Source organism: Amycolatopsis sp. NPDC059657, from assembly GCF_042734395.1.
GTDB lineage: Bacteria > Actinomycetota > Actinomycetes > Mycobacteriales > Pseudonocardiaceae > Amycolatopsis.
Map to the genome: position 1 here is coordinate 1 of NZ_JBHWEB010000032.1, position 56,185 is coordinate 56,185.

Here is a 56,185-nt window from a genome sequence, read left to right on the forward strand (position 1 = left end):
GTGTGGTTTGGCCGGTTAGAACCGGCCATACCACTCACGACCTAGATTCCGTTGATGGTGAAGGTGGACGTCGTGTTGCGGACGTTCACCGCGTTGTTGTTCAACCTCAGGTTGTTGAACGTGACCGAGCCGACCGCGGGTCCCTGGCCGGGTTCGGGCAGTTCGTTCGCCCAGAGCCCGAAGCCCGACTTCGCGTCGAACGCGTCACCCGATTTCTGGGCGCCGGTGATGCTGACGTTGGTGAAGATCGTGTCCTTGATCGGGAACTGGGGCTGCCCGCCGACGTAGTTGGTCTGGAACATGATCCCGCTGTACGTCGGGTCGACGATGTCCACATCGGTCACCCTGATGCCCTGGAACACCTTCGACGCCGAGAAGATCCAGATACCGGGGAACGTCTGCGCGCCCCAGAAATGCCCGCCGGCGCGGACGATCGAGATGTTCTGGAAGTTCGTCGGGTCCGGGCCGAAGCCGTTCATCGGGTAGCCGAAGTCGAGCGAGCTGATGGTGATGCCCGCGTAGACCAGTGTGTCGGCGATGTAGATGTTGCGGAACGTGTTCGAGTAGCCGCCGTAGACCGCGACACCCGCGGCCCGCCAGGTCAGCAGCGATGTCAGGTTCTCGTAGACGTTGTTCTTCTCGTCGGCGCCGCCGGCGTCGATGGCCGAGAACAGCGCGAAACTGTCGTCACCGGTGGAGCGTGCCTCGATGTTGGTGACGTGGTTGTCGGTGCTGCCGTTGGTCATGTTGACGCCGTCGGCGAAGGTGTCGCGGATGCGGGAGTTGGAGATGGTGATCCGGTCGGTGTTCGCGCCCCAGTAGAGGCACACCTGGTGTTCGGCCCAGATGTTGTCGATCGTCATGTCGGCCACGTTCGAGAAGTCGAACACCTTGCCAGGCCCGTCGATCCGCGAGGTGTAGTTGCCGAAGTAGGCGAAGTTCGCGAACGTCGACCCGTTGGCCGCGGCCTCCGCCCGGAACCCGACGTCGGTGTTGTCCTGTGTGGACGGTGCGAGGAACCGGGTGAACCACGGACCGGCGCCGATCACCTTGACCGGCTTGCCGTACACCTGGAACTTGCTCGCGGTCTGGTAGTCACCTGCGGGCAGGTAGACGCCGACGAGCGCGCCGGTGGTGTCCATCCGGACCTTGTCGAGCGCGTTCTGGACGTCCTGGTGCCCGAACCCGGCCGGTACCGCGTAGTGCGCGGGGTCCGGGTTCGCGACCGGGGTGGCCTGCTCGAAGTTCACGAAGTCGATCGCGTAGTTCGTGGTGTTCGCCGCGTCCTTCTGCAGCTTGATCTTGCTGCCGGCGGGCACGGTGGCGCCGAGCAGCATGCTGGCCTCGTCGTAGATGTGACGCGGCCCGCCCGCGCCCGGCGAGTTGCCGGGCCCGGCTTCGGCGCCATAGAGCCACGAGTACTTCGAGGTCAGGTCGAGTGCCTTGAGGAAGGTGCCGTTGACGTAGACGTTGATCGTCGAGTTGATCCCGCCACCACCGGCTGAGTCGGGGATCGAGAAGCGCGTGACCAGCGTGTTCGTGCTGGCCCTTGTGGTGAACTCGACACCGGCGCCGGTCGAGTTCAGCGTGACGGCCTTGCGCCCGGACGCCTCACCGGCGAGATCGCCGATGGTGCGATTGGGGCCGACGACGTTCGCGCCGCCGCTGAGCACACCGTCTTCGGCCTCGTACATGTCGTACGGCAGGTTCGCGCCGCGGCCGACGAACAGCGGCTGGCTGCTGGTGTTGTTGCCCTGCTTGACCGGGAGTTCGTTGGCGTCGTTGGCGAGGACGGTCTTGACCGTGTACTTGCCGTTGGCCGCCGTCCAGGTGCCGAGCGCGACCGGCGGTGACGTGGCGCCCGCCGCGAGCGTCCCGGTGTACGACCCGGTCAGTGTGCGCAGCACGGCTCCGGTGGTGGCGTCGGCGACGGTGAGCGTGATGCCGTGCGCTCCGCCTGCCGAGGCGACGGTGCCCTGGTTCTTGATCGCGACGGTGAAGCTCACCGCGTTGCCCGCCGACGGGTTGCCCGGCGACCACGCGACCGGCGAGGCGATCAGGTCCGAGGTCGCCACCGGCGTGACGACCAGCGAGGACGGGTTGGCGAAGGTGTTGTTGGCCTCGTTCTGCTCGATGACCTTGTTGCCCTCGTCCACCTTGGCGCTCACCGGATAGGTGCCCGCCTCGCGGGTGCCGATGTTCGCCGACACGGTCGCCGAAGCGCCCGCCGCCAGCGCGCCGACCTGTGCGGTCCCGACGCGAGTGGCACCGAGGTAGAGGTTGACGTCGGTGGCGCCGGAGGCGATCGCGCCCGCGTTGCGGACGGTGGCCGAAAGCGTCACGGCGTCGGTCTCGACCGGCGAGGCCGGTGTCCACGACAGGGCGTTGACCAGGAGGTCCGGGTTCGGCGCCGGGACGCCGATCACCTGGAACTCGGCGGCCTGCCCGCCGCCCGCGCCGGTGTTGGACGTGATCCGCAGCCGCACTTCGGCGGCGCGGCCGTTGACCGGGATGGTCACCGTGTTGCCGGAGGCGGGGTTGAACGTCTGCGCCGAGGCCGCGGCCAGCGTGGTGAACGCCGACGCGCTCTGCTCACGGCCCTGCACCTCGATCGTCTGGGTGCGGGTGCCCCACGCGCCGTCGGGGTTGAGCTTGACGACCACGGCACTGACGTCGGCGTTGGAACCGAGCGCGACGGTCAGCAGGTTCGGGTAGTCGCCGCCGCCTTCCCAGTAGGTGCCGGTGTCGTTGTCGTTCGCGTTGGCCGCGACGAAGTTCTGCACCGTCGAGGAGGCGGTGATCGGCTTGCCGACGGCGAGGTTCGTGCCGGTGGTGGAGCCGGTGCGGGTCACCGTGTTGCTGTTGGCCGACTGGTTGCCCGCCGCGTCCTTGGCACGCACGAAGTACGACACGTTCGTGCCGTCCGGCTGGTTGTCGGTGTAGGTGAGCACGCCCGCGCCGACGCTGGTGCGCAGCGTGTTGTTGGCGTAGACGTCGTAACCGGTGACGCCGACATTGTCGGTGGAGGCGGACCAGGTGAGCTTGATCTGCCCCGTCCCGGGCTCGGTGAACGCGAGGTTCGACGGCGTGCTCGGGGCCTGCGTGTCCCCGGTGACCGGGCCGTAGACCTCGAACTCCGAGAGCTGCGCGGCGGGCCAGCCGGTGTTGGCGGTGATGTTCAGCCGGACGTAGCGGGTGGTGGTCGCGTTGAAGGCGATCGTCACGGTGTTGCCCTGCGCGGGGTCGAACCGGTACCCGGCCGAGGCGGCGAGGTCGCCGAAGTTCGAGCCGTTCGTGCTGCCCTGCACGCTCAGCGTCTGGGTGCGCGCGCCCCAGCCCGCCGGGAGTTTCAGCACGAGCCTGCTGGTGCTCACCGACGCGCCGAGATCGGCCTGGATCCATTGGGGGAACGCGTTGTTGGTGCTTTCCCAGTAACTGCCCTGGTCACCGTCGCCCGCCCGCACCGCGGGGTAGTCGCCCAGCGCCGAGCTCGCGGTGATCGTGGTGGCGAGCGCCGCCGCCGACTCGGCCGCCTGGTGCGCCTCCACCGCGGTGACCTGGCCCGCGCCCTCCGCCCGGATGTAGCGGGCGAGCGTGGCGGGGAATTTGATCTTCGCGGTGCCGTGGTCGAACGCGTAGGACGCCTCACCGACGATCGTCGAGAACTGCTTGCCGTCGAGGCTGCCCTGCACGGCCAGCGTCCGCGGCGCCGCCGACGGCGCCTTGAGGGTGACCTCGTCCAGGTTGGTGACCGCGCCGAGGTCGAGCTGCGGCGTGGCGTTCGAAACAGCGGGTACGGCCGGTATGAGCAGACCGGCCAACAGCGTCGCGGCTGCCGCGCGCGCCAAGAATCGCCTGATTCTCATGCTGAGCCTCTCCATTGAGGGTGCAAGCGGGGACACGCGCCGAGGGGAGAGTCAGCGCGCGGGAAGTTACGTCGGGTTGCTCAGTTCTTGCAACGGTTCGTTCAAGAGTTGCAGACTGGTCGCGCCGAAGTCAACGGTCAGCCATTTCCAGGCAGGGGTCGTGAGTGGTACGGCCGGTTCTAACCGGCGATACCACTCACGACCCGAACGCTCAGAGTTCGTGCAGAACGACGGCCGCCAGCGCGCCGTCCCGGACCTCGGCCGTCATGTACGTGTGCTTCGGCTGCCGTCGCCGATCGGTCGGCGACCCCGGATTGAGCAACCGCAGCCCCGAAGGCGCGACGGTGTCCCACGGAATATGGCTGTGCCCGAACACGAGCACATCGGCATCCGGGAACAACGCGGCACACCGCGCCTCACGCCCCGCGGCCTGCCCGGTCTCATGGATCACGGCGAACCGCACCCCGCCCAGCTCCGCGGTCGCGACCTCCGGAAGCCGAGCACGCAGCCCCGGCCCGTCGTTGTTGCCGTACACCCCGATCAGCGACCGCGACCGCCGCTCGAGCTCGTCGAGCAGCGCCTCGCTCACCCAATCCCCCGCGTGCACGACGACATCCGCCTCGTCGACCTCACGCCACACCTGCTCGGGCACCACCCGGCCGCGCACGGGCACATGCGTGTCGGAAATGATCAGAAGCCGCATCAGGCAACAACTTTAACCGGCACCGTGAACCTGGCGCGACCGCGAGCCGTATCACCAGCAGGGAGGTGTCATGGACCAGCAGACCCGCGAACTCAGCCGTGCGCTGCTCGCCGCCAATGAGCACATCCCCCGCGTCGCCACAGAACTCCTCACCGGAACGCTCCCGCCCGGCCGCCAGCACGAGTTCGCCGAGCTGCTCATCGAACTGGGCGAGCTCCTGCACATCCACGCCGACGACAACCAAGCATGAGCGCTACCGTCGAAATACTGTCCCCGATCGGCCGATGATCTCTCCCCCGAATCTGTGGTTTGCTCTTTCTCAAAGGGAGGGACAACACATGAATAATTGGAAACTGCGCGACCGAGAAATGTAGATTCAACACTGCACTAGTTCGGCCCCGTCGCAGGTAGTGGCCATGTCAAGCGTGGTATGCGACAGTACTACGCGACTGCAGATCCGTTGCAAAGGTGGCGCGGCGGGCCAGCCGACAAATGCACACAAGAACCGGGGCCGCTATTCGCTGCCCCGGTTCTTGCCGCGCCGAAAGATCCGGCCTAACAACAGCGTCAGGACGCTTCCGGCGACCGCGCCCGCCAGCACGCGGGGCCCGGACCGGCGCGGCCGCATCACCGGGGCCAGCACGAACGGGCCCGGCGGCGCGACCGCCTTGCGCGGGGCGTCGAAACCCGTCGCGGTCCACGCGGTGATGAACACCAGCAGCCGCGACACCAGCGCGATGAAGAACAACAGGCCGATCACCGACCCGAACGCCGCACCCGTCGGCGTGCCACCGACGATCCCGAGATAGATCCCGCCGGCCAGCTTCAGCAGCTCGAAACCGATCGCCGCCGCGACCGCGCCCCGCATCGCGCTGCGGATGCCGACCGGCTCACGCGGCAACCGCGCCAGCACCCACAGGAACACCAGCCAGTCCGCCAGCAACGCCAGCGGGATCGACAGTACCGACACGGCGGTGTGCGCCCAGCTCGCGTCGTCCACCCCGGCCAGGCTCAGCAGGAACGTTCCGAGCGTGCCACTCGACGCCGTCAGCGAGAACGACACCGTCAGCGCCACCACCAGGCTCAGCAACGCGAGCAGGTCCTTGCCGATCGTCCGGAAGAACGGCAGCGCCGGACGCTGCTGGTCCCACATCGCGGTGAGCGCGTCCCGCAGCGCGTTCATCCAGTTCCAGCCGGAGTACAGGCCGATCGCGAGACCGAGCACACCGACCTTCGTCCGCTGCTCGATGAACCCCTGCAGCAGCTCACCGGCCTTCTTGCCCAACGGCCCCGGCACCGCGCTGGTGATGCCGTGCAGCAGCTGGTTGAGAACGCGAGGCTGGTCGGCCAGCACGAAACCGGCCACCGACAACGTCACCATCAGCATCGGGATCAGCGACAGCAACGTGAAATACGCGATCGACGCCACGTAATGGTACCCGTTGTGCTCGACATACCGATCGACCGCCCGCGCCAGATGATCGAGCCAGCCATACCGTTCGCGCACCCGCGCCCACCAAGATCCCACGCGCATATCTACCCACACACCCGGCCGGACCCCGCACTTCGGGGCAGAATCAGACACCATGGAGCCCGTCGCAGCCCTGCAGAGGATCGCGTTCCTGCTCGAACGCGCGGGGGAACCGTCCTACCGCGTCCGCGCCTTCCGCAAGGCCGCGAGCGTCATCGACGGCCTCTCCAACGCCCAGCTCGCGCAGCGGATCAAAGCCGGAACCCTCACCGCGCTGCCCGGCATCGGCAAGACCACCGCCGCGGTCGTCACCGAAGCCGCAGCAGGCGGCGAACCCGCCTACCTCACCGAACTGCTCGCCAAAGGCCTGCCCGAGCTCCCCGACGGCGGCGAACTGCTCACCAAGCTCAAAGGCGACTGCCACACCCACTCCGACTGGTCGGACGGCGGCAGCCCCATCCACGAGATGGCACTCGCCGCCCGCGACCTCGGCCACGACTGGATCGTGCTCACCGACCACTCACCCCGCCTCACCGTCGCCAACGGCCTGTCCCCCGACCGCCTGCGCGAACAACTCACACTCGTCGAACGCGTCAACGAACGGCTCGCCCCGTTCCGCGTACTCACCGGCATCGAGGTCGACATCCTCGACGACGGGTCACTCGACCAGGAACCCGAACTGCTCGACCGCCTCGACGTCGTCGTCGCGAGTGTCCACTCGAAACTCCGCATGCCCAAACGCGAGATGACCGAGCGGATGCTGGGCGCCATCGCCAACCCCCGCGTCAACATCCTCGGCCACTGCACCGGACGCCTCGTCACCGGCCGCGGCCGCCCCGAATCGGAGTTCGACGCCGAACGCGTCTTCCAGGCCTGCCTCGACACCGACACCGCCGTCGAGATCAACTCACGCCCCGAACGCCTCGATCCGCCGATGCGCCTGCTCCGCCTCGCCGCCGAACTGGGCTGCCGCTTCTCCATCGACACCGACGCGCACGCACCCGGCCAGCTCTCCTGGCAGGCCTACGGCTGCGAACGCGCCAACAAATGCGGCATCCCAGCCGAGGACGTCGTCACCGCCATGACCGCCGACGACGTCGTCGCCTGGGCCCGCGGCTAACTCTCGACGTCGATCAGCCACTTCCCGCCTGCCTGCACCATCGAGTAGGTGTGCGTCTGGGTCGAGGTCTCACCGTTCGTCTTCACATACGTGACCCGCGCGGTGACATTCGATCCACTGCCTCCGGTCACCGTGGCCGAAACCGACCTGATCCCCCGCCAGAAATTGGCGTACCGCTCGAACGACTGCTTGCGTTCAGTCTTGAAGCGGTCACTGAGCCCGGCGTAACCGGCCTCCAGATTGCCGGGCAGCAAACCGAAATACGCCGAAACCGCCTCGGCCGCCGTACCCGTTGCCGCGGCACTGGTGCTCGGCGAAGAAGGCGTCGAAGGCGGCGTCTCCGAACTCGGCGGCGGAGTCTCGCTCACCGCGGGCGGCGGCTCCGGCGCAGGCGACGAAGCCTGCGAAGACGGTGTGGGCGTCGGCGTCGGCTGCCCAGCCTTGTCGTCCTTCTGCCTGATCGCGAACAGAATCCCCGCCACCACCGCGATCACCACGACCACGGCACCCACCGCGACCGCGATCAGCGCACCACGACGCCGCTTCTCCACCACTGGAATGGACGCCGGCGCGGGCATGTGCTCTTCTTCGATCCGCTGCGTCGCCGGAACGGTCGCCGCCACCACCTCCGGCGGCTCGTCACCCTCGAACGCCGCCAGCATCCGGAGCTCGGTGAGCACGTCACCCATCTCCGGCCGATCCTCCGGCTTGACCTCCAGCAGCCGCAGCAGCAACGGCTTGAGCTTGCCCGCCTTCACCGGCGGGATGATCTCCCCGCTGGAAACCCGGTACAGCAACGCGATCTGGTTGTCCGCCGTGCCGAACGGCGGCGCCCCCTCGATCGCGGTGTACAGCGTCGCGCCCAGCGAGAACACATCCGACGCCGCACTCGCGTCGACACCCCGCGCCACCTCCGGCGCCAGGAACGCCGGCGTGCCCGAGATCTCCCCGGTCGCCGTGTACGTCGCGTCCCCGCTCGCCCGCGAGATCCCGAAGTCGGTGACCTTGACCGTGCCGTCCTCACCGATCAGCACATTGCCCGGCTTCACATCGCGATGCACGATGCCGGCCTCATGCGCGGCCTGCAGCGCCGACGTCAGCTGGATCCCGATCCGGATGACCTCGTCCACCGGCAGCGGACCGTCGGCCAGCACCGCCGACAGGCTCTTCGACGGCAGGTACTCCATGATCAGCCACGGCCGGTCCTCGTGCTCGACCACGTTGAAAACCGTGATGGCGTGCGGATGCTGCAGCCGCGCGGCGATCCTGGCCTCCCGCATCGCGCGGTTCTTCGCCTCGGTCGCCTTCTCTTCACCGCCATGGCCGAACGGCAGGATCAGCTCCTTGACCGCGATGACGCGATCGAGCGAGGTGTCCTCACCACGCCAGACCATGCCCATCGCGCCGCCGCCGATCAACTCGACCAATCGATAGCGACCGGCGATCTGCCGAGGTTCTTCGGTCAACGGAATGTCCTTTTATGCCTTTGAATGCGTTCACACGAGCGTGGTCAGCATGCCAGGAACACGTTCACCCCGAGCACGCGGTTCAACCGGTGGCGGCGATCACCCGTGTGAGCATCGCGTGCAGCTGTTCCAGCTCCGCCACTTCCATCCCCAAGATCTCCACCACACGGTACGGGATCTTCTCCGCCTCAGCCCGCAGCCCACGCCCGGACTCGGTCAACTCGACCGTCAGCGACCGCTCGTCACGCGCGTTACGCGTCCGCGTGACATACCCGACCGCCTCCAGCCGCTTCAGCAACGGAGACAGCGTCGCGGGCTCCGCACGCAACGCCTCACACAGATCCTTCACCGACCGCGGCTCCCGCTCCCACAACGCGAGCATCACCAGATACTGCGGATGCGTCAGCTTCATCGGCTCCAGCAACGGCCGGTAGATCGCGATCACACTGCGCGACGCCACGGACAGCGCGTAACAGACCTGCCGCTCCAGCGCGAGCGGGTCCGCACCCAGGTCGATCGTCATGGCCTCACCCTAGCGTTCGTCACATAGTTAGCGTGCTAATCATTAGGGTACTATCCAACCCATGGACACCGTGACAAGACCCGGCCCCCTCCACTGGCTCTGGTACGCGGTCGGCGGACGACTGCCCGAGAAAAACCACACCTGGGTACTGCACGACCTCACCGACCGAGGCTGGCTCTGGCGCCACGGCGCCCGCAGCAGCGTCATGCTCGCCCCACTCATCCTCGGCTGGCTCCTGCTGCCCGCACCCCTGGGCCTGCGCCTCGCGCTCTGCCTCATGGCCGCACTCGTCGGCTACTTCTACTCCTACGCCTACGCCGAAGAAGCAGGCGAACACCGCCTCGCCCGCCACGGCTTCCCCATCGGCACCGGCCGCCGCATCCGCGACGAAGCCCGCGAAGCGGCCGAAGCCGAAGCACACGCCAACTACCTCATCCACTACCGCACCTAGAGCGACCGCTCCGCCGCCTCACGATCCTTGAAACACGCCCACGACTCCGTCACCAACGACGCGTGCCGCACCAGATCCACCGCCGTCCGCGCCAGCGCACCCGCCGCCGCCATCGTCGCCGACCGCGCACGCGGACCCGCCGCTGCCGCCGTGAACGCCGGCGTCCGCCACCCCTGACTCGGATCAGCGATCGCCACCAGCGGGCAGATCGTCGGCACCACCGTGCTCACGTTCCCCACATCCGAAGACTCCGAAACCGCAACCGGATCCGGCTCACCCGCGTGCACCCCGAGCTCCGCCAAATGCCGCGCGAACCGCGCCGCCAGCACCTCGTTCGGCCGGAAATGCCGATGCCCCGCACCAAGCCGCTCCACCTCGACCGTCGCACCGGACGCACCCGCGGCACCCTCCGCGCACGCCATCACATCGTCGACCAGCCGATCCAGCGCCCGCCCCGTCGGCGCCCGCACCCCGAACCGCGCCTGCGCCAGATCAGGCACCACATCCGTCGCGTCCCCGCCATGCGTGATGATCCCCTGCACCTGCGCGCCCCTCGGCAACCGCCGATGCAACGCCGCCAGCGCCGTGAACATCTGGATCAACGCCGCCAGCGCGTCCACCCCGTCAGCCGGATCACCCGTCACATGCGCCGCACGCCCATGGAACGACACCGCCAGCTCCACCTGCGCCGACAACGGCGCCCACGTCCACGTGTGCACACCCGGCCGGAACATCAGCACCGCGTCCAGCCCGTCGAACCACCCGGCCCGCACCGCCGCGTCCTTACCCTCGGCAGGCGTCCCGATCACCCGCAACGTCCCCGGCACCTTCCCCAGCGCACCGGCCACCGACAACGCCGCACCCAGCCCGGCGGCCGCGACCAGGTTGTGCCCGCACGCGTGCCCCAGACCAGGCACCGCGTCGTACTCCAGCAGCAAAGCCACAGCAGGCTTCTCATCCGTACCCACACCGGCCGTGAACGCCAGCCCATCACGCTCGACTTCGAACCCGGCCTGCTCGAGCTCCTTCGTCAGCACCCGCGCCGCGAGTTCCGGCTCCGGATCCGCGTGCAACGTCAGCCCGATGTTCCACAGCCGCTCCTCGAGCGACGTGAGCTGGTCGTCGACCAGGTCGTAAAGCTCTTCATCCTCCACGCGCGGCTCCTAGTCGCAGTTGTCGCAATTGCCGCACGGCTCGCCACGCACCTCACCGAGCGAACCCAGCAACGTCCGCCGACGGCACTGACAGGTCTGGGCGTACCGCCGCACCATCGCCACCCGCGCGTGCTCGATCGCCTGCGCCCGCAGGAAAACCGCCGACGCCAGCTCCGCCAGCCGCTCGTCGCTCTCCCCGCCCGCCGCCCGCGTCAACGCCCGTCTCCCGATCTCCCGCACCGCGCCGACCTGCCGCAACGCGGGCAGCAACCGTGCCAGCTCCACCCGCCGCAACCCCGCCTGCCGCGCCAGCTCCGTCCGCGAAAGCCCACCGGGCCACCGCAACGCCCGCACCACCCGCGCCATCGCGTCCTCATCGAACTTGTCCTCGACAACGCCCGCGTCCCACGACGGCCGATGCAGCAGCAACGCCCTGCCTGGCATCCGGTCCTTGCCCACCCGCCGCACCTGCCGGTGATAGACGTCCACCGACGGCGGATCGTCGACGTGCACCACGAACCGCACGTCTTCCTTGCCGACCGCCCAGTCCGCCGCGCCGGCGACGACGACCACCCGCACCAGGCCAGCCAGGAACGCGTCGCGCACCTCCGACCGCCGCCTGCCGGGCAGCCCGTCGTGATAAACGGCCACCCGTTCACCACAGTCGCCCAGCACCCGCGCGAACCACTCGGCACGCACGCGGTCCGCGACATGCACCAGCCCGCTGCCAGTGCTCGCCACCACCTCGGACTCGGCGATCCGCCACTTCAGGTCGTCGTCATCGACATGCCGGACCGCCAGCCGGACATGCGAATGATCCAGATCGCCTGCCACGTGCCGCGCGTCCTGCAACCCGAACTCCGCGACGATGTCCTCACGCACCCGCTTGGCCGCGGTCATCGTCAACGCCAGCACCGGCGGACGCCGCCGCAGCCCGCTGACCGTCGCGGCCAGCCGCACGTACTCCGGCATGAACTCATGGCTCCACTCGCTCACGCCCTGCGCCTCGTCGATGACCAGCACCGACGCGGTCGACGTCGCGACCGCGGCCGCGACGTCCTGTTCGGCCAGCTGCTCGGGCGCGAGCACCAGGAACCCGACCTCACCTGCCCGAAAGCGGGCCAGCACCTGACGGCGAAGGCCCGCTTTCGAAGTCACCGGCTCGGCGACGAGTTCTCTTGCCCGCAGCAGCTCGAGGCGCGCGCCTGGCTGGGGTGAAACGACCACCACCGGCCGATCCGGCCACAGCTCGGCCAGCGCTTCCAGAATCAGCTCACCACTGGTCGTGACCAGCACGGTGTCCACGCGCCCTGCAGAGCGCAGCGCCTCGGCATGACCCGGGCAATATCTCACAATCACGTCACCCACTCGGGGGACGTACCCCGGATCAGCCGATCTTATGCACGTGAACGTCACGCTCGGGAACCGTTCGGTCTCAGCGCATCACCGAGGACCTCGAAACAGGCCATCAGCTCGTCATGGCGACCGGCCGCGCGCAGCCTGGGCGGATCGGGCTGCCCGATCGAATGGTCGTCGGCACGCACCGCCTCCAGCAGCGCGACCACCTCGGCGGGCTCCGGCACCAGCCGATCCCCGCCCAGGTACGACAGCACGATCGCGCTCTCCCCGCCCGGCGCCTCGACGGCGACCGCCCAGCCGTTCACCTCGTCCCACAGCAGCGCCACATCCCGGCCGGGGAAACGGTCCAGCCGCCAGTCGAGCGCCACGTACGCGGACACCGGCTCGTCGAGATCGACGGTGCACGACTCCCAGCCGACCCCCACCGCCCGCGCCGTGAGGCTGAGGTACTCGCGTAACACCCGGCTGAGCCGGTACCCGATGTCGTTCCCGAAGTCGACCACACTGCTCACGGCTTCCCTTTCTCGCCAGTGGAGGAGACGGCAGCCGTGTACCCGGCCACCCGGCGAAAAACACATGGGATTCGACGTGTGATTCGGGCTGCTCCTGGGTATCAGCCGAGCAGACGCCGGCACGAAGGGGCGAACCATGCTCAGCCATCACGATCGTGAAGCACTTCAGAAGATCGAGCAGTGGTTCGAACTCGCCGACCCCGCGCTCGTCGAGTCGTTCCGGCGCGGCTCCACGCGCACGCCCTTCTGCCCCCGCCTCGGCTGGGTGATCGTGGCCGACGTCTTCGCGGTGCTGCTGATCCTCTTGGCGAGCATCACCTCCAGCGCGGCACTGGTGTTCACCGCATTGGCCACCGTCGGGCTGGCCGCCTCACTGCACGTCGTGCGCGCCATGGAACTGAAGGGCCGCGACGCCTGATCGTCTCCCCTCCTGGCCGTTTGAAAAAGTGTGGGTCCCGGTTTTCCGGGACCCACACTTTTTGGCTCTTCAGAGCCGAGCGGTATAGGGCGTTATACACTTAGTATGTCCGCGAGCGGACTGTCGCCGAGCTTCCGGAGCAGCGCCGCGGGATCTTCGTAGACCGCCACGGCTCCGGCTTCGAGCAACTCGGCCTCGCTCGTCCCGCCGCACCGAAGACCGATCGTCGGCACCCCTACCTTCTTGGCCGCGATCACGTCCCATACCGCGTCACCTACGAAGATCGCCCGCTCTGCCCCTACCCCGGCGCGGTCCAACGCGACCTCCACGAGCTCCGGATCGGGTTTCGCGGTGTCCACGTCCTCCCCCGTGGTGATGGCGGTGACGACGCCGTCCAGCTTCAGTACCTCACGCAGCCGGTCTGCCTCCTCCGGTGAGGCGGACGTCGCGAGCACCACCTGTGCGCCGCGACCGGCGATGGTCGAGACCAGCTCGCGAGCCTGATCGAACGGCCGCAGCAAGGCGGACTCGGCCAGGTACAACTCGGTGTGCCGCTTCTCCACCCGCCCACCGATCTCGGCAGCGAGCTCCTCGCCGAGCAGGTTCGCCAGCAGCTGTGACCCGCCCATCCCGATGGACCGGTGCACCCGCCAGGCGTCGACCGGATGTCCCGCCTCGTCGAATGCGCGCAGCCACGCGCAGGTGTGGAGGTAGACCGAATCCACCAGTGTGCCGTCGACGTCGAAAAGGACTGCGTTCATGATCGGTGGATTCCCGCTTGCCTCGGTGGGGAAACTGGAGTTTCGGGTGGAGCACGGCGGGTAACTCCCCGTGACCGACGCGAAAGGACGGTATCGGTGCCCGAGCTGAGCGAGTATCGCGGCAAGCGTGACCCCGAGCGAACACCGGAACCAGTCCCCCAGACCGACGACCTCGTCCGAGGCGACAACGACGTGTTCGTCATCCAGGAACACCACGCCAGGCGGCTGCACTGGGACATCCGGCTGGAACGGGACGGCGTGCTCGCCTCGTGGGCGGTGCCCATGGGACTGCCGTCGGAGCCGGGGACCATGCGGCTCGCGGTGCACACCGAGGACCACCCGATCGAATACGCGACGTTCTCCGGCGAGATCCCGGCAGGCGAGTACGGTGCCGGGAAGATGCTGATCTGGGACCACGGCCGGTACGAGACCCTGCACTGGAACGACCACAAGGTCGAGGTGGTCTTCCACGGCGAACGTGCCCGCGGCAAGTACCTGTTCCTCAACCGGCACGACCCGGAGTCCGAACGCGACTGGCTGCTCCAGCGCGTCGACCCGCCCGAGCCCGGCCACACTCCCCTGCCGCCCTTCATCGCGCCGATGCTGCCCCGCTCCGGCAAACTGCCGTCGCTGGCCGAGGACGGCGACTGGGCCTACGAGTTCGACTGGTCCGGCCGCCGCATGTCGGCGAAGATCGTCGGCGGCCGCTGCACGCTGTTCGACGACGGTGGCAGCGACGTGACCGGCGTGTTTCCCGAGCTCCGGTCGCTGGGCGAACAGCTCGGGTCGGCCGAGGTCTACCTCGACGGCGAAGTGATCGTGCTGGAGAACGGCAAGCCGAGCCCCGCCGCGCTGGACCGCCGCATCGGCGCGGCCCGATCACAGGCCAAGCGGCTCTCCCGGCATCTGCCGGCCCTGTACCTGCCGTGCGACGTCCTGCACCACGACGGCCGGTCCTGTGCGGACCTGCCGTATGTCGAACGGCGGCGGGTGCTCGGCGACCTAGACCTCAACGGCCCCCACTGCCGCATCCCCGACTTCTTCGTCGGCGACGGCGGCGCGGTCGCCGAAGCGAGCGTCAAGCACGGCCTCGCCGGCATCATCGCCAAACGGGCGGCGAGCACGTACCAAGCGGGCAAGACCAGCGGCGACTGGCTCACGATCCCCGGCGTCCGGGTCCGCGACGTCGTCATCGGCGGCTGGCGTCCCGGCGGCGGCAAGCGCGCGAGTTCGTTCGCCTCGCTCCTGCTCGGCATCCCCCACGGCGGCTCGCTGCGCTACGTCGGCAATGTCGGCGCCGGTTTCAGCGAAGACGACCTCATCCGGCTCACCGCCAGGCTGAAACGGTCCGAGCGCAAGAGTTCCCCGTTCCATTCGGTCCCGGAAGGACAGTGCCGCGACGCGCATTGGGTGACGCCCAGGCTGGTCGGCGAGGTCGTTTTCACCGGCTGGACCAAAGCAGGTTGCGTCCGCACCCCACGCTGGCGCGGCCTGCGCCCCGAACGCACGGCCGACGAGGTGAGCGACGATGCCTGAGTCGAAGGTGCTGGTCCAGGTGGAGGACCAGCGGCTGACCCTGACCAACCTCGAGAAGGTGCTGTACCCGTCGAACCAGTTCACCAAGCGCGACGTGATCAGCTACTACACCCGCATCGCCCCGATCATCCTCCCCTACCTGGCCGACAGGGCGACCACGTTCGTCCGCTTCCCCAACGGCGTCGAAGGCAAGTCCTTCTTCGAAAAGGACGTCTCCCGCCACGCCCCGTCCTGGGTCCGCACGGCCCGTCTCCCGACCGATTCCCGCCGCGGCGGCAGCGACCTGATCGACTACCCGGTCATCGACGGCCTCCCCGCACTGGTCTGGGCGGCCAACCTGGCGGCACTCGAACTCCACGTGCCACAGTGGACAGTCGGCCCACGTGGCGCCAAACACAGCCCCGACCTGCTGGTCTTCGACCTCGACCCCGGCGCGCCCGCGACGATCGTCGAGTGCTGCCAGGTCGCGCTGAAACTCCGCGACCTGCTCGCGGCCGACGGTCTCGTCGCGTACCCGAAAACGAGCGGCTCCAAGGGAATGCAGCTCTACTGCGCGGTACGCACCACCCGCGACGAACAGACCTCGGACTACGCGAAGTCTCTCGCGGAGACGTTGAGCACCCGCCATCCACGCGAGATCGTCGCCAAGATGGCGAAGGCGTTGCGCCCCGGCAAGGTCTTCGTGGACTGGAGCCAGAACAACCCGAACAAGACCACGATCGCCCCGTACTCGTTGCGCGCGCGGGAACTGCCGACCGTCTCGACCCCGCTGACCTGGGACGAGGTCGAGTCGTGCCGCAAGCCCTACGACCTGGTGTTCACGGCCGAGGACGTACTCGACCGCGTCGACGACCTCGGCGACCTCTTCGCGGACCTGGACGAGAGCCGCGCCAAGATACCCAAGGGCTCGTGAGCGTTGCGGGCGGTTCTAACCGCCCGCTCACGACCCCATCTGCAGCTTCAGCCCTGGTCCACAAAGGACTTGAGTCGAGGGTTCACTCCCCAGATGTCGCATTCGGTCGGATTGGCGGTGACGTGAGGGCCTAGTTTGGCCCGCTGGGCTGGGTGAAGGCTCCCTTCACCAACCCAATCTGGGTGAGGGAGGCCCTCACCCAGATATACGCAATGCCGGGTACAGGCAGGTTGGTCAAGCACGCTGCTCGGTGGGTGCCCAGGGGTGGTTGAACGTTGTGAACGGGGCGTTCGCAACGCTGAGCGACACATACGCCCCGTTCGTTCCGTCCACCCGACGCCGCAAAGCAGGCAAATGCGGCATTGCGGGGCGAAATTCGGCCGCTTGAGTCCTTTGTGGACGTTAGATAGTTTCGGCCGGGCCATCGACGACGGCCCGACCGACTCGCTCACGTGCCGATTGACAACGCAGGCCAAGCCTTAGCTACCCAGCATTGCAGATATACGGGTGATGGAGGCCCTCACTCGGGCCGTGAAGTGCACGAGCACGCCACCTTTGCGGTTCCCCTCGAGCCCACTAGACACCCGCGACATAGGCCGCGAAGTGTTTGAAGTACTCCTTGACGCTCAAGTCGATCTCGGCCGCTTCGATCGCGTTCACGGCATCGACCGCCAAAGCCTGGCAGGTCGACTCGACGTAGTCCCGTGCCCCGAGGTCTACCAGCAGCCGCTGCACCTGAGGCACCTCGGCCTCGGTCAACGAACCCGCGTCCACCTTCTCCAGCAACTCCGGCGAACCCGAAGCCTGCTGCTTGGCGAACCCCAGCAGCAACGTCCGCTTCCCCTGCCGCAGGTCGTCCCCGACCGGCTTCCCCGTGACCGAAGGATCCCCGAAAGCCCCCAGCAGATCGTCCCGCAGCTGATACGCCAGCCCCACCGGCTGCCCATACGCCGTCAAAGCGTCGCTGAGCTCGACCAGCCGCCCGGCCAACGCGGCACCCAGCCGCAACGGTCCCTCGACCGTGTACCGCCCGGTCTTGTACCGCGCGATCGTCATGGGGTCGGGCGCGAGGTCGGCCGGGCAGGCCGCCGCGAGGAGATCCAGGTACTGCCCGACCCCGGCGTCGACGGCCAGCTCGAAGAACACCGCCTGGGTCTCCGGCGTGGTCGTCCGCAGCAGCCCGATCGCGTAGAAGAACGCCATGTCGCCCACGATCATGCCGACGCCCTCGCCGAACCGCCGCGCTTCGCCGGTGTAGCCCGCCGCCAGATGTTCCTGCTGGTAACGGGCATGCGTGGTCACCAGGCCGCGGCGGGTGGGTGAGTCGTCCATGATGTCGTCGTGCACCAGGCAACCCGCGTGCAGGAGCTCGAGCGCCGCGCCGACGTCGACGATGCGGGGGTCGCCGGGTGAGCCGCCCGCGCCGAGGAACGACAGGTACGCCAGGCTCGGGCGTAGGCGTTTGCCGCCGCTCAAGACCGCGGCGCTCAGTGAGTCGACGACGGCTTCGGAGCCGGGGGCGACCGCGGCGTAGCGGGCGCGGTCGGCGGTGAGCTGGGCGCGGAGGCGGGCTTCGACGCGGCCGCCGATGTCGCGGCCGAAGTCGGCGAGTGTCCGGCCGACGAAGGCGGGCGCCGTCCCCCAGCTGATCGTCATGAGTCCCCCGATCTCTCGACGGCACGAGCGAGGTGCGCGCGTGCGGCGTCCACTGTGAACAGTTCGGTGAGCACCTCGCGCAGCGGCTCGACTTCGGGGCCGCCGAGTAGCAAGAGCTCTTGTGCCGCAACGAGTTCCATGACCGCGACCGCGGCGGCTCGGCGCGACAGAGCGTAGTCGTCGAGTAGTGAATCCGGCCCGCCGCCGATGACCGCGGCGAGTGCGGGAGCGAGCGCGGCCGCGTCCTGGAGGCCGACGTTGAGTGCCTGGCCGCCGATCGGCAGGTGCCGGTGTGCCGCGTCGCCCGCGAGCAGCACCCGGCCTTCGCGGTAGCGCGAGACCAGGCCGGTCGCGTTGTCGAAGGTGTCCACCCAGACCGGCGTTCCACCGGCGATGTCCTCGCCCGTCACCTTCGCCCAGACGTCCGTGATCTCGGCGAACGAGACCGGCTCGGGCCGCGATGCCGACCTGCCGAACTCGTGCACCATCACTCTGGTCACGCCGCCGCGGGTCGCGGCGACCGCCAGTCCGTGTTCGAACCGCTCGAACCGCCGGTCGGGCACGGAAAGCCCGGTGACATCGGCTCGCAGCAGTGCACGGGTCGCGGGGCGGAAGTCGTAGCCGAACCCGGCGAGCCGCCGGACCGTGCTGTCCTGGCCATCGCACCCCGACGAGGTACGCGGCCTCGATCGCGATCCTCCCGAGTGGACCGTCCACTTCGAACGGATCGCCGAGCCCGACCAGCGAATGCGACCGCAGCACCGAAACCCCCAGGTCCAGCGCACGCGCGGTCAGCACGGCTTCGGTCTGCGGCTGCTGGACCTTCCACAAAGGACTGTCCAACTCGAACGGCAGGCCACCGAAATGCGCCTTCCATTCGGTGTCCACCAACAACGAATCCAGCCCACGGGCACGCAGCAACGACGCCGACCGGGACGTCAGCTGCGTCGCGCGTGACTCGGTCATCGGCTCCGGCAGCCGCTCGACGACGATCACCGGGACGCCGGCTTCGCGCAGGTCGCCGGCGAGCAGAAGCCCGACGGGTCCGGCTCCCGCGATCACGACGCCGGTGCTGAGCGTGGTCATCGGCGTTCGGCGTGGGTCTTGGCGTGCCCGAGGGTGGCCAGGCTGTTGGCGCTCAACGCCGTACGCACGAACGTCCGCGCGTCGTCGACCCCCGCGTCCGCGCCGAGCACCGCCGCGATGTTCGCCTCGTTGATCCGCACCGTGTGCCGTGACGTGGCCAGCACTCCCCCTGGCCGCTCTTCGAACAGCCAGTGTCCGGTGTGGAGTGTCATCAGCGCGGGCGGCTGGATTTGCTTGTAAACGATCTTGCGGTGTGGCAGGCAGACGCGGATCGACTTCGTCGTGTGCGTCGAGCCGTCTTTGGTGCGGGTGTCCATCCCGAGCGTCTGGAGTCCGACCGTGTCCTCCTCGAGGTCGACGCGCGCGACGTGCGGCAGCCGGTCCGGCCAGAGCTGCGCCTCGTTGATGAAGTCGTAGACGTCGCTCGCGCTGCCGTCGATCTCCAGCGTGTCGTCGAAGCTGAACAGCAGGTCGTCCGGCACCTCGACGTTCTGCTTCAGCGCCGCCAGCTCGACCTTGCTGTTGCGGTCGACGGCCTGGTCGATCCACTCCAGATCGGCTTCGGTCGCCGCGCTGTAGTCGTGCAGCAGCCGGACCCGGCATTCGTTCTCCGCCAGCGGTTCGATGACCCACGCGCCGCCCATCGCGGCGACCGGTGCCTGCGAGACCTCCTGCCGGAAGTCGACGCGTAGCCCGGCCGGGTCCAGGTCTCGGCGCGAGGTCCACGTCTTGGCCGTGCCGTTCGCGGTCGCCCAGATCTGGATCCGCTCGGTCGTCTCGCCCCGCTCGACGTACTCGACGTGCACGGTCGGGTCGAACAGCTGCGGCCAGTTCTCGACGTCGGCGATGAGCCGGTAGACGGTCTTCGCAGGCGCGGCGACGGTGATCTCGTGCTCGACTTCGCGCATGGTGTCCCCCTCAGAAGTTGCCAAGGCCGCCGCAGACGTTCAACGCCTGCGCCGCGATGGATCCGGCGGTGTCGGTGACCAGGTAGCCGACCAGCCCGGCGACCTCGTCGGGTGTGGAATACCGGCCGAGCGGGATCTTGGCGTTGAACCGGCCGAGAATGTCCTCTTCGGACGTCTCCCACGCGGCCGCGTAACCCTGGCGAACCCGTTGCGCCATCGGGGTTTCCACGTACCCGGGGCATACCGCGTTGACGGTGATGCCGGTCTTGGCCAGCTCGTTGCCCAGTGCCTTGGTGAACCCGACGACCCCGTGTTTGGACGCCGAGTACGGCGCGCCCAGCACCACGCCCTGCTTGCCCGCGGTGGACGCGATGTTGACGATCCGGCCCCAGCCCTTGTCCCGCATGCCGCCGGTGGCCAGCACGTCCCTGGTCATCAGGAACACGCTGGTCAGGTTCGTGGCGATCACGTCGAACCAGAGCTCGTCGTCGAGGTCGGCGGTCACTCCCCCGCCGCTGCGGCCCGCGTTGTTGACGAGGATGTCGATCGTGCCGTACCGCTCGACCGCGGCCGTCACGAACGCCCGGATCTGCTCGGGCGAGCGCACGTCGCAGGTAGTGCCGTCGACCTCGTATCCCTTGTCCCGCAACTGTTTGACGGTCAGCGCGACGTTCTCCGCGTCCCGTGCGCAGAGGTAGACGCGGTGCCCGGCCGCGCCGAGCAGGTCGGCGATCGCGAGCCCGATCCCGCTGGTCGCGCCGGTGACGATGGCGGTCCTGGTCATGGTCGCCCTCACGCCGCGTTGGCCAGCGCGAGCAGCTCGCGCGGGGTCTTGGCGGCGGTCGCGGCGTCGTCGTCGAGCGGGATCCGGTATTCGCGGGTGATCCGCGCGACGGTCTCCAGCAGCGCGAGCGAGTCGTAGCCCAGCTCGTTGAACTCGGTGTCGAGGATGTCCCCGTCCAGGTCGACGGCCTCGTCCGTGCCCGCGCCGTCGCGCAGGATGCGCTTCAGGCTGTCCAAAGTGAGTTCCATCAGTGTTCCTCCCAGTCGAGCCGCACCACGGCGGCCGAGTTGAATCCCCCATGCCCGCGCGCGAGCACGAGCGCGGTGCGCACCGGCGCCTCCCGCGCGGTGGTCACCAGATCGAGCCGGTAGCGCGGTGCGAGCTCGGTGTTGGTCGCCGGTGGGATGACACCGTCGCGCAGCGCCAGCAACGCGGTCGCGACATCGAGCGGCGCGCCACCGGCGTTGAGACGGCCGGTCATCGTCTTGGGCGCGGTGACCGGCACCCCGTACGGCCCGAAGACGGCGGTGATCGCCTCGGCTTCGACCGCGTCCAGCTCGGGTGTGGCGGCGGCGTCGGCGAAGACGACGTCGACCGCGTCCGCCTCGATCCGGGCGTCGAGCAGCGCGTTCACGATCGCGCGCCGCAGGCCTGGCTCGCGGCCCAGACCCGGTTTCGGGTCGAAGGTGGCCGCGTATCCGGCGAGCGCGCCGTAGCCGTGCGCCCCGCGCGCACGGGCGGCCGCGGCGTCTTCCAAGACCAGCATCGCGCCGCCCTCGCCGGCCACATGCCCGGCGGCGCGGACGTCGAACGGCAGGTACGCCGTGGATGGGTCATCGCCGACGCTCAGCCGAGCCTGTTGTGCGACCCAGCCCCAGGGGCAGATGGCGCCGTCGACGCCGCCGGTCAGCATCATCTCGCTGCCTTTGCGCAGCTGACGCCGCGCCTGAGCGATCGCGTCGAGACCGCCCGCCTGGTCGGCCACGATGACCCCGCCGGGCCCTTTCAGTCCATTGCGAATGGAGATCTGCCCGGTGTTGACCGCGTAGAACCAGGCGAACGACTGATACGCGCTGACGTATTCGCTGCCCTTGCTCCACAGGTTCTGCAGCTCCCGCTGCCCGAACTCGAACCCGCCACCCGAAGCGGCGGTGACCACGCCCATCTCGGGTGAGCCGGCGCCCGCGTCCGCGATCGCCCAGTCCGCCGCGACGAGCGCGAGCCTGGTCATGTGGTCGGTCTGCGGCAGCAGCCTGCTCGGCAGGTGATCGGCCGCTTCGAACCCCGGCACCTCCCCGGCCAGCCGCGCCGGGTAGCCCGAGGCGTCGAACCGCCGCACCGGGCCGATCCCGCCCTCGCCCGCGCAGGTCGCCTTCCAGTACTCCTCGGTGCCGAGCCCGTTCGGCGCGACGACACCGAGTCCGGTGAACACGGCCGTCATCGCACGCTCCCCAAGACCATCGCGCTCTGGAAACCGCCGAACCCGCTGCCGACGCTGAGCACGGTGTCCGTCCGCCACTCGCGCGCGGTGACCGGCACGTAGTCCAGGTCCAGTGCCGGGTCGGGGGTGGTCAGGTTCGCGGTCGGCGGCACGACGTCATGCCGCATGGCGAGCACGGACGCGGCGATCTCCAGCGACCCGATGGCGCCGAGCGAATGCCCGATCATCGACTTGATCGAGCTGATCGGCGTGCGGTAGGCGTGCTCGCCGAGCGCGCGCTTGAACGCGGCCGTCTCGTGCCGGTCGTTCTGCTGGGTGCCGGAGCCGTGCGCGTTGACGTAGTCGAGGTCCGAGGCGTCGAGCCGTGCCTCGGCGAGCGCGGCGGTGATCGCCTGAGCCATTTCGGCGCCGTCCGGGCGCAGGCCGGTCATGTGGAAGGCGTTGCCGCGCGAGGCGAATCCGGCGATCTCGGCGTAGATCTGGGCGTTGCGTTTCCGCGCGCGCTCCAGGTCTTCCAGCACGAACACCGCCGAGCCCTCGCCGAGCACGAATCCCGTGCGGGTCGCGTCGAACGGCCGCGACGCGTGCGCCGGGTCGTCGTTGCGCGGCGTGGTGGCCTTGATCGCGTCGAAGCAGGCGACGGTGATCGGGGAGATCGGCGCGTCGGTGGCGCCGGTGATCATCACGTCGGCCGAGCCGTCCCTGATCAGCTCACAGGCCTGGCCGACGGCGTCGAGCCCGGAGGTGCAGCCGGTGGAGACCACCGCGACCGGGCCTTCCGCGCCGCATTCCCACGCGACCTCGCGGGCGAACGAGCTCGGGACCAGGTAGTCGTACAGGTGCGGCACGGCGTATTCGTGGTCGACGAGGTACTTGCGCCCGTCGTCGCTGACCACGCGATACTCCTGCTCGAGGCCCATCGTCGCGCCAACGGCGGTGCCGATGGTGACACCGACGCGTGCCGGGTCGCCGAAGGCGATCCCACTGTCCGAAATGGACTCGCGGGTGGCGACGACGGCGAGCTGCGCCGCCCGGTCCATCCGCCGGATCTGCTGCGGGGTCAGGCCTTGCGCCTCGGGGTCGAAGTCGATCTCGGCGGCCACCCGCGAGCGGAACGGCGAGGCGTCGAAGGTGCTGATCAGCCGCGTCGCGGTGCGGCCATCGCTGAGCAGGCTCCAGAACTCCTTGGCGCCGACGCCGCCGGGCGCCACCACACCGACCCCGGTGATCGCGACCCGGCGGGTCACCGCTGCTCCCAGTCGTAGAAGCGGGTCGCCATCGCGTCCTTGGGCGAGCGCCAGGTCTTCGGGTCGTAGGCGTCGATGAACTCCTTGAGGTCGGCGCTGATCCGGACGAATTCCGGATGCGTCTTGGCCTGCTCGATCGCCTCGGCGCCCTTGTCCTCCTCGAAGTCCTGCAGGTGGAAGTACAGGCCGCGGTAGTGGAAGAGCTGGCGGCGGCGGGTGCCCATCAGCCAGGGCATCTCGCCCGCGTCGAAGGCGGTGAACAGGTCGGCGACCGATTCGGCCGAGCCCGTGTCCATTCGCGCCACGATCAGCGTGCTGTGCATGGTCTTCTCCTTGGGATCACTGGGGCCCGAACCATCGGTGCAGCGCCTCGGTGAGGCCGTCACCCGGCCCGGCCCACGCGACGTAGCCGTCCGGGCGGAGCAGGACGGCGTCAAGGCCCGGTTCCGTGGGCGTGGCTGCGACGACGTCCACCCGGCCTTCCCAGCCGGTCAGCTCGGCACCGATCAGCACGCCACGGCCTCCGGCGAGCAACTCGGCGACCGTGCGGCCGTCGCTGAGGGCCGCGTTGGGCATCCGGCTGCCGACGAGAGGGTGCTCGCTGTCGCCGTAGCGGATGTCGAAGCCGCTGACCATGCCGGCCAGGTGCCGTGCGACGTCGGGGATGGCGATGAGCTCGGCCATGACCGAACGCAGCGGGTCGACCTCCTCGCCGTTGAGGAAGAGCATGCCCTGGGCCAGCGTGTTGCGGAGCACGCGCGCGCCGACGGGGTGGCGTTCCGCGTGGTAGGTGTCGAGCAGGCCGTCCGGCGCGTGGCCGTTGACCGTCGCGGCGAGTTTCCAGCCGAGGTTCACCGCGTCCTGCACGCCGAGGCTCAGACCCTGGCCACCCGCGGGCAGGTGGATGTGCGCGGCGTCGCCCGCGAGCAGCACCCTGCCCCTGCGGTATTCGGTGACCTGCCTGGTCGCGTCGGTGAACGCGCTGACCCAGCGGACATCGGCGCCGTGCAGGCTCTCGCCGGTCAGCTTTTCCCACCAGTCGGCGACCTCGTCGAAACTCACCTGGCGGTCGGTGTGCGGGACACCGCGCGGGCAGACGATGATCCGGTCGACGCCGTCACCGAGCGGAGCGGACATGACCATGCCCTCGGGCACCCGCTCGCCGATGAACCGGGGCCGGATGTTCCGGCCCGCCACGTCGGCCAGGTACATCTCCCTGGTGGCCTCGGTGCCGGGGAAGTCGAACCCGGCGAGCCGCCGGACGGCGCTGCGGCCGCCGTCGCAGCCGACCAGGTAGGCCGCGCGCAGCTCCGAACGCCCGTCCGGGCCGTCGACCAGCGCGAACACCCGTTCGTCGGTGTCCTGCAGGCCGACCAGTTCATGGCCGCGGAGCACGGTCGCGCCGAGTTCGGTGACCCAGTCCTCGAGCACTCGCTCGATCCGGTGCTGCGGGATGCCGCGCGCGCCGAAATGCGCGCCTTCGAGCACGCCGTAGTCCATCGGGATCCCCCCGAAATGACCCTGCCTGCTGGTTTCCACCGTGCCGAAGCGTTCGAGCAGGCCACGCTGGGCGAACACCTCGGTGGCACGCGCGGTGAACCCGAGCCCGCGTGATTCGCCGGTGGGTGTGTTCCGCCGTTCCAGCACGACGACGTCCACCCCGGCCAGGCGCAGTTCACCGGCGAGCATCAGCCCGACGGGCCCGGCGCCGACGACGAGAACGGTCTTGTCCATGGCTATCCCTTCGACTTCAGCGGATCGGGTGCGGCACGCGGTCGCGCCCAGTGGTGCGGTTGATGTGGATCGCCCGCGCGATATCGCCGAAGGTCCGCTTCAGCACGCCCGCCTTGAAGGACGTGCCGGGCTTGAAACGGGGGCTGAGATGTTCGAAGTCGCTCTTCTCCATTTCTTCGAGGCGCATCTCGTTGGCCGCCAGCTCCCATTCGACGAAGGTCCGCGAGGTGCGATGCAGCTTGCCAGGCCAAGCCCGGCCCTGCTCCAAGTGTTGCCTGGCGAGCTTGGCCTCGAAGGCCATCAGCGCGCGCAGTGAAGCGCTGATCCGCCCGGTTTCCAGCTGGGCTTCCACGGTCTCGCGGTCCAGGTCGAACCTGGCGAGGTGGTCGAGAGGCAAATAGAGGCGGCCGACACCCAAGTCCTCGCGCAGGTCCCACATGAAGTCGATCAGCTGGAACGAGGTCGTCGCGTGGCGGCAGGCCTCGTCAGCGTCGCCGCCGATCGCGCCGAGCATCGGGTTGGCCCAGTAGGCGGGCATCAGCGTCACGGTGTCGATGAACGACTCGAGGTCCTCGGCGGTCTGGTACTCCGTGGTCAGCAGCGCGGTCCGCTGGGCTTCGAGCCAGGCGGGCACCTCGTCGAGCGGGAGTTCCCAGGTGCGCATGAGGTGCACGAAGGCCTGGGCGAGCGCCGAGTCGGACTCCTCGTCGCGGGAGGACGGCTTGCCGGGCAGCTCGTCCTTGAGCGCGGCCGAGAAGAGGGTTTCCCATTCGTCGAGGCGTTTCGCGCGGACCTCGACGCTGTGGTCGCGGACGTCGACGATGTCGTCGAGGTAGGTGATGAAGGCGAAGAACACCTCGAAGTAGGGGCGCTTCTCGACCGGGAACATGAAGCGGATCTGCGTGCCCGATCCCCTGGCCTTCGCCTGGGCTTTGAGCAGCTCGCTGCAGTGGAGATACGCCTTGCGCAGACCCGGCTCGGTGATTCCGGCCACTTCCAGTTCGCGTTCGTTCATTTCAGCTTCTTTCCAACCGGCGGAGCGCGTTCGCCGCGAACAGCGTGGTGAGTACGCGCGATCCGAAATAAACGGGGAATCTGCCGAGCTTGTAATAGGGCGCCGCGGGCCACGAGCCGTCGGCTTCCTGGCTCTCGATCAACAGTTTCTTGCGCTGCCGCTGACCTTCTTCGAGACCGATGTTGTCGGCCGCGATGGCACGCAACGCCACATCGAGCACCCACTCGTCGTCTTCTCGCTGCATGATCGCCTCGGCGAGCGGCTTTTCGAGCGTGTCCCGCAGATCGTCGAAGCGTTCCGCCAAGCGGGAGACAACCTGGAGAAACGCGTCGGGACTCGGGTAGTAGCGGCTTCCGTTCAGGTATGCGCCGGATTCGAGATGCCCGGTCACGTACTCTCGCGTCGCCTCGATCACGTCGGCGCCCGTTCGCATGCCACGGCGTTGCGCTTCTTTGAGCACGCACAACGCGTTGGCGGCGGCGACCGGGTCGAATTTGGCACCACGTCCGCCGTCCGGCCAGTACACCATCACCACGTTTTGCGCGGCCGCGGACAGCAGTTCCTCGGCGAACTCGATCAGTTCGGCGCCGGAGATCAGGCTGGTGTCGTGCAAGGCCTGCGCGGCCACCGCGGTGCAGTCGGTGTCGGCGGGGAAGACGGTGCCGTCGACGAACAGCCGGACCCGGCGCCCGGCCGTACCCCGCCCGATCAACCGTCCAAAGTGCTCGACGAGATCACGTTCTTCCCACGGCAGCAAGGGAAGCCCGAGTATCGCGGCGGACAGGTCGTCCGTCAGCTCGAAGCCGATGTCCGCGCCGAGCCGTCGTTCGATCACCGCCCGCGCTTCGGTCAGCGCGACGGTGTCCTCGAAGGACGGCTCGAACGCGATCCGCGAGAGCATCCCGTTCGGACTGTCCACAGCGGACTCGATGAACGCCAGCGCGTGGCCGGCCGCCTGCCGTGGCATGGTGGCGCTGTCGGGCGGGTTCACTCAGTCCTCTTCCGGGCTGCGCTGGCCGACCGGCGAGATCTGCTGCCCGACGACGTCCATGCCGGCGTCGATGGTGATGACCTGCCCGGTGGCGGCGGCGAACTTGAGGTCGGCGATCTGCGCGATGGCGTGGCCGAGGTCCGACGGCTCCATCTGCCTGCCGAACAGCGACCGCTCGGCCAGGTATTGCTGCAGTTCGGGCGTGTTCACCCTGGCGCTCGCCTCGGTGCGGACCGAGCCGGGCGCGACGGTGTTGACCGTAATGCCGAAGAGCCCGGCGTGCCCGGCGACATGCCTGCTGAACGTGTTGAGCGCGGCCTTCGCGGTGGATTGGGCGACACTGCCGGCGGCCGAGTCGGCGTCGATGCTGGACACGTAGACGATGCGGCCGGCGCGGCGCGTCCGCATGATCTTGAGTGCCTGCTGGGTCAGGAAGAACGCGGCGGTCAGCTCGCCGGTGACCTTGGCGGCGAAGGTGTCCCAGGTCAGCGTGTCGAGCTGCTCGAACGGCGGGTGCACGGTGTTGGCGTTGCACACCAGCACGTCGATACGGCCGTGCTCGGCCTTGACCTGCTCGACGAGCCGGATGACCTGCTCCTCGTCGCAGACGTCGGCCTGGATGTCCTGCGCCGAGCCGCCGTCGGTCTCGATCGCCTTGACGACCTCCTTGGCGGCGGCGCTGTTGCTCAGGTAGTTGACGATGACGTGGTAGCCGCGGGCGGCCAGTTCACGGGCGGCCGCGGCGCCGATCCCCCGGCTGGAACCGCTGACCAGCGCGACCATCTTCGCTTCGGGCATGTCGTCCTCCAAGTCAGAGCGTGTCGCCGGGCAGCACGTCGAGGTCGGTCGTGTAGACGATCGGGCGCGGGGTGACGTGCAGGTCGGGGTCGTCGAGCATGCGCTTGATCGAGGCACGCCATTCCGGGTTCACCCTGGCCGCGTCGAGCGCCTTGCCGGTTTCCCATTCCGCGACGTTGATGAACCGCGACTCGGCGTTGTCGGTGACAGCGCGGAACATGCGGGCCCTGATGAAGCCGTCCTGGACCGCCATGATCCTGGCGTTGTCCTTCCACCTTTCCAGGAAAAGTGCGGATTCTTCGGGCGGCACGGTGAAGACATTGATCAAGGTGACCGCTTGATCCACTTTGGATTCGGTCAAATCAACATTCAGAGTCATTTGATTCCCAGTCGGAATTATGGGCAGCACAAATACAGGTGTACTGCCGGATTCTTTGGTCAGCTGGCGGCTTGGGCTTCGCCGAGGAAGCCCAAGCGCAGGCCGACGCCGTGCACGGTCACGATGATCGACCGGCGGCGCAGCTTCTTGCGCAGGCTGTTGACGTGCGTGTCGATGGTCCGGTTCGACCGGGCCCACGCGTCGCCCCAGACGAGATACATGATCTCGCGCCGGGTGAACACCCGCGCCGGATCGGACGCGAGCAGCCTGAGCAGGTCGAACTCCTTGCGCGTCAGCACCACGAGCCCGCCGTCGAGCCACACCTCGCGCGAGCGCGAGTCGATCAGCAGCGGACCCCGCTCGATATTGGCCGCCGCCTCACCGCCCGCACGCAGCACCTCGTCGACCCGTGCCAGGAATTCGCTGTCCGGATACGGTTTGACCAGGCAGGAGTCGGCTTCCTCGCACAGCCCGAGCACCCGGTCCCGGTCCGCGTCGCGCCGGGTGGTGCCGATGATCGGCGCCCTGCTCTTCGCCCGTATCCGCCGCCACAGCTCGAAACCGTCCACAGTGGAAATGCCGAGCACCACCAGATCGGCCATCGGCGCCTTGACGACGGCGGACGGCGCGTCGGCGGCGGCGCAGACGTCGAAACCGCGGCCACGCAGCGCGTGAACGGTCCGTAGCGACTCGGCGGGGTCGCTCTCGGACACCAAAATTCGTACCATTCGTTCCCCCAGGAACAGTCAGGTAACTACCCCAGTGGCGGCAGATCACGCCGCGAAGGCACACACGCCGATCGGGTGCGCGGTCCCCACCGCGTCTCCGATCCGGCTTCATCCCCAGATGTGTGTGCCACGTCCGTGGCCACCAGATGACTTGAGCATAGGTCGGTTTCCGCGACCGCGCAAACGACCCGCTCGGAGCTTTTGTGAACGCAGCCTCGACCGGCGCCACAATTGTCAAATATTCTTTAAAATCAGTTCCCGCGGAACACTTCGGGCAGCTCGGCCGTTCCGCCGACCCACACCGGCACGAACTCCAGCCGCCGCATCCGCCATCCTTCGGCCAGCCGCACGACATCAGCGTCGTAGTACCCGCCCAGCGAGAAGTACGTCGTCGGATCGGCCGCCCGATGCACATGCGTGGCGGTCAGCTGCGCCCTGACCGAGGCCGTGTCCCCCTCGACGGCGATATCGATACCGCCCGCCACATGCAGCGTCCGCTCGAAGCGGCGCCTGCCTTCCGCGTGAAACTCCGCCAACCCGGCGAACCCGACGAATTCCCCCAGCGGGAACTTCACCCACGCGTCTTCGGTGAAAACCGTGTCGTACCAGTCATCGTGCCGGTAACGGTCCATATTGATCAAGTAGCGATCCGTGAGCTCCCGGATTGCCAGGCGATCGCCCACAGTCAGATCGTTTTCGAGCAGATCCATTTCTCAGCCTCTTCGATAGGGCTCAAGCCCCGATAGTCATTACCCCAGAAAATGACGTGAATCGAATAACCGCGGCCATCATGCTTTCCCCCACTGTCATTTCACTGTCACGCCCCAGACCAGCCCAAACCCTCCAAACCCGCCCCTTCGACACGAGTACGACAACCCCTTGACCCGCCACCCCTTCCGTCAAGATTTGACATTTGCCACCCCATTTCCATGCGCCCCCACACCCTTTTACCCGCCGCTAACCCCACCCTTTCACCACCACGCGTACCCAGAGAGTCGGCACCCGTACCCAAAGGGTCGCCACCCGTGCCTGGGGAGTCGGCACGCCCGCCGACTCCCCAGGCTCGCGTGCCGACTCCCCAGGCTCGCGTGCCGACCGTTCCGGTACGCGTGCCGACCGTTCGGGAACGCGATGTTCCACACGGACTGCCGGAATGCCCCCAGTCCCACGCTCGGATGCCGCGAGTCGGATGGTGGGGCGGGGTGCGTCGCGCGGGGCGTGGGGCGAGGCGGTGACGGGGTGGGGGAACGAGTCCGGGCGGGGTCGCTGTCGGCTGCGACCCCGCCCGGGTGTTGCGTCACCGAACCCAACTGCGATCAGGTCGGAGGCACTGTAGAAGAGCCCGGTACGCGGCCCCAGATACATTGAGCGTCGAAGACGGGGTCCGAAGTGGGGCAAGCGTGCTCCGCACGTTCCCTGAGCGGGCGCGTTGTGGACACTTGGGCCCGGTAGGCTCCGCGAGTTCAAGATCATTTCGGGGCTGCCGGTGGAAGGGGTGCTGACCCATCGAGCGCGACTCAGCCGGGAAGCGTGGTCCGGCGGGATGGCTGGTCTTCACGATCGGGGTGGCCGAGCTGCTCGGCGCGGCGGGGCTGTGGATCGCCAGCGGGCTCGGGTGGACGGTGGCCTTCGGGTCGTTCGTGGTGACCGACGGGGTGCTGGGACTGGCCTTCCTAGGCTGCGGGGTACTGCTGGCGACGCAGCGGCCGCGTAATCCGATCGGCTGGCTGATACTGGCCGGTGGGTTCGCGCACGCGACGACCGCGGTGGCCGTCTCGGCGCTCGCGTTCGGGGTGGGCGCCCAGTGGCCGGTTCCGTTGCTGCGTTCGCTGGACACCGTCGCGCACTGCTCGTGGCCGTGGGCGCTGGGCGTGTGCATCCCGTTGGCGCTGCTGCTCTTTCCCGACGGTGAGCTGTCTGGCCGGGCTTGGCGGAAGGTGACCGTCGCGACCGCGGCCTACGGGGTGCTGTTCGTCGCGTGGAGCGCGACCGACACCGGCACCTACCCGGTCAGCGCGGGCTCCGGCTACGCGGCCGTGCCCGCGTTCGCGCCGCTGCTGCCGCTGCGCGGCAAGATCGAACTGGTCAGCATCGTGCTGTTGCTGCTGCCCGGCCTGATCGCCATGGTGAAGCGGTACCAGCGCGGCGACGAGAAACTCCGGCGCCAGATGCTGTGGCTGATACTGGCGGTCGCCGGGTTCGTGCCGTGGAGCCTGTTCGGCGTGGCGGCGGACGCGGTGCAGCTGCTGGTGGTGCTGCAGCCGATCGCCATCACCGTCGCCATCCTGCGCTACCAGCTGCTCGACATCCGGCTCGTCATTTCGCGCGCGCTGCTGTACCTCGTGCTGTCGGCGGCGATCATCTGCGTGCACGCCGGCGCGGTCTTGCTGCTCGGGCTGTTGCTGCACCAGGAGTTCGGCTGGGGCAGCGCGGCCGTGGTGACGGTCGGCGTCGCGGTGGTGTTCAACCCGGCGAGGGTGTGGTTGCAGCAGATCATCGACCGCTGGGTCTATGGCATCCGTGACGATCCCGTCCGCGCGCTCAACCGGTTCGGCACCAAGCTCGGCACCGAGACCGACTCGCTCGAAGGCCTGCTCGCCACCATCCGCGACGCGCTTCGCCTGCCGTATGCCGCCTTCCTGCTCGACGGCAAGGAGGCCGCCACCTCCGGGCGCGCCTTCACCGCGATGGAGGTGGTGCCGCTGACCGGCTCCGGCGACACCGAGCTCGTGCTCGGCGTCCGGCCAGGGCAGCAGCAGCTCGACCCCGAAGACGCGCGGGTGCTCGAAGTGCTCGCCGTGCCGCTCGGGATCGCCTTCCGCGCGACCATGCTGTCGTCACAGCTGCAGGCCGCCCGTGAACGACTGGTCTCCGCACGCGAGGAGGAACGCAGGCGGCTGCGCAACGACCTGCACGACGGCCTCGGCCCGACGCTCGCCGCGGTCTCGCTCGGCCTGCCCATCGCCCGCAAGTGGATCACGCGGGACCCGAACGCGGCAGGCGAGCTGCTCGACGAACTCGGCGAGGAGCTCAAGGGCGCGATCGCCGAGGTGCGCCGGGTCGCTTCGAACCTGCGGCCCTCCGCGCTCGACGAACTCGACCTCATCGCGGCCATCCGCGAGCACACGGACATGCTCAGCAGCAGGCTCGACGCCGACGAGGTGCGGATCAGCTTCGACGCGCCGTCTCCGCTGGCGGACCTGCCCGCGGCCGTCGAGGTGGCGGCGTACCGGATCGTGTGCGAGGCGCTGGCCAACGTCATGCGGCACGCGCACGCCCGGCACTGCCAGGTCCGGATCACCCGCGACGACGACCTCGTGCTGACGGTCACCGACGACGGCATCGGCCTGCCAGACCGGCCCTGCTACGGGGTCGGCATCGACTCGATGCGCCAGCGTGCGACCGAACTCGGCGGCGACTGCACGGTCAAGCGCCTGCCCGGCGGCGGTACCCGCGTCCACGCCCGCCTGCCGCTGAAGATCCCGGCAGACGTGGCCTAGGGCTACACGGCGCACCACCCGGGATCGCGCCCGGACAGGCCGATGAGCCGGTCGACCTCGGAGGCGTCCTCGGCGACGGGCACCGCCGGGCCGAAGGCGTCGCCCACCTTCCGGTCGTCTGCCGACGGGGCGAGGAACTTGGCGCACACGGCCACCTCCGGCGCCGTGGGTTCATACGGCAGGTCCGCCGCGCGCGCGACATCCCAGCCGTGGATGACCAGCTCGTCGAGCGCGATGACGCCCGCGATCTCGCCGGGCAGGTCGAAGCTGCCCGCCTTGGTCATCCCCTGCCACGCGGACTCGACCCGCCACGCGGCGGCCAGCGCCGTGAGCCTGGCGTCGACACGCTCACGCCAGCCCTCGCCGAGCCGCGACGCGTCACCCGATGGGGGCGCCCCGTCCACGGGCAGCTTCTCCTTGGTGGCGGCGAAAGTGAAGGCCAGCGTCAACCCGTCGATGTGGTCGATCAGGTCGCCGAGCGTGTAGTCGGGGCACGGCGTCGGCAGGCCGAGCTGGTCGTCTTTGATACCGGCCAGCAGGTCCGCCATCCGGTGGGCCGCCGGCCCCAGGTCGATCATCGTCACTCCCTTGTCGATTCGGTCCGGCCATCGTGGCACGCCACACCGACAGTCCGGCGCGCTTCGCGCCGGACCCACCCGGATGGGAGGATGTCCCGGCAGACGCCCCCGCTCCGACCCGGGAAGACAGAGATGCCGAAGAAGCTCCGACTGACCGGCGACGCCGCAGCCGACAAGATCCTGTCCGAGGACCCGTTCGCACTGCTCGTCGGACTTCTGCTCGACCAGCAGTTCCCCATGGAGCACGCCTTCGCGGGCCCCAGGAAGATCGCGGACCGGATGGACGGCTTCAGCATCACCAAGATCGCCGAGGCCGACGTCGAAGAGTTCGTCGAGCTGTGCGTGACTCCTCCCGCGATCCACCGCTACGGCGGATCGATGGCCCGCCGGGTCCACGCGCTCGCCCATCACGTACTGGAGAACTACGGCGGCAAGACCGACAAGATCTGGAAGCAAGGCAAGCCGGACGGCAAGGAAGTGCTCCGCCGGGTGAAGGCACTGCCGGGCTACGGAGACCAGAAAGCCCGCATCCTGGTCGCACTGCTGGGCAAGCAACTCGGTGTCCAGCCGGAAGGGTGGCGCGAAGCGGCGGGCGCCTACGGTGAAGAAGGCTCCCGTCGCTCGATCGCCGACGTCACCAGCCCTGAGACTCTCGCCGAAGTCCGCGCCTTCAAGAAAGCGGCCAAAGCCGCCGCGAAACCAGCCTGAGTCCTCGTAGCGAGTGGAAGGTCGTGAGTGGTACGGCCGGTTAGAACCCAATACCGGGTAGTTATGGGGCGGGCAGGTTGGTCAAGCCCGCTGCTCGGCCGGTGCCGCAGGGGCGCTTGAACGTTGTGAACGGGGCGTTCGCAACGCTGAGCGACACATACGCCCCGTTCATTCCGTCCACCCCACCCCGCAAAGCAGGCAAATGCGACATTGCGGGGCGAAACTCGGCCGCTTGAGTCCTTTGTGGACGTTAGATGCGTGCGGCCGGAACACCGACGACGGCCCGACCGACTCGGGTCTCACGTGCTCACGTGCCGATTGACAACGCAGGCCAAGCCTCAACTACCCAGCATTGGGTTCTAACCGGTCCGAACACTCACGACCTCGTGGTCTAGCCCTGTCCTGTGTGGACACGCTCGAGTCCGTCGAGGATCAGGTCTAGCCCGAACTCGAACTCGTCGCCGTAGTTGTAGCCGGGTTTCAGCACGTGCTCGACGGTCAGTTCGGTCAGGTGCGGGTACTGCCCGGCGGCGAAGCGCGCCTGGATCGCCTGCGCGACCTGTGCCGTCTCCTCCTCGGTACGGAACGGCAAAGCGGCTTCCTGCAGGGCGAATCCGTTGATGTAGCTGTCCATCGCGGAGAACGCATGGGCGGCCAGTGCGATCGAGAAGCCCGCTCCGCGCAGCGTGCCGAGCACGGCGTCGTGGTGGGCGAGGGTGGCGGGGCCCGGCGCGCTGCGCGAGTCCATCAGCGCGGTCGCCCACGGATGGCGAGCGAGTGCGGCGCGCGCCGAGATCGCCCGGCCGCGCATAACGGCCTTCCAGCCGATTTCGCCCTCGGGCAGCTCGATCTCGGCGAAGACGGCGTCGACCATGCCGTCGAGCAGATCGACCTTGCTGGCGACGTGGTTGTACAGCGACATCGCCTCGACGCCGAGCTCGACGCCGAGTTTGCGCATGGTGAGCGACTCGATCCCGCTCGCGTCGGCGAGCGTGATCGCGGTGCGCAGCACCCGCTCACGGGTCAGCCGGGTGCGCGGTTCGGCCATCGGCACCTCCTCGTTGACAACCTTACAGCGTAAGCGTAGTACTTACACCATAAGCTTACAACGTAAGGGAGACTGTCATGGGAACCGAGCAGCGCATCCGCCCGGCCTCGAATCCGCAGGTCAAGACCATGGACGCGGTCGTCCAAGACGTCTACGGCGAAGCCGGTGACGTGCTGAGATTCGACCAGATCCCGGTGCCCAGCCCGGCCGGCGGCGAGGTCTTGGTGCGCGTGCACGCGGCGGGCGTCGACAGAGGCGCCTGGCATCTCATGGCGGGCCTCCCCTATCCGGTCCGCCTCGCCGGCTATGGCATCCGCAGACCCAAGACCGGTGTCCGCGGCCGGGAATTCGCCGGGCGGATCGAAGCGCTCGGCGAAGGCGTGACCGGCTTCGCGGTCGGTGACGCCGTCTACGGCATCGGCGAAGGCTGCTTCGCCGAATACGCGCGCGCCAGCGCGGCCAAGATCGCGCCCAAACCGAAGAACCTCACCTTCGAGCAAGCCGCGGCCGTGCCCATCTCCGGCATGACCGCGCTCCAGGGCCTCCGCGACAGCGGGCAGGTAAAGCGGGCGCAGCAGGTGCTGATCATCGGCGCGTCCGGCGGCGTCGGCACGTTCGCCGTGCAGATCGCGAAGGCGCTCGGCGCGGAGGTCACCGGCGTCTGCGGCACGGCGAAGACGGACCTGGTCCGCTCGATCGGCGCCGACCACGTCATCGACTACACCCGCGACGACATCACCGGCAGGCGCTACGACTTCGTACTCGACATCGGCGGCCACCGCTCGCTCACCCACCTCCGGCGCGCGCTCGGCCGGCGCGGGACGCTCGTCATCGTCGGCAGCGAAACCGGCGGCCGCTGGCTCGGCGGCTTCGACCGCTCGCTGCGCGCGCCGCTGCTGTCGATGTTCGTCGAGCAGAACCTCCGCGCGCTGATGAACTCGGAGAATTCCGCCGACCTGCACGCGCTCACCGAGCTCGTCGAGACGGGTGCCGTGGTGCCGGTGATCGACCGGACCTATCCGCTCCACGAGACCGCGGCGGCCATCCAGCGCATGCAGGACGGCCGGGTCAAGGGCAAGCTCGTCATCAGCGTGCGCTCGGAAAACACTGCCTAGGAAACCCGTCGCCAGCGGAACCTCGCGGCGGCCGCCGACGCGGCGATGACCAGCAGCCAGCCGGTCACGGCCGCGCCCAGCACCGCCACCATTCCCATGATCGCCAGGCTGCCAACGAAAACAGCCACCCCGATGACCACGCCGGGCGCTCTCGTCTTGACCCAGCGCCGAGCCTGCGGCGGCGCTTGCCAGACCACGACACCCGCCGCCAGCGCCGCCAAGGCCCACCCGGTCAGCGCACCACTCGGCGTGGCCATCACGCCGAGCAGCGCGAAAACGAGAGTGAGCACCGTGGCGAGCGCGCGTGCGAACACGGTGCACCTCCCGGCGAGGTCCGAAACAGGCCGGTCAGTCTAGTCCCGAGCCGCCTTTCAACAAACCTCTCGGCTGCCCAGCTCGGCACTGGGCGAGGACAGCAGCGCGCTCCCCAGCTCGGTCACCGAATGCAGCGCCGCCCCGCTGCGCCGCTCCGTCCCGATGACACCCGCCTCCCGCAACACCGTCGCGTGCTGGCTCGCGCCGGCCGCCGAGATGCTGAGCGCCTTCGCGAGATCGTTGGTGCTGATCAACGTCGCCGCCCCGATCGCGCACAGCACCGACGCCCTCGTCCGGCCGAGCAGGTTCTCCAGCGATCGCGTGACGATCGGCGCTTCCCAGCCGAACGACCGGCCGACCGGATAAGCCAGCACCGGCGGCAGGCTCGGGTCGAGCAGCGTCACCGGGGTGCGCCAGCAGAAGAACGACGGCACCAGCGTCAGGCCGCGCCCCTCGAGGTGCATCTCCTGCTCGACCGGGTAATCGACCTCGAGCACCGGTGAACGCCAGCGGATACCCGGGTTCAGCGTCGACAGCAGTCGCTCGACACCGCCGCCGAGCAGCGCGCGGCCACGGGCGGCCGCGTCCGAACCGATCGCGTTCTTGATCGACGCCCAATGCGGGGCGAGCGCGCCGTCGAAGTACCGCCGCATCGCGCCGCCGAGCTGACGCAACGCCGACGGGCGCGCCTCGGCGAGGTCGACGTTCCACGATGACAGCGGACGCGCCTGCGCCAGCAGGGCGGTCTCCTCGCGCAGGCGCTCCTTCGGGGTCTCGAGGACCGCGTCGATCCCGGAATCGATGTCGGTGAAACCGGCGCCGGGCGTCAGGAAGTCGGCCGAATAGCCGATCGGCGGGGCGAGTGTCGCCAGCATGCCCGAAGATCTGTCCAAACCCGCTCTCGTCGCCCGCTGCCAGTGGCTGAACAGCGGGTTCACCGCCCGATCCTGCAGCAGGTGCAGGCTCAGCATGGTCTCCCAGAGTGGGTCGGGCGCGTCCAGCACCCGGATCCGGGTCAGATCCTGCCCGGTGAAGTGGATCTTCAGCATCGGCCCCCCAGAGGTCGCTGTAACCACAGGGTGCCGCACGGTGATGCCAAGTCGCTGGCACGGCGCTGTCAAAATCAACAATGGGCTCGTCACACGACAGAATCCGCAGTTGGTTAAGGTCGTCACGACGTGATCCGGGGAGGAAGCAGCGCAGTGCGCAAGATCATCCTGCAGATGTCGGTGTCCATCGACGGGTTCTTCGAGGGCCCGCGCCGGGAGATCGACTGGCACCGCGTCGACGACGACCTGCACCGCCACTTCAACACCGAACTCGCCGCGATGGGCGCGTTCCTCGACGGCCGCCGCACCTACGAGCTGATGGCAGGCTACTGGCCCACCGCCGACCGGGACCCCTCGGCGACCGAGCCGATCGCCGAGTTCGCCCGGATCTGGCGGAAGATGCCCAAGATCGTCTTCTCACGCACGCTGCACCGCGCCGACTGGAACACCACCGTCGCCCGCGAGGTCGTCGTCGACGACATCATGGACCTCAAGTCGCGGGCGGGTGGCGACCTCGCGCTCGGCGGGGCCGAGCTCGCGGCGACCTTCCGCGAGCTCGACCTGATCGACGAATACCGGATCTACGTGCACCCGGTGGTGCTCGGCCAGGGGAAACCGCTGTTCAGCGGCCACCGCCTCGACTTGGACCTCGTCGAGACCCGGCCATTCGCCAACGGCGTGGTCCTGCTCCGCTACCAGAGGTGAGGTGCGACGGTCGCCGGGCGAGCGGTCGCTGCGGCCTTGGCTGCGGCGAGTGAGGCGCCGGAGGCCGTGAGCACCTCGATGGCCTGCGCTTCGGGGAGCAGGTTGAACCACCGCAACGCCAGCTCGTCACGGGCGGACTGGGTCGGCGAGCCGTAGAGCCGGAAGCGGCCGATGCCACCGTCGGGGTGGTTCTCCACCCGGACGTGCGTCACCGCGCGACCGGATGTGAGCCGGAACCGATGTGTGGTGTCCGCCTGCAGCTTCGTCTCCGGGAGCAGCGGGAACCAGGCGTCGTCGTGGTTGAGCGAAGCCGCCGTCGCGTCGATGCCGAACAAAGCGACCCGGTCCGGCGGGTTGCCGCGGTAATGCGTGGTCGCGAATTCCGCGACCGACGGCACCGCCTGGCAGGCCAGGCGCACGATCGCCCAATCATGGCCGTCGTCGCGGCGACGGGCGGTCTCCCAGCCGTCGGCCATGAAACGCGACTCCCCCGGCTGCAACATGTTCGCGGGCGGCGAGAAGAAACTGTCACTGCAACCGACCACGGTGCCGCCGCTCAGGGTCGCGACCAGGTCGAACGGGACGCCGTCGAGGTCACGCGGGTCAGGGACCACCTCGCCGTGCACCCGCAGCCGCGCGATGCCGCCGTCCGGGAGCAGGTGGACGCGCAGGTGGGTCACGCGCTGCTCACTGTCCACAGTGAACAGATTGTCCGTGCCACCGCTCAACGCCTGCGGCGGCACGAGTTCGAACCATTCGGCCGTTTCCAGCTCGGCCACGCTCGGGTAGCCCTCGACGCCGGTCGCCTCGATCCGCACCTTCTCCGGGTAGTTGCCCAGGAAGAACGCCGTGTCGACGTTCACCCCGCGCACCACGCCCGGCGCGCCGAGCCGCAGCAACGCCCAGTCGTTGCCCTCCGAGCGACCGAAGCGGCGGCGAGTCTCCCAGCCGTCGTACTCCTGGCCCTTCTCGGTGAACGTGTGCGGCCTGAACATCGGGGCCTCGGCCTTGATCAGGTTCTCCTTGGCCGCGAAATAGTCGTCGCTGGCCGCCATCACGGTGCCGCCGTGCGGACGGGACGCGAGGTCGGGCAGTGCGGTGAACTTCATGATTTCCTTTCTCTGGTCAGCAGTTCGCCACTCGGCTCACCGTCGATCTCACGCCCGCGCAGCCACACGCGCTCGACCACGCCACGCAGCCGCGCGCCCGCGTACGGGGTCACCGGGTGGCGATGGCGCAGCCCGCCGGGGTCCACGGTGAACTCCGCGTCCGGGTCGAAGACGACCAGGTCAGCGTCGGCCCCCACCGCGATCCGGCCCTTGTGCGCGAGCCCGGCGAGCTTCGCGGGCGCGGCGGCCATCCAACCGATGACGTCGGCGAGCCGGTGCCCCCGGCCTCGCGCGGCCGTCCACACCGCGGGCAAGCCGAGCTGGAGTGACGACACGCCACCCCAAGCCTCCCCGAAACCGCCACGCTTCAAGTCCGGTGTGGACGGTGAGTGGTCGGAAACGACGCAGTCGAGTATCCCGTCGGCCAGGCCTTGCCAAAGCCGATCACGGTTGACCGAACCACGGATCGGCGGACAGCACTTGAACTCCGTCGCGCCATCGGTGATCTGCTCGGCGGCCAACGTCAGATAATGCGGGCACGTCTCGGCGCTCACCCGCACGCCGACCGCGCGAGCGGCGGCGATCCGGCCGAGCGCGGTCGCCGACGACACGTGCAGGATGTGCACTCGCGTCCCGTCGGCACGGCTGAGCAGGCCGTCGATCGCGCGCTCCTCCGCCCGATCCGGCCGCGACGCCAGAAAGTCCGCATAGGACGGTCCGGACTCGCCAAGCTCGGCGGGATCTTCGGCGTGGACGATCAGCAGGCCGTCGAAAGCCCGGAGTTCGGCGAGCACCTTGTCGAGCTCGGCCCACGACAGGTGCGGGAATTCGTCCACACCGGACGGTGACAGGAAGCTCTTGAACCCGAACACCCCGGCGTCGTGCAACGGCTTCAAGTCGGCCAGGTTGCCCGGGATCGCACCACCCCAGAAGCCCACGTCCACCACGCACTGCCCCTGAGCGGCTTGGCGCTTCTCGGCGAGCGCGTCGACGGTGACCGTCGGCGGCAGGCTGTTCAACGGCATGTCGATGATCGTGGTTACCCCGCCGGCCGCCGCGGCCGCCGTCGCGGTCGCGAAGCCCTCCCATTCGGTGCGGCCGGGCTCGTTCACGTGCACATGGGAGTCGACCAGACCGGGCAGCAGCGCGAGGTCGCCGAAATCCTCGTCGCGGTCCGACTCCACCCGGACATCACGTCCGAACACCGCGGCGATCCGCCCATTTCGGACACACACCGCCGCCGGGCGTTCGCCGTCCGGGGTGAACACCCGATCCGAGCGCACCACCAAGTCGTAGGTCACCGTGCCTCCAGGAAATCGTGGGCCACCCGCGCCGCGCACCGCCGGAGCAGGTCACCGGCGTTGGCCATCGACCGGGTCGGATCCGGTTCCAGATCGGACAAGGGGTACACGGCCGCAATCCCCGCCTCCCGCAGCTGCGCGGCCGAGAGCAGCGAACGCCCCGCGACCGCCACCACCGGCACCCCCGCCGCCAGCGCGACCCCGGCGGGCGCCTTGCCACGTAACGTCTGTTCGTCGAGCGAGCCCTCGCCGGTGATCACCAGCCTGGCTCCGCGCACCGCGTCCGGGAACCCGAGAAGCTCCAGCAGCAGCGCGATACCCGGTCGCATCCGCGCGCCCAGCACCGCCATCGCCGCGAACCCGGCACCACCCGCGGCGCCGGCGCCTGGCCGCCCGGCGACCTGCGGATCGACCGCCATCGCCCACCGGGTGAGCCCGTCCTCGAGCACCTCGACGTCCTCGGCGGTCGCGCCCTTCTGCGGCCCGTACACCGCGGCCGCCCCGTGCGTGCCGAGCAACGTGTTGTCCACATCGCTCGCCAGCTCGAACTCCACTTCGGACAACCGGGCATCCAAACCGGACAGATCGAGCCGCGCGAGGCGCCGCAAGGCCGCGCCACCGGGCGCGAGCGGTTCGCCGTCGGCGTCGAACAGCCGCGCGCCCAACGCCGCCAGCAGGCCGGCGCCGCCGTCCGTGGACGCGCTGCCGCCGACACCGAGCACGACCCGCTTGCACCCGGCCCGCACCGCCGCCCCGATCAGCTCACCGGTGCCGAAAGTCGACGCCGTCAACGGCGCGAGCCCACCAGGAAGCCGATGCAGGCCGGACGCTTCGGCCAGTTCGACGACCGCCGTGCCGGCCCGCCGCGCGTAGGACGCGGTGAGCCGTTGCCCGGTCGGGCCCGCGACCAGCGTCCGGACCCGCCGGAACCCGGCCGCGACGGCGGCGTCGACCGTGCCCTCGCCCCCGTCCGCCACCGGCAGCACCCTCACCGGCACGCCCGGCGCGGCCTCGGCGAGCCCGTCGGCGACCGCCGCGGCCACCTCGACCGCGGTCAACGACCCCTTGAACTTGTCGGGGGCGACCAGCACATGACTCATGGGAGCGGCTCGAACTCCTTGACGGCGTTGATCGCGGGACCATGCGGGGTGTTCGCCTCACGCTCGATCATCACCTCGACCAGCACCGGCCGCGAAGTCGCCACAGCCTCCTTACGCGCCCACTCGATCGTCTCCCTGATATCGGCGGGATCCACCACGCGACGCCCGGCACAGCCGTACGCCTCCATGATCTTGACGTTGTCCGTGCCGTAGTCGTCGTAGTGGATGTCGACCTGGTAGTTCATGTCGTACGGGATCGACGCCTGGCGGATCAGCCCGAGATACTCGTTGTTGATCATGATCAGCACGAACGGCACGTGATACTGCGCCGCCACCGCCAGCTCCTCGACCAGGTACTGGAACCCGTAGTCGCCGACGATCCCGACCACCTCGGCATCCGGCCTGGCTTTTTTGACCCCGATCGCGGCCGGGATCTCCCACCCGAGCGGCCCGGCCTGCCCGCAGATCTGGTAGCGGCGCGGCTTGTACGCCTTCTGGTGCTGCCCGCCCCAGATCTGGTACAGCCCGATCGCGGTGACGAAGTACGTGTCCTCGTCGAAGATCTCGTTGATCTCCTTGTACACACGCGGCGCCTTGATCGGCGTGGTGTCGAAGTCCTCCCTGCGGCCGAGTGTCGCTTTCAGTTCGGCGATCCTGGCGACCCACTCCCCGGCGTCTCGACCGGCCTGGCGTGACTTGGCCGTCTTCAGCAGCGCCTGAAGGAACAGCTTCGCGTCCGAGACGATGCCCAGATCCGGCGGGAACACCTTGCCGAGCTGCGTCGGCTCGATGTCCACGTGGATGAACTTCCGCTCACCGCGGTAGACGTCGAGCGCACCCGTGTGCCGGTCACCGAACCGCGCGCCGACCGCGAGCACGGTGTCGGACTCCAAAAAGGACGCGTTGCCGTACCGCTGCGAGGTCTGCACGCCGGTGATTCCGGCGAACAACGGGCTGTCCTCGTCGATCGCGCCCTTGCCCATCAGCGTCACCTGGACCGGGATGTTCAGGTACTCCGCCAGCTCACGCAGCTCGTCGGCCGCCTCGGCGATGATCACGCCACCACCGGCCAGCAGCAACGGCTTTTCCGCCGCCAGTAACAGATCCAGTGCCCGCTCGACCCGCGGCTGATGCGGGTGCACGACCTCGATCGGCAGCGGCGCGTCGATCGACGCGTCGTACTCGATGAGCTGCTGCGCGATGTCGACCGGGATGTCGATCAGGACCGGGCCCGGCCGCCCCGACTGGGCGATCCGGAATGCCTCGCGGAAGATCCACGGCGCGGTCGCCGCCTCCTTGATCTGCACCGCCCACTTGGTCACCGGCTTCGCGATGTCCACAATGTCCACCGCCTGGAACGCCTCGGTGTGCAGCTTCGACGAGGCCGCCTGCCCGGTGATGCAGATGATCGGGATCGAGTCGGCCATCGCCGTGTACAGGCCGGTGATCATGTTCGTGCCCGCCGGGCCCGAGGTGCCGATGGCGACCCCGACCTTGCCGTTGGTGCGCGCCCAGCCGTCGGCCATGTGCGTCGCGCCCTCTTCGTGGCGGACGGTCAGGTGCTCGATGCCGCCGCGCACCTCCATCGCCTTGTACAGCGGGAGAATCGCGGCGCCGGGGCAGCCGAACGCGGTGTCGACGCCCTCCGACTTGAGCACTTCGACGACCGCTTCCATCGCCGGCATCCTGGTCATGATCGGTTCTCCCCTCGTCCGGACTGCTTCTCCAGCACGGCGAGCAGCGCCGAGTGGTCCAGGTCGCCCATGCCCTGTGCCCTGGCGGCCTGGATGTACGCCGCGACCTGGTTGCCGAACGGCAGCGAGACCTCGGCCTGGCGGGCGGCGTCGAGCACGATGCCCATGTCCTTGTGGTGCAGATCGATACGGAAGCCCGGCTTGAAGTTCCTGGCCAGCATCGATTCCCGCTTGAGCTCCAAGATCCGGCTCGCGGCGAGTCCGCCGGCGAGCACGTCGAGCCCGGCCTTGGCGTCCACTCCGGACGCTTCCATCAGCAGGATCGCTTCCGCCACAAGGGCATACGTGCCGCCGACCACGAGCTGATTGGCCGCCTTGACGAACTGCCCCGCACCACTCGGCCCGACGAGCGCGGCGACCTTGCCGACCGCGTCGAAGACCGGCTTGGCGGCATCGAAATCGGCCTGCTCACCACCGACCATAATGGACAGTACGGCGTTGATCGCGCCCGCTTCGCCGCCCGAGACGGGCGCGTCGAGCACGCGGACGTTCTTCTCGGCGGCTTTCTTGGCCACCTGCTGCGAGGTCTGCGGCTTGACGGTGCTGAAGTCGATGAGCAGGGTGCCCGGCTTGATCGTCTCGAAGATCGTCGCGGTGACGGCTTCGACGTGCGGATCGGCGGGCAGCATGGTGATCACCAGGTCGGCGCCGTCGATCGCTTCGGCGATGGAGCCTGCGGTCTTGCCGCCCGCGGCGGCGAACTTGGCCACGGAGTCGGCGTTGAGGTCGAATCCGGTGACTTCGAAGCCTGCTGTGACGAGGTTGCTGGCCATCGGCAAGCCCATGATGCCGAGGCCGATGAATCCGGCGGTGCGCATTGTTCTCCTTACAGGTCAAGCCACTTGAAACTGTCGGCACTCGCTCCGCTCGGCTTGTACTCCAAGCCGACGTAGCCGTCGTAGCCGCATCCGGCGAGCTTTCCGAGGTAGCCGTCGAGGTCGAGGCCCCCGGTGCCCGGCTCGTTGCGGCCGGGCGCGTCCGCGATCTGCACATGGCCGATCCGGCCGGTGTGCTCGGCGATGACCGCGTCGAGGTCGTCGCCGTTCACGGTCAGGTGATACAGATCGGCCAGCAAGCGCAGGTTCGGCGCTCCCGCCCGATCGATGGCCGCCAGCGCGTCGGCCGCGGTGAGCAGCGGATACCGCGGTGCGCCGCTGATCGGCTCCACCAGCACGACCGCGCCATGCTGGCGCGCGGCGTACGCGGCCAAGGCGAGGTTCTCCGTGCCGATTTCGTCTTGTTCTTGTTGGGTTTTACCCTCTAGACGGTTGCCGTATAGGGCGTTATACGCGCGACAGCCCAGCCTCTCGCCGATACTGAGCGCGATCGGGATGTTCTCGCGGAACTCTGACGATCGCTCCGGCCACGAGACAAGCCCCCGATCGCCGTTCACCATGTCCCCGGCCGCGAAATTGAGCCCGACGAGCTGGACGCCGGCGTCCTCGATCGCTCGCACGAACTTGTCCACCTGGGCGTCGCTGGGGACCGCAGTGTCGAACGGCCACCAGAACTCCACGGCCTCGAACCCGGCTTTGCGCGCGGCCTCGGGGCGTTCCAGCAGCGGCAGCTCCGTGAACAGAATGGACAGGTTGATGTCGTACTTGGTCATGCCACACTCCCCCGGTACTTGCGCCAGTTCCCGATCTCGGTGATGTCACGCAGCTGAACGTGCGAGGTGTAGGCCCGGCGCAACAGCATCGCGAACACCGAACTGCCGTCGGCCAGCTCGATCACGCCGAGCTCCAACTCGTGCGGCTCGGATGGCAACACCTTGTCGCGCAACGTGTCCATCGGGATGTCGTAAACCTCGCCCGCGATCTCGGCGCCTCCGTGCGCCACGGGGAACAACGCCGGGCACTGATCACCGACCGAGTAGAACCGGTACTTCGCGGCGGTCGTGGTCTCGGCCACCAGCTCCGCGCCGCCGAGCAGATGGTGCAACGGCTCGCCACGCATGGCGCCCCCGTTAAGGAACATCAGTGCCACGAATCCTCCTTTATGGACAGACATCTCTGGTCGGGTCGGTCAAAAAAATCCCAATGCGGCATTCGTCAGTTTTCAGCCCGCCAATGTGGCTTTCGTCAGCTCAAAGCTGACCAAAGCCGCATTGGGATTTTTTTCGTGGTGGATGGGGCCGGTCGAGGTGGTCAAGGGGGTGGTCGTGCCGCCTCGGCGCAGGGCGATGAGCTCGGCCGCGATGGAGACGGCGGTCTCCGCGGGGGTGCGCGCGCCCAGGTCGAGGCCGATCGGGGAACGGAGGCGGGACAGTTCGGCTGGGGTGAGGCCTTCGTCGCGGAGGCGGCGGAGGCGGTCGGTGTGGGTTCGGCGGGAGCCGAGGGCGCCGACGTAGCCGACACCGCGGCGGAGGGCGTCCTTCAGCACGGGGATGTCGAACTTCGGGTCGTGGGTGAGGACGCAGATGGCTGTGCGCGGGTCGGTCGTCGTGCGGGCCAGGTAGCGGTGGGGCCAGTCGACGACCACCTCATCAGCGTCAGGAAAGCGCGAGACGGTCGCGAAGGTGGGACGGGCGTCGCAGACGACCACGTGGTAGCCGAGGAAGCGGCCGATCGACGACACCGCCGCCGCGAAGTCGATCGCACCGAAGACGAGCATCGACGGCGGCGCGACCCACGACTCGACCAAGATCTCCAGCGAACCCAGGCGGACGATGCCCGTCAGACCTTGCGAGAGCATCGAACGGGCTTCGTCCGCAAAGGATGCGTCGCCGACGTGGCGGTCCGCGAAGACCGCCACGGACGGGCCGTCGCCGAGGACCCGGACCAGCGCCACCGGCTCCGAGGCCCCCAAAGCGGCATGGATCGCGGAGTCGCGGTCGACCCGCTGGACGAAGACGTCCAGTGTGCCGCCGCAGGTCAGGCCGACCGCGAACGGGTCATCGGCGGAGAAGCCGAACTCCGAGCGGACCGGCACGCCCGTCTCGAGCACCTGCCGGGCGAGTTCGTAGACCGCGCCCTCGACGCAGCCGCCGGACACGCTGCCGATGACCGAGCCGTCGGCGCGGACCGCCATCGAGGCACCGACCTCGCGGGGCGCGCTGCCCCGGACGGCGACCACGGTCGCGACGGCGAACGGTGCTTCCCACCCGCGTAGCTCCTCCGCGATGTCCCGCATGAGAACCTCCTTATGTGATCAGGGCTTTGAGGCCGTCGATGCCGAAGTACAGCGCGAAGATCGCGGCCAGCACGGTCAGCAGCCAGCCGGCTTCACGCCAACGGCCCTTGCAGGTCTTGATGAGCACGAACGCGATCAGGCCGGCGCCGACGCCGTTGGTGATCGAGTAGGTGAACGGGATGAGCGCCACCGTCAGGAACACCGGGATCGTGTAATCCGTTTCCTGCCAAGGGATGTTGCGGATCTGGGCCATCATCATCCCGCCGATCACCACCAGCGCCGGTGCCGCGGCCTGCGCCGGGACCACCCCCGCCAGTGGCGTGAACAGCAGCGTCACCGCGAACAGCACACCGGTGACCACGCTCGCCAGCCCGGTCCGCGCACCCTCGCCGACACCAGCGGCCGACTCCAGGAACACCGTGTTCGGTGAAGCCCCGGTGACACCGCCCGCGATGGCGCCCGCGCCGTCGACGAACAGGATCCGGCCCATCCTGGGCACCTTCCCGAACTTCGACAGCCCCGCCTCGTCCGAGACGCTCGTGATGGTGCCCATCGCGTCGAAGAAGCCCGAAAGCACCAGCGTGAACAGGAAGATCGTCGCGGTCAGCGCACCGGCCGAGGCGAACCCGCCGAACAGGTCGACGTGCCCGACCAGCCCGAAGTCCGGCGCCGCGAACAGGTGCGTCGGCAGCGTGGGCTCGGTGCGGCCCCACTCCCCCAGCCCGAACCCGTCGTGCAGGATCACCGCGAACACGGTCGCCACGCCGATGCTGATCAGCACCGCGCCTGCCACCTTCCGCGCGATCAGCACCACCATGAGCAGCAGCCCGAAGCAGAAGACCGCGATCGGCCAGCCGTCGAGATGCCCGTCGACACCGAGCCGCACCGGCACCGGGGTGCCCGCCGCGTCCGGCGTCCTGGTCACGAAACCCGCGCTGACCAGGCCCACCAAGGCGATGTACAGGCCGATACCGACCGTGATCGCCGTCTTCAGCGGCGCCGGGATGGCGTTCATGATCCGCTCGCGGACCCCGCTGACGGCCATCGCCACGATGCAGACGCCTTCGAGCACGACCAGCCCGAACGCCTGCGCCCAGGTCATCGTCGGCGCCATCTGGAACGCGACGATGCCGTTGATGCCGAGCCCTGCTGCCATGGCGAGCGGCGCGTTGCCGATCAGTCCCATGAGGATGGTCATCACCGCGGCCGAAAGCGCCGTCGCGGTCGTGATCTGCGCCATGCTCAATTTGGCGCCGGTGATATCCGCCGAAGCACCGAGAATAAGCGGATTGAGCAAGACGATATAGGCCATCGCGACGAAAGTGGTGACGCCGCCGCGTATTTCCCGCGGAACACTGGAACCGCGGGCCGAGATCGAGAAAAGCCGCTCGAGTGCTGGTCGACGGGGTGGAGCCGAAGTCTTCGTTACTGGTTCCTGAAGCTGAGTCATGCGCCCTGCCCTTGCCGGTGGGTGTGCTCGACCAAGCCCTGTATTCGCACAGGACTTGATTCGAGTGGGACGTTAAAGTTTTTCCGGTACTCCGGTCAGCACCGGGAAATCAATCAGTAATCGATACGGTCAGGCTGATCGAGCCAGGCCGCGAAGGGCGCGAAACCGTCCTGGTTGGACACTCGGGTCACGGGTACGTCCCAGGTTTCGCGTGGCTTGTCGAAAAGTTCGTAGAAGGCGAGATCGTCGAACCCCGCCTTGGCCGCGTCGTGCCGGTCGGCCGCGAAGATCACCCGGTCGACGCGTGCCCACAGCGCCGAGCTGAGGCACATCGGGCACGGCTCACAGGAGGAAACGAGCACGCAGCCGTCGAGCTTGAACGTCTGCAGTTTCTGGCACGCCTCGCGGATCGCGACGACCTCCGCGTGCGCGGTCGGGTCGAGCGTCGGCGTGACCCGGTTGACGCCGGTGGCGATCACCTGGCCGTCCTTGACGATCAGCGCGCCGAACGGCCCGCCGCCCGCGGCGACGTTCTTCGTCGCCAGCTCGACGCTTTCGGCCAGCCACTGTTCTTCGGTGCTCACTTCTTCTCCTCGGTTCCGGTGATGTGCTCGGGTCGTACCGGCACGCGGGGCAGTTCGAGCCCGGTGGCCGCGCGGATCGCGTTGGCGATCGCAGGCGTCGCGCTGATCGTCGGGGGCTCACCGACGCCGCGAACACCGTACGGCGCGTGCGGATCGGCCCGTTCGAGCACGTCCACCCGCATCGGCGGCATGTCCAAGATGGTCGGGATCAGGTAGTCCGTGAACGAGGGGTTCCGGACTTTGCCGTCCCTGACCAATATTTCCTCCATCACGGCGAGCCCGAGGCCCTGCGCGGACCCGCCTTGGATCTGCGCGATGACGGCGTCGGGGTTCATCGCCTTGCCGACGTCCTGCGCGCAGTCCAGCTGCACGACCTTGACCAGGCCCAGTTCCACATCGACGTCCACGACCGCCCGGTGTGCGGAGAAGCCGTACTGGACATGCGCGTCGCCCTGGCCGGTCTCGGGATCGAGCGGGTAGGTCTTGCGGTGGTGGTACTCGCGGGTCTCTTCGATGGCCTCGTCTCCGAGCACGTCGACCAGGCTGACCAGCGCTTCTCCGTCCGCGGCAACGAGCTTCCCGCCCGCCAGCGTGACATCGGACCGCCCGAACCTGGCATAGACCGCATCCGCCACGGCGCGGCAAGCGTTACGGACCGCACCGCCGGTGATGTAGGTCTGCCGTGACGCCGAGCTGGACCCGGCGTCGCCGACGCTGGTGTCCGCGACGTGCACGGTCACCCGCTGCACGCCCAGCTCGGTCCGCGCGATCTGCTGCTGCAGCGTGACCAGGCCCTGGCCGACCTCGGCCGCGGCGGTGTGCACCATCGCGACGGGCTCGCCGCCGATGACCTCCAGCCGTACCCGTGCGGTCGAGTAGTCGTCGAGACCCTCGGCGTACGAGATGTTCTTGATCGTCACGCCGTACCCGACACCGCGGACGACGCCCTCGCCGTGCGTCGTGTTGGACGCGCCGCCCGGCATGTCGCGGATGTCGACCGGCCCGGTGCGTTCCGGCGGCAGCGGCATGTCCTTGAGCCGCTGGATCAGCTCACCCACGGGCGCCGGGAAGTCGACCAGCTGGCCGGTGACGTTCGTCGAGCCCTCGCTCATCGCGTTGAGGATCCGCAGGTCGGCCGGGTCCATGTCCAAGGCGGCGGCGAGCTTGTCCATTTGGGACTCGTAGGCATACGTCGGCTGGACCGCGCCGAGCCCGCGCATCGCGCCGCAGGTCGGGTTGTTCGTATAAACACCCCAGCCCTCGATCTTCGCGTTCGGCACGTTGTACGGGCCGACGCTCAACGTCGTGCCGTTGCCGACCACGACCGGCGTCTTCGACGCGTACGCGCCACCGTCGAAGTACAGCTTCGCGCGGACGTAGACGAGCTTGCCGTCCTTGGTCGCGCCGTGCTCGTAATACATCTTCGCCGGGTGCCGGTGCACGTGCCCGAAGAACGACTCCAGCCGGTTGTAGACCATCTTCACCGGACGTCCGGTGCGCAGCGCGAGCATGCACGAGTGGATCTGCATGCTCAGGTCCTCGCGCCCGCCGAACGCGCCGCCGACGCCGGACAGCGTCAGCCGCACCTTCTCCAGCGGCAGGCCGAGCGCCTTGGCCGTCTGCCGCTGGTCGACGTGCAGCCACTGCGTGGCCAGGTAGAGGTCGACGCCGCCGTCGTCATCGGGCACCGCGAGCCCGGACTCCGGACCGAGGAACGCCTGGTCCTGCATGCCGATCTCGTAGACGCCGGACACCACGACGTCGGCCGTCGCGTCCGGGTCGCCCTTGAGGATCCGCTGGTAGCGGACCAGGTTCCCGTCGGGGTGCAGATGCGGGAGCGTGGCGTCATGCGCGGCGCGCTCGGGGTCGGTGATCGGATCGAGCACCTCGTATTCGACCACGATCTGCTTGAGCGCCTGCCGCGCGATCTCGGGGTGATCGGCGGCGAGGATCGCGACCGGCTCGCCCTGGAACCGCACCCGGTCTTCCGCCAACGCGGGCGTGTCCTGGTACTTCAGCCCGTAGACGTTCTCGCCGGGCACGTCCTCGTGGGTGAGCACGGCGTAGACGCCAGGCACGGCCAGCGCGGGCGCGATGTCGAGCCGGGTGATCCTGGCGTGCGGATGCGGGCTACGCAAAGTCGCACCCCACAACATGTTCTCGTGCCACAGATCCGAGGAGTACGCGAACTCGCCACGCACCTTCAGCGTGCCGTCGGGACGCAGAGGGCTCTCGCCGATCCCGCCCGCGATGGTGTCGTTCAGCTCCTGGGGTGACCTCGCCGGCGCGCTCATCGCTTGCTCGCCGCCAGCCGGACCGCGTCGAGGATCTTCTCGTAGCCGGTACATCGGCAGAGGTTCCCGGCGAGCGCCTCACGGATCTCGGCGTCACTCGGGTCACCGGTGCGCTCGATCAGATCATGCGCCTGGATCAGCAAGCCAGGGGTGCAGAAGCCACATTGGACGGCCCCGCATTCCACAAAGGACTCCTGGATCGGGTCGAGCCGGTCGCCGTCGGCGAGCCCCTCGACCGTACGCACCTCGCGCCCTTCGGCCTGACCGGCCGCGACCAGGCACGCACAGGCGGGCACGTCGTCGAGATAGACCGTGCAGGATCCGCATTCGCCCTGCTCACAGGCGTTCTTGGAACCGGGGAGGCCGAGCCGCTCACGCAGCAGGTACAGCAGGCTCTCGCCTTCCCAGACGTTGTCCGCCTGGCGAAGCTCGCCGTTGACAGTGACGTTCACGCGCATTTGCGACCTCCTCCTCGATATTCGTCCCAGGCCCAGCCAAGTGTCCGCCTGGCGATGACCGCCAGCGCGTGCTTCCGATACTCCGCGCTTCCGCGCACGTCGTCGATGGGCGACGCGGCCTGCGCGACCAGCTCGCCGAAGCGGCGTTTGACCGAATCGTTCAGCGGCCTCGGAGATTCCCACAAACCGTCCAGCTCGCCGTTGATGAACTCCTCGGCGTCGACTGCCCGCCTCGGCGTCGGCGCGGCCGAGCCGACTCCGGTGCCGACCTGCCGGCGGTCGGCGTGCAGCGCCAGCCCGAACGCGCACACGGCGATGACCATGGCGTTGCGCGTCCCGATCTTGCTGAACTGCTGCGGCCCGGTCGCCGGGTCCAGCCAGACCGCGCTGATCAGCTCGTCCGGCGCCAGCACGTTCCGCTTCACGCCCAGGTAGAAGTCGCGCGCGGCCACGATGCGGGTACCCCGCGCCGACGCGATCTCCACCTCGGCCTCGGCGGCCAGCAGCGCGGGATGCGAGTCACCGGCGGGCGACGCGGCGCCCAGGTTGCCGCCGACACTCCCCCGGTTGCGGATCTGCGGCGAGCCGACCGTCCGCGCGGCCATCGCGAGCCCTGGCAGCCGGTGCCCGAGCTCGGCGATGATCCGCGCGTACGGCACGTTCGCGCCGATACGAAGCCGGCCGTCCACAAAGGAATGCTCGTGCAACTCCCCGACCCGGTTGAGGTCGAGCAGCGCGGACGGGCGCCGGTGGTCGAAATTGATCTCCACCATGACGTCGGTGCCGCCCGCGATCGGGATCGCGCCGGGGTGTTCCGACTTCATGGTCAGCGCTTCAGCGAGCGTCGTCGGTCGCAGGAAGTCCATGTCAGGCCTCGCGCCGCACAGTGCCCTCGATGAGCCCGTACGGCCGGTCGGCCGCGAAGAAGACCTCGCCGGGGTTGTCCAGGCCGAACGGCTCGAGGTCGACGAGGAAGTGGTGCTTGTTCGGCAGGGAGAGCGAGACCTCGTCCAGCTCGGGGACGGTTTCCAGCACCCGCGTGCCCATGGCGTAGAGCGTCTGCTGCAGCGACAGGCTGTGCGTGTCGGCGAACGCCTCCAGCAGGCTGTCGCGCGCCGCCTCGTACACCTTGGCCCAGTCGGCGTCCTCTACGCTGAATCGCCAGGTCGCGGACACCGCGGTGGCCAGGATTCGGTCCGTGGTCTCGCCCAGCGTCGTGTACTGGTCACGCGGGAAGCCCCAGAACTCCGAGCCGGTCGAGTTCAGCACGGTCAAGTCCTTGATCCCGCCGCTGACCTGTGCTTTCACGCCATCGTAGGAAACTACAGCCGTGCGCGTGCCCTCGCCGGAGCGAGAGAACGAGTGGTGCCCCAGCCTCGTCCACGGGTAGCTCTCGATGTTGACGGTCGCGCGGTGGATGCTCTCCTGCGAGTCCACGAAATGCCTGGCCAGGCGCAGGCCGTACGCCTCGATCTCGCCGATGCCATCACGAGCGAACGCGAAGACCGTGTTCTTCTGCGTGTCCGTGGCCAGCACCTTGTCGTTGGCGCCGGTCAGGTGCGTGTCGGCCATGTCCCCGGACAGCGCGACGCTGACGTTGAGGTCGGTGATGCGGTGGGCCTCTTCGTCGCGGTCGATGCGCACGACGCGGTTTTCGGCCTTGCCGTACTGGTTCTCACCGAGAACGATCGCCATGGATACCTCAACTTCCGCGGTAGGTGGAGTAAGCGAACGGGCTGAGCAGCAGTGGCACGTGGTAGTGCGCGGTGTCGTCGGTGATCCGGAAGGTCACCACGACTTCGGGGTAGAACTCGCCGTCGACCTCGAAGACCAGCCGGTAGACGCCCGCTTCCGGGTTCCAGCCGGAGATCCGGCCGTCGGCGTCGGTCTTCCCCTCGAAGACGATCGTGCTGTCACGGCGCTCCAGCCGGACCGGGACACCGGCGGCGGGCCGGCCCGCGGCGGCGTCGAGCACGTGGGTGGACAGGCTCACGCCGCCACCAGCTTCCGCAGCCGGAGCGCGACGATCTTGCGCAGCTCGTCACGGACGATCTCGCGTTCGGTCTCGTCGTCGTTCCCGAGCCTGGACCGCAGGCTGGTCAGGATTTCCGAGGCGTCCAGCCCGGTCGCGCAGATCAGGAACACGCGGTCGAACCGGCGCTCGTACTCGGCGTTCCCGGCCGCGAGCCGGGCTTTCACGTCGTCGGCCGACTCCGCGGCCGCCGCCTGCTCACCGCGTGACCAGGCCGCTTCCCTGTCGTCGCCGGCCGCCCGGTCGCCGATGCGGGGGTGCGCGCTCAGTGCCTCGTCGATGCCCGGCCACTCGAGTGTGGCGAGTTCGGCGTCGCCCGCCTTGAGCAAGGCGTCGACGTCCGGGTACGGCCGCCCGGCGGCGACACGGCGGGCCCAGCGCGGTGAGGCGCAGCAGGCCAGCAGGTCGCGCTCGGCGTCCGGATGGGTGTTGAACTGGTCGAACATGTGAAGCAGTACACACTTCCGCCGACCGGGTCAGCCACGGGTGAACACCCGAAACCGGGCGTTCACTTCGGGTTCGTTTTTGTGCTTTCCTCCAAAGCAGGTCACCCTGTCCGTGTGCGCTACTGAAAGTCCACCCGAATCCGGAGGTTCCGTGCGCCTTCAGGCCCTGCTGGACACCCCTGAACTGGGGCTCAGGCTGCTGGTCGGCGCGGACGCGCTCGACCGGCCGTTCGAGCGCGTGTTCACCGCCAGCCTGCGCGACCCGAGCCGGTATCTCACCGGCGGCGAGGTGGTGCTGTCCGGCATGCAGTGGCCGAGTGACGCGGAGGCCGCCGCGTTCGTCGACACGCTGGCCGAGGCCGGCGTGGTCGCGCTGGGCGTCGGCACCGCCGAGGTCGGCGGCGGCCCGGTCCCGGACGCCATGATCGAGTCGTGCCGGGCGGCTGGCCTCCCGCTGTTCGAGGTCCCGGTGACCGTCTCGTTCGCGACGATCACCGAACGGGTGATTCTCGGCCTCGCCGCCGAGCGCTCCGAAATGGGCGCGCTCGACCGGCACCGCCGCCTGGTCGCGGTCGTCACCGCGGGCCGGGGGCTGCCCGCGCTGGTCGAGGCGGGCGCGGCCGAACTCGGCGCCGACTGCTGGGTGCTCAGCGCGACCGGCCGCATCATCACCGGCACCGGCGAGCCGCCCGCCGCCGAGCATCGCGCGACGCTCGCTCGCCGGTTCCTGCTCGCCGACCGGCTGCCCAGGGTGATCACCGGCAAGGACGGCGAACCGGTGTCGTTGCTGGCCGCGGCGAGCAAGGACGGGCACCGCGTCGCGAGCTGGTTCCTCGCGGTGGCGGGGAACTACAGCCGCTGGGACCTGGCCAGGCAGGAGGTCGCGGCCGAGTTCGCGAACCTGGTCGGGCTGGAGCGTTCCCGCTTCGACGAGACCAAGCGCGTCGAGAACCGCGCGGCGGAACCGTTGCTGCGCTTGGCTTTGTCGGAGGAGGCGAGCCAGGCCCAGATCGCGTCGCGCTTGCCTGCCGCCGAATTCACCGCCACCGACCCGGTCTTCACGCTCTCGGCGTCGGTGCAGGGCGGCGGCCCCGGCCTCGCCCCGGTGATCATCGACGAGCTGTTCGCGCCTTACCAGGCCCCGGCTCTGGTCGGCAGCGTCGACGGCGAGGCGTTCGGCCTGCTCCGCGCCCGCGCGCTCGGCTACGAGAAACTGGACCCCTTCGTCGCCGAAGTCCGCGAAGCCGTCCGCACGATCGAACCCGCGCTCGGCTCGGCGAGTCTCGCCGTCGGCATCAGCCGGGCACCGGACGCGGCCGGTCTGCACGCCGCGGTCCACGAATCCCGCCACGCGCGCCGCCTGGCCGAACTCGCGCCTGGGCGCGCCTCCGTGGTCGCGGGCGACGAGGTCGCGTCACACCTGCTGCTCTTGGCCGCCGTACCCGACGAACTGCGCCGATCTTTCCGCGCGAGGGTGCTCGGCCCGCTGCTGGCTTACGACGCCGCGCACAACTCCGAACTCGTGCGCACGCTCAAGGTGTTCCTCGACCATTCGGGGTCATGGACGCAGACTTCGGCCGAACTTCACTTGCACGTCAACACTTTGCGCTACCGCGTCAGCCGGATCTCCGAATTGACCGGCCGCGACCCCGCCAAGTTCGCCGACCGCGTCGACCTCTACCTCGCGAGCTGCTTCACCCAGGAGCCGTGAGCGCGCATGAAAGCCCGAATCTTGGGTACCTTCCACTATGACCTCTGCGGATCTCCCTCTACGGACCGCTCTGCCGCGCGGCCGCGGCCCGATCTCCAGGTCGATCCTCAGTGCGTACGCCACCGGGCAGCGAGGCGACGTCTTCCGGACCGAGCGGGTGGCGGCGGCCGATCCGCTCGGTGAGGACGTCCAGCTCGCCCTGCATCTCTGCTACGAGCTGCACTACCAAGGTCTTCAGGACGTCGACGCGGAGTGGGAGTGGGATCCGGACCTGCTGCACATCAGGGGCATGCTCGAACGGCTGTTCCTGAAGAAGCTTCGCGAGTGCGTCGCGGGCGGGGACGATGTGACGGCCGTGCTGCTCGTCGAGCCGGTCGGCGTGGTCAGCAGGCACCTGCTCGATCACGGCGAATGGTGGCAGATGCGCGAGTACTTCGTGCATCAGTCGATCTACCACCACAAGGAGACCGATCCCCACGCCTGGGTGATCCCGCGCCTGCGCGGCACCGTGAAGGCCGCCATGGTGGCGGTCCAGTTCGACCAGTTCGGCGCCGGTCACCCTGACCAGGCCCGCACCCGGCGCTACGCGGACCTGATGACGAGCGCCCGGCTGTCCAGTGGCTACCTCGCCTATCTCGACGAGGTGCCCGCCTGCATGCTGGCCACGGTCAACATGATGTCGATGTTCGGCCTGCACGGCCGCTTCCGCGGTGCGCTGATCGGCCATTTCGCCGCCGCCGAGGCCACGACCGCGTCCAGTGCCCTCCGGCTGGTAC

General features: G+C 68.8%; 56 protein-coding genes and 1 pseudogene (1 of these 57 cut by a window edge). 12 read left to right on the plus strand and 45 right to left on the minus strand.

The window, feature by feature from the left end:
* Positions 1 to 41: 41 nt before the first annotated feature.
* On the minus strand, positions 42 to 3,866 hold the full coding sequence (locus ACFV15_RS19000) for a discoidin domain-containing protein (RefSeq protein WP_378351784.1): 3,825 nt from the start codon (positions 3,864 to 3,866) through the stop codon (positions 42 to 44).
* Between the two features lie 211 nt (positions 3,867 to 4,077).
* Complete coding sequence (locus ACFV15_RS19005; RefSeq protein ID WP_378351785.1) at positions 4,078 to 4,569, minus strand: metallophosphoesterase family protein; 492 nt, start codon at positions 4,567 to 4,569, stop codon at positions 4,078 to 4,080.
* A 70-nt stretch (positions 4,570 to 4,639) separates the two neighbouring features.
* On the opposite strand from ACFV15_RS19005, the gene ACFV15_RS19010 reads away from it, so the two are divergent.
* Positions 4,640 to 4,819: a hypothetical protein gene (locus ACFV15_RS19010; RefSeq protein ID WP_378351786.1), complete on the plus strand. Its 180-nt coding sequence runs from the start codon at positions 4,640 to 4,642 to the stop codon at positions 4,817 to 4,819.
* A 264-nt stretch (positions 4,820 to 5,083) separates the two neighbouring features.
* Here the strand turns inward: ACFV15_RS19010 and ACFV15_RS19015 are convergent, their stop codons facing one another.
* Entirely contained in the window at positions 5,084 to 6,103 is a 1,020-nt protein-coding gene (locus tag ACFV15_RS19015) for a YhjD/YihY/BrkB family envelope integrity protein (RefSeq protein WP_378351787.1), read from the minus strand.
* A gap of 52 nt (positions 6,104 to 6,155) precedes the next feature.
* Between ACFV15_RS19015 and ACFV15_RS19020 the strand changes: the two genes are divergently transcribed.
* Positions 6,156 to 7,160, plus strand: coding sequence for a PHP domain-containing protein (locus tag ACFV15_RS19020; RefSeq protein ID WP_378351788.1), 1,005 nt, complete (start codon positions 6,156 to 6,158; stop codon positions 7,158 to 7,160).
* Here ACFV15_RS19020 and ACFV15_RS19025 read toward each other — a convergent pair.
* Both ACFV15_RS19025 and ACFV15_RS19030 read right to left on the minus strand, forming a co-directional pair.
* Entirely contained in the window at positions 7,157 to 8,626 is a 1,470-nt protein-coding gene (locus ACFV15_RS19025; RefSeq protein ID WP_378351789.1) for a serine/threonine-protein kinase, read from the minus strand. The genes ACFV15_RS19020 and ACFV15_RS19025 overlap by 4 nt on opposite strands.
* A gap of 82 nt (positions 8,627 to 8,708) precedes the next feature.
* A complete protein-coding gene (locus ACFV15_RS19030) occupies positions 8,709 to 9,149 on the minus strand; it encodes a MarR family winged helix-turn-helix transcriptional regulator (protein ID WP_378351790.1) in 441 nt (146 codons plus the stop codon).
* Positions 9,150 to 9,210: 61 nt separating this feature from the next.
* On the opposite strand from ACFV15_RS19030, the gene ACFV15_RS19035 reads away from it, so the two are divergent.
* The gene (locus tag ACFV15_RS19035; protein ID WP_378351791.1) at positions 9,211 to 9,600 is read left to right on the plus strand and encodes a DUF5313 family protein; all 390 of its coding nucleotides are present in this window, start codon (positions 9,211 to 9,213) and stop codon (positions 9,598 to 9,600) included.
* Here the strand turns inward: ACFV15_RS19035 and ACFV15_RS19040 are convergent.
* The 3 genes from ACFV15_RS19040 to ACFV15_RS19050 form a co-directional block, all read right to left on the minus strand.
* On the minus strand, positions 9,597 to 10,754 hold the full coding sequence (locus ACFV15_RS19040; protein WP_378351792.1) for a peptidase dimerization domain-containing protein: 1,158 nt from the start codon (positions 10,752 to 10,754) through the stop codon (positions 9,597 to 9,599). The genes ACFV15_RS19035 and ACFV15_RS19040 overlap by 4 nt on opposite strands.
* A 9-nt stretch (positions 10,755 to 10,763) precedes the next feature.
* Positions 10,764 to 12,059, minus strand: coding sequence for a RecQ family zinc-binding domain-containing protein (locus tag ACFV15_RS19045; protein ID WP_378351793.1), 1,296 nt, complete (start codon positions 12,057 to 12,059; stop codon positions 10,764 to 10,766).
* A gap of 107 nt (positions 12,060 to 12,166) precedes the next feature.
* Positions 12,167 to 12,625, minus strand: a complete 459-nt coding sequence (locus tag ACFV15_RS19050) for a DUF6292 family protein (RefSeq protein ID WP_378351794.1) — start codon at positions 12,623 to 12,625, stop codon at positions 12,167 to 12,169.
* Between the two features lie 136 nt (positions 12,626 to 12,761).
* Between ACFV15_RS19050 and ACFV15_RS19055 the strand changes: the two genes are divergently transcribed.
* Entirely contained in the window at positions 12,762 to 13,043 is a 282-nt protein-coding gene (locus ACFV15_RS19055; protein WP_378351795.1) for a DUF3040 domain-containing protein, read from the plus strand.
* Between the two features lie 92 nt (positions 13,044 to 13,135).
* Here ACFV15_RS19055 and ACFV15_RS19060 read toward each other — a convergent pair whose 3' ends face one another.
* Complete coding sequence (locus tag ACFV15_RS19060; protein WP_378351796.1) at positions 13,136 to 13,804, minus strand: HAD family hydrolase; 669 nt, start codon at positions 13,802 to 13,804, stop codon at positions 13,136 to 13,138.
* 96 nt (positions 13,805 to 13,900) lie between these two features.
* On the opposite strand from ACFV15_RS19060, the gene ACFV15_RS19065 reads away from it, so the two are divergent.
* Together ACFV15_RS19065 and ligD are read left to right on the plus strand one after the other, a co-directional pair.
* Positions 13,901 to 15,340, plus strand: a complete 1,440-nt coding sequence (locus ACFV15_RS19065) for a DNA polymerase ligase N-terminal domain-containing protein (RefSeq protein WP_378351797.1) — start codon at positions 13,901 to 13,903, stop codon at positions 15,338 to 15,340.
* Positions 15,333 to 16,253 (plus strand): non-homologous end-joining DNA ligase, encoded by a 921-nt coding sequence (ligD, locus tag ACFV15_RS19070; protein ID WP_378351798.1) that lies wholly within the window; start codon positions 15,333 to 15,335, stop codon positions 16,251 to 16,253. The genes ACFV15_RS19065 and ligD overlap by 8 nt, the downstream gene beginning before the upstream one ends.
* 576 nt (positions 16,254 to 16,829) lie before the next feature.
* On the opposite strand, the gene ACFV15_RS19075 is transcribed toward ligD, so the two are convergent.
* The 16 genes and pseudogenes from ACFV15_RS19075 to ACFV15_RS19150 all read right to left on the minus strand — a co-directional run bounded on the left by ACFV15_RS19075 (position 16,830) and on the right by ACFV15_RS19150 (position 29,730).
* Positions 16,830 to 17,909 carry a polyprenyl synthetase family protein gene (locus ACFV15_RS19075; protein WP_378351862.1) on the minus strand — a complete coding sequence of 360 codons (1,080 nt, stop codon included), beginning with the start codon at positions 17,907 to 17,909 and terminating at the stop codon, positions 16,830 to 16,832.
* The gene (locus ACFV15_RS19080; RefSeq protein WP_378351863.1) at positions 17,906 to 18,694 is read right to left on the minus strand and encodes an FAD-dependent monooxygenase; all 789 of its coding nucleotides are present in this window, start codon (positions 18,692 to 18,694) and stop codon (positions 17,906 to 17,908) included. Before ACFV15_RS19080 ends, ACFV15_RS19075 begins: the two co-directional genes overlap by 4 nt.
* Before the next feature lie 7 nt (positions 18,695 to 18,701).
* Positions 18,702 to 18,995: pseudogene (locus tag ACFV15_RS19085) on the minus strand (FAD-dependent monooxygenase); the annotation flags it as partial.
* Positions 18,992 to 19,903 (minus strand): aromatase/cyclase, encoded by a 912-nt coding sequence (locus ACFV15_RS19090; RefSeq protein WP_378351799.1) that lies wholly within the window; start codon positions 19,901 to 19,903, stop codon positions 18,992 to 18,994. The pseudogene ACFV15_RS19085 and the gene ACFV15_RS19090, both read right to left, overlap by 4 nt.
* Positions 19,904 to 19,913: 10 nt before the next feature.
* Positions 19,914 to 20,687 (minus strand): SDR family NAD(P)-dependent oxidoreductase, encoded by a 774-nt coding sequence (locus tag ACFV15_RS19095; protein ID WP_378351800.1) that lies wholly within the window; start codon positions 20,685 to 20,687, stop codon positions 19,914 to 19,916.
* Between the two features lie 8 nt (positions 20,688 to 20,695).
* Positions 20,696 to 20,935 (minus strand): phosphopantetheine-binding protein, encoded by a 240-nt coding sequence (locus tag ACFV15_RS19100; RefSeq protein ID WP_378351801.1) that lies wholly within the window; start codon positions 20,933 to 20,935, stop codon positions 20,696 to 20,698.
* The gene (locus ACFV15_RS19105; RefSeq protein WP_378351802.1) at positions 20,935 to 22,128 is read right to left on the minus strand and encodes a ketosynthase chain-length factor; all 1,194 of its coding nucleotides are present in this window, start codon (positions 22,126 to 22,128) and stop codon (positions 20,935 to 20,937) included. The genes ACFV15_RS19100 and ACFV15_RS19105 overlap by 1 nt, the downstream gene beginning before the upstream one ends.
* Entirely contained in the window at positions 22,125 to 23,375 is a 1,251-nt protein-coding gene (locus ACFV15_RS19110) for a beta-ketoacyl-[acyl-carrier-protein] synthase family protein (protein ID WP_378351803.1), read from the minus strand. The genes ACFV15_RS19105 and ACFV15_RS19110 overlap by 4 nt, the downstream gene beginning before the upstream one ends.
* On the minus strand, positions 23,372 to 23,698 hold the full coding sequence (locus tag ACFV15_RS19115) for a TcmI family type II polyketide cyclase (RefSeq protein WP_378351804.1): 327 nt from the start codon (positions 23,696 to 23,698) through the stop codon (positions 23,372 to 23,374). Before ACFV15_RS19115 ends, ACFV15_RS19110 begins: the two co-directional genes overlap by 4 nt.
* A gap of 16 nt (positions 23,699 to 23,714) precedes the next feature.
* Complete coding sequence (locus ACFV15_RS19120) at positions 23,715 to 25,109, minus strand: FAD-dependent monooxygenase (RefSeq protein WP_378351805.1); 1,395 nt, start codon at positions 25,107 to 25,109, stop codon at positions 23,715 to 23,717.
* 16 nt (positions 25,110 to 25,125) lie between these two features.
* Positions 25,126 to 26,124: a phytoene/squalene synthase family protein gene (locus ACFV15_RS19125; protein ID WP_378351806.1), complete on the minus strand. Its 999-nt coding sequence runs from the start codon at positions 26,122 to 26,124 to the stop codon at positions 25,126 to 25,128.
* Position 26,125: 1 nt separating this feature from the next.
* Positions 26,126 to 27,115, minus strand: coding sequence for a hypothetical protein (locus ACFV15_RS19130; protein WP_378351807.1), 990 nt, complete (start codon positions 27,113 to 27,115; stop codon positions 26,126 to 26,128).
* Positions 27,116 to 27,913, minus strand: coding sequence for an SDR family oxidoreductase (locus ACFV15_RS19135; protein WP_378351808.1), 798 nt, complete (start codon positions 27,911 to 27,913; stop codon positions 27,116 to 27,118).
* Between the two features lie 13 nt (positions 27,914 to 27,926).
* A complete protein-coding gene (locus ACFV15_RS19140) occupies positions 27,927 to 28,274 on the minus strand; it encodes an antibiotic biosynthesis monooxygenase family protein (protein ID WP_378351809.1) in 348 nt (115 codons plus the stop codon).
* A gap of 77 nt (positions 28,275 to 28,351) precedes the next feature.
* Positions 28,352 to 29,005 (minus strand): response regulator transcription factor, encoded by a 654-nt coding sequence (locus ACFV15_RS19145; RefSeq protein WP_378351810.1) that lies wholly within the window; start codon positions 29,003 to 29,005, stop codon positions 28,352 to 28,354.
* Positions 29,006 to 29,271: 266 nt separating this feature from the next.
* Positions 29,272 to 29,730 carry a nuclear transport factor 2 family protein gene (locus ACFV15_RS19150; protein WP_378351811.1) on the minus strand — a complete coding sequence of 153 codons (459 nt, stop codon included), beginning with the start codon at positions 29,728 to 29,730 and terminating at the stop codon, positions 29,272 to 29,274.
* An 855-nt stretch (positions 29,731 to 30,585) separates the two neighbouring features.
* Here ACFV15_RS19150 and ACFV15_RS19155 point away from each other — a divergent pair.
* Complete coding sequence (locus tag ACFV15_RS19155) at positions 30,586 to 32,520, plus strand: histidine kinase (protein WP_378351812.1); 1,935 nt, start codon at positions 30,586 to 30,588, stop codon at positions 32,518 to 32,520.
* Positions 32,521 to 32,522: 2 nt separating this feature from the next.
* Here the strand turns inward: ACFV15_RS19155 and ACFV15_RS19160 are convergent, their stop codons facing one another.
* Positions 32,523 to 33,098 (minus strand): TIGR03086 family metal-binding protein, encoded by a 576-nt coding sequence (locus ACFV15_RS19160; RefSeq protein ID WP_378351813.1) that lies wholly within the window; start codon positions 33,096 to 33,098, stop codon positions 32,523 to 32,525.
* Positions 33,099 to 33,230: 132 nt separating this feature from the next.
* Between ACFV15_RS19160 and ACFV15_RS19165 the strand changes: the two genes are divergently transcribed.
* On the plus strand, positions 33,231 to 33,806 hold the full coding sequence (locus ACFV15_RS19165; protein WP_378351814.1) for an HhH-GPD-type base excision DNA repair protein: 576 nt from the start codon (positions 33,231 to 33,233) through the stop codon (positions 33,804 to 33,806).
* Positions 33,807 to 34,197: 391 nt separating this feature from the next.
* On the opposite strand, the gene ACFV15_RS19170 is transcribed toward ACFV15_RS19165, so the two are convergent.
* Positions 34,198 to 34,854 (minus strand): TetR/AcrR family transcriptional regulator C-terminal domain-containing protein, encoded by a 657-nt coding sequence (locus tag ACFV15_RS19170; protein WP_378351815.1) that lies wholly within the window; start codon positions 34,852 to 34,854, stop codon positions 34,198 to 34,200.
* Between the two features lie 77 nt (positions 34,855 to 34,931).
* On the opposite strand from ACFV15_RS19170, the gene ACFV15_RS19175 reads away from it, so the two are divergent.
* Positions 34,932 to 35,969: an NAD(P)-dependent alcohol dehydrogenase gene (locus ACFV15_RS19175; RefSeq protein WP_378351816.1), complete on the plus strand. Its 1,038-nt coding sequence runs from the start codon at positions 34,932 to 34,934 to the stop codon at positions 35,967 to 35,969.
* Here ACFV15_RS19175 and ACFV15_RS19180 read toward each other — a convergent pair.
* Both ACFV15_RS19180 and ACFV15_RS19185 read right to left on the minus strand, forming a co-directional pair.
* Positions 35,966 to 36,283 carry a hypothetical protein gene (locus tag ACFV15_RS19180; protein ID WP_378351817.1) on the minus strand — a complete coding sequence of 106 codons (318 nt, stop codon included), beginning with the start codon at positions 36,281 to 36,283 and terminating at the stop codon, positions 35,966 to 35,968. The genes ACFV15_RS19175 and ACFV15_RS19180 overlap by 4 nt on opposite strands.
* A gap of 57 nt (positions 36,284 to 36,340) precedes the next feature.
* Positions 36,341 to 37,333 (minus strand): transcriptional regulator, encoded by a 993-nt coding sequence (locus ACFV15_RS19185; RefSeq protein ID WP_378351818.1) that lies wholly within the window; start codon positions 37,331 to 37,333, stop codon positions 36,341 to 36,343.
* A 153-nt stretch (positions 37,334 to 37,486) separates the two neighbouring features.
* Between ACFV15_RS19185 and ACFV15_RS19190 the strand changes: the two genes are divergently transcribed.
* A complete protein-coding gene (locus tag ACFV15_RS19190; RefSeq protein WP_378351819.1) occupies positions 37,487 to 38,038 on the plus strand; it encodes a dihydrofolate reductase family protein in 552 nt (183 codons plus the stop codon).
* On the opposite strand, the gene alc is transcribed toward ACFV15_RS19190, so the two are convergent.
* The 16 genes from alc to uraD form a co-directional block, all read right to left on the minus strand.
* The gene (alc, locus tag ACFV15_RS19195; RefSeq protein WP_378351820.1) at positions 38,026 to 39,147 is read right to left on the minus strand and encodes an allantoicase; all 1,122 of its coding nucleotides are present in this window, start codon (positions 39,145 to 39,147) and stop codon (positions 38,026 to 38,028) included. The two genes, ACFV15_RS19190 and alc, sit on opposite strands and share 13 nt — an antisense overlap.
* A complete protein-coding gene (gene allB / locus ACFV15_RS19200; protein WP_378351821.1) occupies positions 39,144 to 40,448 on the minus strand; it encodes an allantoinase AllB in 1,305 nt (434 codons plus the stop codon). Before allB ends, alc begins: the two co-directional genes overlap by 4 nt.
* Complete coding sequence (locus tag ACFV15_RS19205) at positions 40,445 to 41,548, minus strand: glycerate kinase (protein ID WP_378351822.1); 1,104 nt, start codon at positions 41,546 to 41,548, stop codon at positions 40,445 to 40,447. The genes allB and ACFV15_RS19205 overlap by 4 nt, the downstream gene beginning before the upstream one ends.
* Positions 41,545 to 43,242 carry a glyoxylate carboligase gene (gene gcl / locus ACFV15_RS19210; protein ID WP_378351823.1) on the minus strand — a complete coding sequence of 566 codons (1,698 nt, stop codon included), beginning with the start codon at positions 43,240 to 43,242 and terminating at the stop codon, positions 41,545 to 41,547. Before gcl ends, ACFV15_RS19205 begins: the two co-directional genes overlap by 4 nt.
* The gene (locus ACFV15_RS19215; RefSeq protein WP_378351824.1) at positions 43,239 to 44,120 is read right to left on the minus strand and encodes a 2-hydroxy-3-oxopropionate reductase; all 882 of its coding nucleotides are present in this window, start codon (positions 44,118 to 44,120) and stop codon (positions 43,239 to 43,241) included. The genes gcl and ACFV15_RS19215 overlap by 4 nt, the downstream gene beginning before the upstream one ends.
* 8 nt (positions 44,121 to 44,128) lie before the next feature.
* Positions 44,129 to 44,911: a hydroxypyruvate isomerase family protein gene (locus ACFV15_RS19220; RefSeq protein WP_378351825.1), complete on the minus strand. Its 783-nt coding sequence runs from the start codon at positions 44,909 to 44,911 to the stop codon at positions 44,129 to 44,131.
* The gene (locus ACFV15_RS19225; protein ID WP_378351826.1) at positions 44,908 to 45,288 is read right to left on the minus strand and encodes a gamma-glutamylcyclotransferase; all 381 of its coding nucleotides are present in this window, start codon (positions 45,286 to 45,288) and stop codon (positions 44,908 to 44,910) included. The genes ACFV15_RS19220 and ACFV15_RS19225 overlap by 4 nt, the downstream gene beginning before the upstream one ends.
* Positions 45,289 to 45,360: 72 nt before the next feature.
* Positions 45,361 to 46,434: an XdhC family protein gene (locus ACFV15_RS19230; RefSeq protein WP_378351827.1), complete on the minus strand. Its 1,074-nt coding sequence runs from the start codon at positions 46,432 to 46,434 to the stop codon at positions 45,361 to 45,363.
* A gap of 10 nt (positions 46,435 to 46,444) precedes the next feature.
* Positions 46,445 to 47,884, minus strand: coding sequence for an NCS2 family permease (locus tag ACFV15_RS19235; RefSeq protein WP_378351828.1), 1,440 nt, complete (start codon positions 47,882 to 47,884; stop codon positions 46,445 to 46,447).
* A 113-nt stretch (positions 47,885 to 47,997) separates the two neighbouring features.
* Positions 47,998 to 48,468: a nucleoside deaminase gene (locus ACFV15_RS19240; protein WP_378351829.1), complete on the minus strand. Its 471-nt coding sequence runs from the start codon at positions 48,466 to 48,468 to the stop codon at positions 47,998 to 48,000.
* The gene (pucD, locus tag ACFV15_RS19245) at positions 48,465 to 50,762 is read right to left on the minus strand and encodes a xanthine dehydrogenase subunit D (protein ID WP_378351830.1); all 2,298 of its coding nucleotides are present in this window, start codon (positions 50,760 to 50,762) and stop codon (positions 48,465 to 48,467) included. The genes ACFV15_RS19240 and pucD overlap by 4 nt, the downstream gene beginning before the upstream one ends.
* The gene (locus tag ACFV15_RS19250; RefSeq protein WP_378351831.1) at positions 50,759 to 51,220 is read right to left on the minus strand and encodes a (2Fe-2S)-binding protein; all 462 of its coding nucleotides are present in this window, start codon (positions 51,218 to 51,220) and stop codon (positions 50,759 to 50,761) included. The genes pucD and ACFV15_RS19250 overlap by 4 nt, the downstream gene beginning before the upstream one ends.
* Positions 51,211 to 52,086, minus strand: a complete 876-nt coding sequence (locus ACFV15_RS19255) for an FAD binding domain-containing protein (protein ID WP_378351832.1) — start codon at positions 52,084 to 52,086, stop codon at positions 51,211 to 51,213. The genes ACFV15_RS19250 and ACFV15_RS19255 overlap by 10 nt, the downstream gene beginning before the upstream one ends.
* A gap of 1 nt (position 52,087) precedes the next feature.
* Positions 52,088 to 52,915: a factor-independent urate hydroxylase gene (gene pucL / locus ACFV15_RS19260; RefSeq protein ID WP_378351833.1), complete on the minus strand. Its 828-nt coding sequence runs from the start codon at positions 52,913 to 52,915 to the stop codon at positions 52,088 to 52,090.
* A 7-nt stretch (positions 52,916 to 52,922) separates the two neighbouring features.
* Positions 52,923 to 53,213 carry a hydroxyisourate hydrolase gene (gene uraH, locus ACFV15_RS19265; RefSeq protein WP_378351834.1) on the minus strand — a complete coding sequence of 97 codons (291 nt, stop codon included), beginning with the start codon at positions 53,211 to 53,213 and terminating at the stop codon, positions 52,923 to 52,925.
* On the minus strand, positions 53,210 to 53,698 hold the full coding sequence (gene uraD, locus ACFV15_RS19270) for a 2-oxo-4-hydroxy-4-carboxy-5-ureidoimidazoline decarboxylase (protein WP_378351835.1): 489 nt from the start codon (positions 53,696 to 53,698) through the stop codon (positions 53,210 to 53,212). Before uraD ends, uraH begins: the two co-directional genes overlap by 4 nt.
* A gap of 151 nt (positions 53,699 to 53,849) precedes the next feature.
* On the opposite strand from uraD, the gene ACFV15_RS19275 reads away from it, so the two are divergent.
* Complete coding sequence (locus tag ACFV15_RS19275; RefSeq protein ID WP_378351836.1) at positions 53,850 to 55,409, plus strand: PucR family transcriptional regulator; 1,560 nt, start codon at positions 53,850 to 53,852, stop codon at positions 55,407 to 55,409.
* A 37-nt stretch (positions 55,410 to 55,446) separates the two neighbouring features.
* Positions 55,447 to 56,185: the 5' portion of an iron-containing redox enzyme family protein gene (locus tag ACFV15_RS19280; protein ID WP_378351837.1), read on the plus strand. 281 nt of this gene lie beyond the right edge of the window; 739 of the gene's 1,020 nt are visible here — the first part of the coding sequence; it begins with the start codon at positions 55,447 to 55,449; its stop codon lies beyond the right edge, outside the window.

Coding starts and splice junctions, on each gene's coding strand:
- ACFV15_RS19000 (WP_378351784.1), bottom strand. CDS start 3,866: ATGAGAATCAGGCGATTCTTGGCGCGCGCGGCAGCCGCGACGCTGTTG.
- ACFV15_RS19005 (WP_378351785.1), bottom strand. CDS start 4,569: ATGCGGCTTCTGATCATTTCCGACACGCATGTGCCCGTGCGCGGCCGG.
- ACFV15_RS19010 (WP_378351786.1), top strand. CDS start 4,640: ATGGACCAGCAGACCCGCGAACTCAGCCGTGCGCTGCTCGCCGCCAAT.
- ACFV15_RS19015 (WP_378351787.1), bottom strand. CDS start 6,103: ATGCGCGTGGGATCTTGGTGGGCGCGGGTGCGCGAACGGTATGGCTGG.
- ACFV15_RS19020 (WP_378351788.1), top strand. CDS start 6,156: ATGGAGCCCGTCGCAGCCCTGCAGAGGATCGCGTTCCTGCTCGAACGC.
- ACFV15_RS19030 (WP_378351790.1), bottom strand. CDS start 9,149: ATGACGATCGACCTGGGTGCGGACCCGCTCGCGCTGGAGCGGCAGGTC.
- ACFV15_RS19035 (WP_378351791.1), top strand. CDS start 9,211: ATGGACACCGTGACAAGACCCGGCCCCCTCCACTGGCTCTGGTACGCG.
- ACFV15_RS19055 (WP_378351795.1), top strand. CDS start 12,762: ATGCTCAGCCATCACGATCGTGAAGCACTTCAGAAGATCGAGCAGTGG.
- ACFV15_RS19060 (WP_378351796.1), bottom strand. CDS start 13,804: ATGAACGCAGTCCTTTTCGACGTCGACGGCACACTGGTGGATTCGGTC.
- ligD (WP_378351798.1), top strand. CDS start 15,333: ATGCCTGAGTCGAAGGTGCTGGTCCAGGTGGAGGACCAGCGGCTGACC.
- ACFV15_RS19075 (WP_378351862.1), bottom strand. CDS start 17,909: ATGACGATCAGCTGGGGGACGGCGCCCGCCTTCGTCGGCCGGACACTC.
- ACFV15_RS19090 (WP_378351799.1), bottom strand. CDS start 19,903: ATGCGCGAAGTCGAGCACGAGATCACCGTCGCCGCGCCTGCGAAGACC.
- ACFV15_RS19095 (WP_378351800.1), bottom strand. CDS start 20,687: ATGACCAGGACCGCCATCGTCACCGGCGCGACCAGCGGGATCGGGCTC.
- ACFV15_RS19100 (WP_378351801.1), bottom strand. CDS start 20,935: ATGGAACTCACTTTGGACAGCCTGAAGCGCATCCTGCGCGACGGCGCG.
- ACFV15_RS19105 (WP_378351802.1), bottom strand. CDS start 22,128: ATGACGGCCGTGTTCACCGGACTCGGTGTCGTCGCGCCGAACGGGCTC.
- ACFV15_RS19115 (WP_378351804.1), bottom strand. CDS start 23,698: ATGCACAGCACGCTGATCGTGGCGCGAATGGACACGGGCTCGGCCGAA.
- ACFV15_RS19120 (WP_378351805.1), bottom strand. CDS start 25,109: ATGGACAAGACCGTTCTCGTCGTCGGCGCCGGGCCCGTCGGGCTGATG.
- ACFV15_RS19125 (WP_378351806.1), bottom strand. CDS start 26,124: ATGAACGAACGCGAACTGGAAGTGGCCGGAATCACCGAGCCGGGTCTG.
- ACFV15_RS19135 (WP_378351808.1), bottom strand. CDS start 27,913: ATGCCCGAAGCGAAGATGGTCGCGCTGGTCAGCGGTTCCAGCCGGGGG.
- ACFV15_RS19150 (WP_378351811.1), bottom strand. CDS start 29,730: ATGGATCTGCTCGAAAACGATCTGACTGTGGGCGATCGCCTGGCAATC.
- ACFV15_RS19160 (WP_378351813.1), bottom strand. CDS start 33,098: ATGATCGACCTGGGGCCGGCGGCCCACCGGATGGCGGACCTGCTGGCC.
- ACFV15_RS19165 (WP_378351814.1), top strand. CDS start 33,231: ATGCCGAAGAAGCTCCGACTGACCGGCGACGCCGCAGCCGACAAGATC.
- ACFV15_RS19170 (WP_378351815.1), bottom strand. CDS start 34,854: ATGGCCGAACCGCGCACCCGGCTGACCCGTGAGCGGGTGCTGCGCACC.
- ACFV15_RS19175 (WP_378351816.1), top strand. CDS start 34,932: ATGGGAACCGAGCAGCGCATCCGCCCGGCCTCGAATCCGCAGGTCAAG.
- ACFV15_RS19185 (WP_378351818.1), bottom strand. CDS start 37,333: ATGCTGAAGATCCACTTCACCGGGCAGGATCTGACCCGGATCCGGGTG.
- alc (WP_378351820.1), bottom strand. CDS start 39,147: ATGAAGTTCACCGCACTGCCCGACCTCGCGTCCCGTCCGCACGGCGGC.
- ACFV15_RS19205 (WP_378351822.1), bottom strand. CDS start 41,548: ATGAGTCATGTGCTGGTCGCCCCCGACAAGTTCAAGGGGTCGTTGACC.
- gcl (WP_378351823.1), bottom strand. CDS start 43,242: ATGACCAGGATGCCGGCGATGGAAGCGGTCGTCGAAGTGCTCAAGTCG.
- ACFV15_RS19215 (WP_378351824.1), bottom strand. CDS start 44,120: ATGCGCACCGCCGGATTCATCGGCCTCGGCATCATGGGCTTGCCGATG.
- ACFV15_RS19220 (WP_378351825.1), bottom strand. CDS start 44,911: ATGACCAAGTACGACATCAACCTGTCCATTCTGTTCACGGAGCTGCCG.
- ACFV15_RS19230 (WP_378351827.1), bottom strand. CDS start 46,434: ATGCGGGACATCGCGGAGGAGCTACGCGGGTGGGAAGCACCGTTCGCC.
- ACFV15_RS19235 (WP_378351828.1), bottom strand. CDS start 47,884: ATGACTCAGCTTCAGGAACCAGTAACGAAGACTTCGGCTCCACCCCGT.
- pucD (WP_378351830.1), bottom strand. CDS start 50,762: ATGAGCGCGCCGGCGAGGTCACCCCAGGAGCTGAACGACACCATCGCG.
- ACFV15_RS19250 (WP_378351831.1), bottom strand. CDS start 51,220: ATGCGCGTGAACGTCACTGTCAACGGCGAGCTTCGCCAGGCGGACAAC.
- ACFV15_RS19255 (WP_378351832.1), bottom strand. CDS start 52,086: ATGGACTTCCTGCGACCGACGACGCTCGCTGAAGCGCTGACCATGAAG.
- pucL (WP_378351833.1), bottom strand. CDS start 52,915: ATGGCGATCGTTCTCGGTGAGAACCAGTACGGCAAGGCCGAAAACCGC.
- uraD (WP_378351835.1), bottom strand. CDS start 53,698: ATGTTCGACCAGTTCAACACCCATCCGGACGCCGAGCGCGACCTGCTG.